Source organism: Acidiphilium sp. PA, assembly GCF_026191915.1.
Classification (GTDB): Bacteria; Pseudomonadota; Alphaproteobacteria; order Acetobacterales; family Acetobacteraceae; genus Acidiphilium.
In genome coordinates this window covers 111522-168857 of sequence record NZ_JAIMBY010000001.1, presented here as the reverse complement: position 1 = coordinate 168857, position 57336 = coordinate 111522, and the positions used below count along the sequence as shown (strand labels likewise).

Sequence of the window (57336 nt, the reverse complement as noted above, 5' to 3'; positions counted from 1 at the left end):
ACGGCTTTCGGCGCCGCCTTGACGATGTCGAGCGCGATGGTCTGGGCGCCGATCACCGGCGTCGATTGCACGCGGTGGGCGCGCAGACCGTGCGCGATCAGCGACGACAGCATGGCGTTCATTTGCGGCGCGGGATCGGTGAGGTTCCAGCGGTCCGGCGGGTCGAGCGGGATGTCGCGCGGCTCGAGCGCCACATGGACGGTGGTGGTCAGGGCGCCGGCGCCGGTATCGTAGTGAAGGGCGACTTTTGTCACGACGCCGGCATCGGCACCTTCGAGCGTCACCTTGGCGTTTTTGGCCAGACCGTGCGGGCCGCCGGCCAGCACGATGCGGTAGGGAACCGCGTGCGGGCCGGGTGCCGCGCGGGCGGCGGACGCCGTGCCGTAGAGGTGAAATGTCGTGCCGGGGTTGATCGGGTGGCCACCGTCCGGCGTTGTCACACCGATCGCGCCGGAGACGAGGGCCGGGATCGATTGCAGCATCAGCTTCGGTCCGTTCCCGCCGCTGCTGAGCGAAACGCCGCCGGCGTTCCAGAAGCGGCTTGCCGAGGTGATCAGATTTTCGCGTCCGCGTTCGATGAAGGCGGTGACGACGAATGTCTTGCCGTCCGGGCGCATGGCCACGCTCAGGACCTTGCCGATCTTGAAATGGTTGAAATAGATCGCGGCACCGCGGGACAGATTGCCGGTATGCGCGGCGGTGAGTGTGATGGTTTCGCCCTTGTCCCCGCTTTCGATCACCGGCGCCTGGGTCAGCCCGGTGAAATGATCGGCCACGGGGCCGGGGCGCGGCGCGATGCCGATATAAGGGCCGGCGATGACGGATTTCAGCGAGGCGAGATTGCTGAAACTGACGCTGCGGCCGGCGATCCAGAACCTCGTGCCCTTGCCGAGATGGTGCTGCATCTCGCTGGTGAACTGCATCGACACCTTCATGCGGTCGAGGGTCTTGTCGAGCCGGACGGCTTCGACATGGCCGACGGTGACGCCGCGATATTTCACGGTTGTCGAGCCGGCCTTGATGCCGCCCGAGGTTGGGAACGAGACGGTGACTTCGGGGCCGCGCCTGGCGATCGCTTCGAGGCCGAGCCAGATGACGATCCCGGCTGCCGCGACCGGCACCGCCCAGATCAACCCCGGCCATCTTGTGCCGCGGAAACGGGCTTTCGGCGGTTCCGGCTTTGCCTGTCTATCGGTCATAGGCGTATTTCGGCGACTCGTGCGCCGCGATCCAGATATGGCGCGGGTCCAGCACGCGTGCCGCCATCATGGTCAGCACGACGACACCCAGAAATGCCGGCATGCCTTTTGCGACATCGACGCTGAGCAGGCCGGGCAGATGCATCAGCGGCAGGAACACCGCGACGGTGTACACATCGATGTGCGACCATCGGCCGGCCGCGACGATGATACGGTAAAGCTTGCCCTTCAGGCGGAGGCGGCTGGTCGAATGTTGATAGGATGACAGGATGATCCAGGAAATGCCGAACAGCTTGAACAGCGGGATGCCGACGCTGGCGGTGAAAATGACCATGGCGAGCGGCCAGAGCCCGGCTTGCAGGAGCTGCATGATGCCGCTGATGATCGAATGGGCATGGGCCTTGCCGGCTTCGACGTCGATTTCCATCGGAAACAGATAGGCGATCGGGTAGAAGATGAACCCGGCCAGCGTGAAGGCGAAGGCGCGCATGGTCGCGTTGGGGCGCTGGCGCCACAGATGCGCGTTGCAGCGCGGACAGCATTCACCCTCGGCGCTCGCCGGCGCAATATGGTCGCAGGCGCCGCAGGCGATGGCGTGGACGGAACTTTCACTGGCATCCGGCCCGATCATCCGCCAGATCGCGCGGCGCTCGAGTGTGGCGCGGGTGATCATGGTCATGAAAGCGGCGGCCAGAACGCACCATCCGCCCGGTCCGATATGGACGGGCAGGAACGGTTCGACCCGGGAATAGCCGATGACGCAGCCGATCAGAAAGACATCGAGCGTCGCCCATTCGTCGAGCCGTTCAGTGATCCGGAACGCGCGTCCCAGCCAATGCGGGCGTCGGCCCAGGCGGAGGATGAGCAGGACGATCGTGAGCAGACCGAAGCGGACCAGCGGCACGGCGATCAGCTCTGCCCCCACGACCAGTGCCATGAGCGGCCAGCCCTGGTGCCAGATTCCGGCGACGCCTGCGCCCACCGTGCTTTGATTGACGGCGCCGAGGATCGACACCTGCATCAATGGCATGACGATCGCGGGGATGAGCAGGACCATCATGGTGATCGCGCATGCCAGCGCCGCATCGATACTGCGGCCCGCGGTGCGTTCGAGCGGCGCATCGCAACGCCGGCAATGGATGACGCCGCGCCCGGTGATTTCGGGAAGCCGCTGCACCAGCCCGCACCACGGACAGCCGATGATGCCGTGCGGCGGATCGATCTCGGCATCCGGCGTGCCGGAGATGAGCGCGGTCAGCATCATGAACCGGGCGCACGTGCCATGGAGCGGCGTTTTGTCATCCAGACGGAGATAGGCCTTGCCCCGTGGCACCGTTATAAAAATCACCAAACCGTGATAATGACGATCGGGACTCCGGTCAGGATTTGGCGCCGCGCGCGAGGGCGAGGCCCAGGGCGGCGCCGATCAGTACGGAACCGCCGATCCGGTTTGCCAGACGGCCGCCGATATGGCCGCGCAGTCTGCCGGCCAGCAGGCACCAGCCGGTATCGACGATCAGGGCGATCGTGACGCAGGTGATCGCCAGGAGGGTCATCTGCTCTGCGAAATGTCCGGCGGGGCTGATGAACTGCGGCAGCAGAGCGCCATAGAAGAACAGCGTCTTGGGGTTGGTCAGCGAGACCAGGAATGCCTTGGCCAGCACACCGCGGGGTGAAGCGGGCGGCAGGCTCGCGCCTTGCCGGGCGGAGGGCGCCGCGCGCCAGGATTTGAGGCCGAGATAGATCAGATACGCGACGCCGATCCATCTGATCCAGCCGAACCAGAGACCGGCGTGACCGAGCAGGGAGGCGAGGCCGAGCGCTGTGAATGCGAGTTGCACCGCCATGGCAGTGGTGGTGCCGGCGATGGTGAGCAGGCCATGGCCGGTGCCGTGGCGCACGGTGTTTGCCACGATCAGCCCGACGTTCGGGCCGGGCAGCAGCATCAGCAGCGTGACGGTTGCCACGAAGGCGGCGAACAGATGGACATCGGGCATTCCATTGATCTCCTCGCGGCCGGTGTGCCGGCACCGCGCAGGCCGGCCGTATACGTAAAATTGCGTATGCCGTCGTGTTGACGGGGTATCATCCCGCTGCGCCCGGGCGGTGATAAAATCTTCTTGCGTTCCGTGTCAGCCCCGCTAGTCTGCTCACGATTTCGTAACACAAAAACAATATGATTGGGGCTTCTGATGATTTCTCGACGCCATGCGTTGCGCGGCACCGCCGCGACCGCCGCGACCGCCGCTTTGATCACTGCCGGAGCGCCCGGGGCCTTTGCTTCCGACAAGGTTTATCGCATCGGGATCACCTTGCCGTTGACCGGCGCCGATGCCGAGGCCGCGCATCTGATTCTGAACGGGGCGCTGCTTGCCATCAAACTGGCCAATTCGAGCGGCGAATTGAAGGGCGTCACGCTCGAGCCGATGGTGTTGAACAATGCGACGGCCACGGCCGGGCAGTATGATCCGGCGCAGGCCGCGACCAACGCCCGCAAACTGGCCGGCGATAAATCGGTTCTGGCCAACGTCGGCCCCGAAATGAGCGGTTCGGGCAAGGCGATGGCGCCGATCCTGTCGATGGCTGATCTGGCGACGATTACGCCGAGCTCCACGGCACCCGCCCTGACCGACCCGCAATTTGCCGGCGAATTCGTGCCGGGTGGCAAGCCGATCTATTTCCGCACGGTGACGACGGACGCCTATCAGGGGCCGAATATGGCGAATTTCTACGCCGAGACCCTGAAGGTGCCGAGCGTTTACGTGCTCGACGACAGCGGTGCCTATGGCGTTGGCCTGGCCGATGCCTTCGCGGCGCAGGCGAAGGTCAAGGGCATCAAAGTGCTCGGCCGCGACCGGCTCGACCCGAAGGCCGCCGACTATTCCGCGGTTCTGACCAAGATCAAGGCGACCAACGCAGCGTCGCTGTACTACGGCGGCACCATGCAGGCCGCGGTCAAGCTCGTGAAACAATCCTACCAGATCGTGCCGGGCATCAAGAAGGGCGGCGGCGACGGGATTTTGAGCCCGGAGATGATGACCGCGGCAGGATTTCCGGCGGCCGAAGGCTGGTATGCCACCAATGCCTCGCCGCATGTCGTCGACGATCCGAAGCTCGCGAGCTGGGTGGCGCTCTATGCGAAGACATACGGCGTCCAGCCGGATGATTATGCCATCACATCGTACGACGCGGCCCTGGTCGCGATTGCCGCGATCAAGGCGGTGATCAGGAGCGGCAAGCCGCTGACCGCGGCGAATGTGCGCAATGCGGTCCAGACGGTGAAGATCAACGGGCTGCAAGGGCCGATCTCGTTCGACAAATATGGCGATCTGAGCACCCGCGTGGTCGCCGTGTTCCAGTTCAAGCAGGACAAATCAGCACCTTTGGCGGATATGGACAAACAGACCGTCTATATCGGGGTGGCGCCGCAGAGCTAGGCCGGACCATGACCGGTTCTGCGATTTTTCTGCAGCAGATCGTCAATGGTGTCAGTCTCGGGGCGGTTTATGCGCTGCTCGCCCTGGGATTCACGCTGGTTTATGGCATTCTGGAACTGATCAACTTCGCCCATTTCAGCGTGTTCATGGTGGGCGCGTTCGTGGCGCTCGTGGTGCTGCAGGCGTTCGGGCTTCAGGGACAGTCGGTGGTTCTGCACGGTGCGCCGCTGGTGCTGGTGCTGCTGGTGGCGCTGGTGGTGACCATGGTGGCCTCGGGGGCGCTGGGCGTGATGATCGAGCGATACACGCTGCGGCCGATGCGCAATGTCAAAGGGCCGATGGCGATGATCACGACCATCGGGGTCTCGTATATCCTGTTCAATCTGGTCCTGCTGGCCACCAATGCGCAGGCGATCAATTTTCCCGATCCGATGCCGGCGGCGAGCTATCATGTCGGCGGCGTGGTGATCCGGCTGAAGGAAATTCTGATCTGGATCGTCTCGGCGGCGCTGATGGTCGGGCTTAATCTGTTCGTGAAACGCACCAGGCTCGGCAAGGCGATGCGGGCCGTGGCGCAGGATGCCGAGGCGGCGCGGATGATGGGCGTGGACGTCGATCATGTGGTGATGATCGCGTTTTTCGCCGGCTCCGCGCTGGCCGGCGCGGCGGGCATGATTTTCGGGCTCTACTATAATTTCGCGCAATACAGCATCGGGTATACGGCGGGTCTGCGCGCCTTTACCGCCGCCGTGCTCGGGGGGATCGGCAACGTGCCGGGGGCGATGCTGGGCGGTATTGTGATCGGGCTGATCGAAACCCTCGGCAGCCAGTATATCGCGGCGCGCTGGGCGGATGTGATCATTTTTTCGATCCTGATCGGCACGCTGGTGTTTCGCCCGGCCGGGTTGCTCGGCATGCTGGCACCGAACCGGTCATGAAGCGGTTCGCCGCGCTGTCGCCGCGGACCAGGCAGATGGTTTTTCTGGTGGTGCTGGCGTTTCTGCTGGTGTTTCCGTTTCTCGATACCGGGCAGGCCAATATCGATATCGCGGCGAATTGTGCCGCTTATGCCGCTCTGGCGCTCGGGCTCAATATCGTGGTCGGTTTCACGGGGTTGCTCGATCTCGGTTACGCGGCGTTTTTCGCGATCGGGGCTTATGCCTATGGCATTTTGAACTCGTATCAGCTGCACCCGGCGTGGAGCAGCGCGTGGGCACCGCTTGCCGCGATCGGGTTCGTTGCGAAACTGGGTGTCGGTGCGGCGGCCACGGTGCATTTCACGGTGCCGTTCTGGGTGATGCTGCCGGTCTCGGCGATGATCGCGGCGGGGTTCGGTGTCGCGTTCGGGGCGCCGACGTTGCGGCTGAAGGGCGATTATCTGGCGATCGTTACGCTGGGCTTCGGGGAGATCGTGCCGATCGTGGTGCGCAACTGGTCTTCGCTGACCAATGGCGCGGAGGGGCTGAACGGCGTGGCGCCGCCTTCGGTGTTCGGCCACAGTTTCGGGATCAATTCGACGCCATATTACTACGTCGGGCTCGGCATCGTGCTGCTCCTGCTGTTCATCAGCCTGCGGCTGAAGCCATCGCGGATCGGCCGGGCCTGGATGGCGATTCGCGAGGATGAGATTGCGGCCGGCGCCATGGGGATCCATACGACGCGGCTGAAGCTGCTGGCGTTTGCGATGGGGGCGGGTTTCGCGGGGCTGACGGGCACGTTCTACATCGCGAAGCTGCAGACCGCGACACCGGATATGTTCGACCTGCCGGTGTCGATCATGGTGTTGGTGATGATCGTGCTCGGCGGTCTCGGCAGCGTGTGGGGTGCGATCATCGGCGCCGTGCTGCTGCAGTTGTTGCAGGCGTGGTTTCTGCCGGAACTCAGCGCGCTGGTGCAGGCGCTGGGCAATGCCGTGCATTCGCCGTTTCTGTCCAACCTTGAACTGACATCGGCGTCCGAACTGATCTTTGGCATCATTCTGGTGACCATGATGCTGTATCGGCGGGACGGCATCGTGCCGGCCAGCCGCAACGAGGTGCGGTTGAGTTTTGCCCAGCAGGATGCGGCGGTCTCGCGCGGGGCGCTGCCGGCGGTCGAGCGGTTGAGCCGGGCCTGCGCGCAGGCCACGACCGCGGGCGCGCCGGCGGCCTTGGCGGTGCGGGACCTGACGGTGAAATTCGGCGGGCTGACCGCGCTGAAATCGATCTCGCTCGATGTGCCGGCCGGGGGCATCGTTGCGGTGATCGGGCCGAACGGCAGCGGCAAATCGACCTTGTTCAACAGCATTACCGGGCTGGTGACGCCCGCGGCCGGCTCGATCGATTTTGCCGGGCATCAGCTGATCGGCCTGCGGCCGGATCAGATCCTGCGTCATGGCGTGGCGCGGACGTTTCAGAACATCCGTTTGTTTCCCAATCTGACGGTGATGGAGAACGTGCTGATCGGGCAGCATACGCATCTGAAATCGGGACCGGGCGGGATCGTGCTGGGGCTTGGGGGCGTGCGGGCCGAAGAGCGCGAAGCCCGCGAGTTCGTGCTGGAGCTGCTCGCGATGTTCGGCAACCGGTTGATCCCCCGCATCGATCAGGGGGTGGCCCAGCTGTCTTATGCCAATCGGCGGCGGGTCGAGATTGCGCGCGCGCTGGCGACGAGGCCGCGGCTGCTGATGCTCGATGAGCCGACGGCGGGGATGAATCCGGCCGAAAGCCTCGAACTCGCCGAGCAGATCGCCGGGTTTCGCGATCTGGGCCTGACGGTGCTGCTGGTGGAGCACAAGCTCGATGTGGTCACGCGGCTGGCGGACAACGTGATCGTGCTCGATTACGGCGAGAAGCTGGCGGAGGGACCGGCGGATGTGGTCCGGCGCGACGAGGCGGTGATCGAGGCGTATATCGGCCGGGGCGCGGTCAATGCGTGACGATGCCCCGTTGCTCGAATTCGATGCGGTGAACACGCATTACGGCGATCTGCATGTGCTCAAGGGGGTCGATTACACCATGAGCAGCACGGATATAATCGTGCTGCTCGGCGGCAATGCCAGCGGCAAGTCGACGACGATGAAGACGATCATGGGGACGGTGACGCCGACCGCGGGCGAGGTGCGCTATCGTGGCGATGTCATCAACCGTTTGAGCACCGCCGGGCGGGTCAAGCGCGGGATCGCCCCTGTGCTCGAGGCGCGGCGGCTGTTTCCGCGCATGACCGTGTTCGAAAATCTGGAAATGGGCGCCTACACCCAAAAACGCGGGGCAGAGTTCGAGGCCGATCTGGAGCGGGTTTATGAATTGTTCCCGCGCGTGAAGGAGCGGCGGGGGCAGCTGGCCGGCACGCTTTCGGGCGGGGAGCAGCAGATGGTGGCGATCGGCCGGGCGCTGATGGCAAGGCCGCGGCTGATCTGCATGGATGAGCCCTCGATGGGCCTGTCGCCGCGGTTCGTGGAGGTCGTGTTCGGGATCATTCAGACGATCAACCGCCAGGGTGTGGCGATTTTCATGGTCGAACAGAACGCCAACATGGCGCTGCAGATCGCCGATCGGGGGTATGTGCTGCAGACCGGGCGGGTGGTGCTGGCGGGCCCGGCGGCGGAACTGGCGGCGAATCCCGCGATCCGCGAGGCTTATCTCGGGGAGTTGCACGTCGAGGCGTAGGGCGGGTTACGCGGCCTCGCCGCCGGTCAGCCGGGCGATCATTTCGGCGCGGATATCCGGCGATGCGGTTTGACCGATCGCATCGCCGAGCTGGTGCAGGCGGCGGCGCAGATCGTAGATCTGGTCGAGCAGGCCGAGCACGATCGGCATGGTGTCTTCGTTGACCTGGAACTCGTGGACCAGCTCATGGATCAGGCGGACGCGCGCGAGGTCGATTTCGGTGAAGACGTAGCCGGTCGGGGCGGCGTCCGGGCGGACCCACTGGTTTTCGATCCATCGATCGAGGTCGGGCCGTTTGATGCCATCGATAGCGCGGATGATGATGTCGATCGTGAGGGTGCGGGTCATCATGGGTTGGTTTCCATGGCCTGGCGCGGGTTGGCCGCGGTTGCGGGTTTCCAGCTCCGCAGGAATGTCTCGAGGGCCTCATCCGGCGTGCCGATGGTGACGCGCAGGGTGGCGTACAGATCGCCCGCCGGCGTGGTGCCCCGGCCCGGCACGCCCCGGCCGCGCAGGCGCAGGATGGTGCCGTTGTCCGAATGCGGCGGCACGCGCATGCGCACCGCACCGCCCGGGGTCGGCACTTCGATGGGGCCGCCGAGCACGGCCTCCTGCAGCGTGATGGGTAGATCGAGCCGGATGTCCTGGCCATCGCGGGTGAAATATTGGTGGGGTGCGACCGTGATGGCGATCAACGCATCGCCCGCCGGCCCGCCGTTGCGGCCCGGATTGCCCTTGCCGCGCAGGCGCAGGATATGGCCATCGTCGGTTGCGGGCGGGATTTTGACATCGAGCGTGCTGCCGTCGGGCAGGGTCAGGCGGGTCGTGGCGCCATTGACCGCATCGAGAAAGCTGGTGGTCAGGCTGTAACGCGCATCGGCGCCGCGGGCCGGACCCTGGTTGCGCGGGCGGTTTGCCTCGGTGAACATCGACCCGAAGATCGATTCGAGGTCTTCGGGGTCCCACCCGCCGGTCTCGCCGCCCGCCGATCCCGCGCTGTAGCGCTGGCCGGTGGCGGTTTCGGCGTATTCGCGATAGCCGGGGCGGCGCGGTGCCGCCTCATGCCCTTCGGCGTCGATCTCGCCGCGATCGAACCGGCCGCGCTGTTCGGGGTCCGAAAGCAGCGCGTGCGCCGCGGCGATGTCCTTGAACTTCGCTTCGGCGGCGGCGTTGCCGGGATTGAGATCGGGGTGATGGATCTTTGCGAGTTTGCGATAGGCACGCCGGATGTCATCGGCGCTCGCATCCCGCGCGACGCCCAGTGTTTCGTAGGGGTTTGGCACGATCGGTATCCTTGGCAGCGACTGGTAACGGCCCGATCAAAGCACGCGGCGGCGTGGCGTGATAGCCCCGCCGGCCGGTGCGACGCGCGATCAGGGTGCGACGCGCGATCAGGGGTTGGCGCTGTCGAGACCGCGATAGACCGTGTTCCGCGAAACGCCGAGGCTGCGGGCGGTGGCGCTGATGTTGCCGCCGTTCTCGCGAAAGGCAGCACGGATCCGGGCGCGGACGATGTCGCGCAGATCGTGCGGGTCGCTGTGGTCCACGGACGGCATGGCGCGCTGGCCGATCAGGGTTTCCGCTGCCAGCCCGTCGATGATCCCGCCGTCCTGCTGCATGGCGAGGCGAAGCAGGGCGCTTTTCAACTCGCGGATGTTGCCGCGCCAGACCGAGCCGGCAAGCAGGTGGGCCGCCTCATCGGTGATTGTGGTCCCGGGCGCGAAGCGGGCGAGCAGGTGCCGGGCGATCGCCGTGAAATCCCGCCGTTCGTTCAGGGTGGGCAGACGGACTTCGGCGGTGTTGAGCCGGTAGAGCAGATCGGCGCGGAACTGCCCGGCCGCGACTGCGGCATCGAGGTCGGCATTGGTGGCGGCGATCAGCAGGACATCGACCGTCCGCGCACGGGTGCTGCCGATCGGACGGATGGTCCAATCGTCGAGCAGGCGGAGCAGAACCGCCTGCAGCGGCCGTTTCATGTCGCCGATTTCATCGAGGAACAGCGTGCCGCCATCGGCCTCGGCCACCAGACCCGGTGCGCCGCCGCGCCTGGCGCCGGTGTAGGCGCCGTCGGCGTAGCCGAACAATTCGGCCTCGATCAGGGTTTCCGCCAGGGCCGCGCAGTTGACGGGCACGAAGGGGCCGCGCGGCCGGCGGGCCGCATGGGCGTAGCGGGCGAGCAATTCCTTGCCGGTGCCGGTCGCGCCCCGGATCAGGAGGGGGAGGTTGCGGGCCGCGGCCGAGGCGGCGAGGCGGAGCGCGGCGGCGACGGCCGGATCGTCGGCGACGAAATCGGGTGCCGCGATCTCCGGCCTGGTTTGTGGGCCGCCGATCGGCGGGCCGGCACCGACCGCGATGCTGCGGGTGGTCTTGGGTGTTTCGAGCGTCGCGACGTAGACGCTGCCGACCCGGTCTTCCAGCGTGCCGATGTCGCCGCGGGCGCAGGCATCGTGAAAGGCGCCGAACCCGGTTCGGAAGATTGCATCGAAACTGCGCCCCATCACGACCGGTAGCCCGGCGAGCAGGAAACGGGCCTGGCGGTTGGCGGCGAGCACGCGCCCGCTTTCGGAAAACACCAGAATCCCGGCGCTGAGGGTTGAGAGATATTCAGGCCGGCTGTGGAATGCGATGATCCGGTGGCGCGCGTGGGTTTCGCGCAGCAGCAGGTTTTCGATCTGGATGGCGGCCATGCCGACCAGGGCGCGGGTGTGGCTCTGGCGGGATCGGCAGTCCGACGAGGCATCGAGCACGCAGGCGAGGGCGCCGTCCGGCCCGAATACCGGCGCCGCGACGCAGGTGATGGCGTTGTGGCGGCGAAAGAAATGCTCGCCGCCGTGGATGCTCTGCGGCGTGCCGGTTGCGATGGTGGTGCCGAGCGCGTTGGTGCCGCAATGGAGTTCATCCCAGATGGTTCCCGGCTCGATCGCGGCGGCCTGCGCTTCGCGGGCAAAGCTGGGATCGGCGATGGCCTCGAGCAGCAGGCCGTCGGGTGCTGCGAGTGCGACCATGAAGTTGCTGCCGGCGATCTGCTGATACAAGGCGCGCAATTCGGCCGAGGCGAGGCGGTGGACCATGGCGCGCTGCTCGCGCGCGCGCCGCAGATGATCGGCGCCGACATTTTCGATCCGCGGCGCCGCCGTGGGATCGAGCCCGGATGCGAGGCAGCGCTGCCAGCTGTCGCGGATATCGGCCGAGAGCAGGTCGGCGGCGACGAGACCGTTCGATTCGAGCGCGGCCCGCGCCTGACCCACGCGGTCTTCGGCATGCAGCAACATGGTTTCCTCCGTTCAGCTTCGTTGGTCCGAGCTGTTCTGGCTGGGGCCAGGGGCCCACCTGAATGATGATAGTGCACGGGGGACGAAATCCCTAGCAAAATTCGTGGCAGGGCTGCGTATTGTTCAGAAACGGAGCGATGCTGTCACGCCCTGTTCATGCCGACAACAACGAACCGGGCATTTTGCATTGCAGCAATTGACGCAATGACTTGATATTCACTGCCGCCCCGGCGTGGCACGGCAATTGCTATTGCCCTCGCATGGATGTCGCCGCCGCTCAAGCTCCGCCGCCCCTGCATGATCTGCTCGGGGCGAGTTTTGTCTTCAATACCACGATCAACGCATTGGTCTGGGATGGTGACGCGGCGGTGTTCGGTCTTGCGGACGGCGCGCTCGCCTGTCTGGCGTCGCTTTGGCAGGGCGCGCCGCGCCTGGCGCCGCGGCCGGGTGGGGGTATCGAAATCATTGCCGCCGCCGCGCCGCCACCACCGCCCGTGATCATCGGCGCCCATCGGGCGGCGACCTTGTCGCTCGCCGCCGATCCGCTGGGCGGGGTGGTATCGGGCGGTGCCGATGGCCGGTTTCTGCGGCTCGCCGAGGGCGGCGTGACCGAGCTTGCGGCACGGGCACGCCGGCAGATCAATGCGGTTGCCGCCGGGCGCGGCGGGCGGCGCGCATTCGCCGCCGGCCGGCAGGTCGACCAGCTCGGCCCGGATCAGAAGCGCCTGAGCCTGCCGGGGCCGGTTGTCGCGCTCTGTTTCGATCCATCCGGCCTGCATCTCGCGATCGGGTATGAGGGCGGTGTGTCGCTCGAAGCCTGCGCGGTCCGCGCGGCGCCGCGGTTTGAAGCGCCCGGGGCGTTTCGCGTGATCTGCTGGGATGCGGAGGGGGCGCGGTTTGCCGCCGCTGTGCCGGGCGGGGGTGTGGTGATGCGCGATCGGGCGGGCGATGCGTGGCGCATTATCGACATCCCGATGCGCGCCACCGCGATGGGTTTCACCAGCGAGGGTGTTCTGGTGATCGGGGGCGATGAGGATGTTTACGTTTGGGATGCCACGGGCGGGGCGCGGCGGTTCGCGATCGGGCGTGATGGGCGCCAGGCGGTCGGGCCGATCGCGTGCCATCCGCGGCTGGGCCTGGTGGCCTGCGCCGATCGTGCGGGGCGGGTGGTGCTCGGGCGGCCGGGGCTGCGCGATGTCATGCTGATCCGCGAGGCCGGCAGTGCGCCGGTTGCGCTGGAATTCACGCCGAGCGGCGCGGCGCTGGCGTTTGCGACCGTCGATGGCGAGGCCGGCACGGTGCTGTTGCCCGATCTGTTGTTCCGCCCGGTTCAGGGCGGCAGAGGAGAGATGAAATGACCGGCCCGATGACGGACGAAGAAGCCTCGAAAGATCGGTTTTTCAAGGAACTCGGCATGATCGCCGAACGCATGATTGCAGCGCATGGCAAGGATTTCGCGATGGGCGTGCTGGTGCTGGCGGCCCGCTGGATCGCGGAGGGCAAGAGCTTCGCCGAACATCGCGGCGCCTCCGATGACACATCAGCGCCATGAGCGGGTGTCGCATTCTGCCACAGGAGTCGTGCGGACCTGGCGCTGTCTGCAACAGTGGCGCGCGGCGGTCTTACGGGAATCGGTTGATTTCAACAGATGCTGAAGCTGGCACCAAACTTGCAAATCCATCCCGGCGATCTCTGGCAGGCGGCCAAGCCATGACGTGAGCCGGCACGACAGACGATTGCTCGATGCGTGACGATACTTTGAGATCAACATCATTCGGGAGAAAACCAAGATGCCTGATAGCTTAACGCTCAACAAAATTACGGCCCAGAAGGGGATGAGCATCAGCGATGCGACCCGGCGGGTCGCGGATCTCGGCTGGACGCCGAGCTACGTTCAGGAGGCGATGACCTTCCCGACCGACTACAAGATCAAGAAGACCCCACGCGATCCGATGAAGCAGGTGCTTCGCTCCTACTTCCCGATGCAGGAAGAAAAGGACAACCGGGTCTATGGCGCGCTCGATGCGGCGCTGCGCGGCGACATGTTCCGCAATGTCCAGCCGCGCTGGGTCGAGTGGATGAAACTGTTTCTCGCGATCATTCCGTTCCCGGAAATCTCGGCCGCGCGCTCGATGGCGATGGTCGGGCGCCTGGCGCCGGGCGAGGAATTGCGCACCGGCTTTGCGATGCAGATGGTCGATGAATTCCGCCACTCCACGATTCAGATGAACCTGAAGAAATGGTACATGGAAAACTACATCGATCCGGCGGGCTTTGACATCACCGAAGCGGCGTTCGGCAAATGCTATGCCTCGACGATCGGGCGGCAGTTCGCCGAGGGCTTCGTGACGGGTGATGCGATCACCTCGGCCAACATCTATCTGACCGTGGTCGCGGAAACCGCTTTCACCAACACCCTGTTCGTCGCCATGCCATCGGAAGCGGCGCGCAACGGCGACTATGCGCTGCCGACCGTGTTCCTGTCGGTGCAGTCCGACGAGAGCCGCCATATCGGCAACGGCCATTCGCTGCTGATGTCGCTGATCAACGACCCGGACAACCACCTGCTGCTCGAGCGCGACATCAAATACGCGTTCTGGCAGAATCACGCGATCGTCGATGCCGCGATCGGCACGTTTGTCGAATACGGCACGACCGATCGCAACAAGAACAAGGAGAGCTATGCCGAATTGTGGCATCGCTGGATCTATGAGGATTACTACCGCACGTACATGCTGCCGCTCGAGAAATACGGCATCAAGATCCATCACGATGATGTCGCGGCGGCCTGGGACCGGATCGTCAAGAAGAATTACGTGCACAAGACGGCGCAGTTCTTCTCGGTTGGCTGGTCGGTCAATTTCTGGCGCATCGAGGCGCAGACCGAGAGAGACTTCGAGTGGTTCGAGCACAAATATCCAGGCTGGTACGCCGAGTTCGGCAATTACTGGAAATGGTATGAGAAGCTCAGCCACAAGGGCGAGACGCAGGTGCTGTTCAACGCCGACGTGGGGTATGTGTATCCGCATCGTTGCTGGTCCTGCATGGTGCCTTGCCTGATCCGCGAAGATTTCACCTATGATGAGGTGGACGGGCAGACCTATACCTACTGCTCGGAGACGTGCCGCTGGACCCACAAGGTTGCGTTCGCCGCGGAATACGAAGGGCGCCCGACGCCGGCGATGGGGCGGTTCAGCGGCCGTCGTGAGTGGGAGACCTGCTACGACGGCTGGGATATCGCCGATGCGATCACCGACCTCGGCTTCGTCCGCAACGACGGCAAGACGTTGGTGCCGCAGCCGCATCTGCATTTCGACGACAGCAAGATGTGGACGCTCGACGACGTGCGCGGCCATCAGCTGGGCAGCCCGCTGCTCAATTTCCGCAGCCTGTCGGCGGAAGGCAAGGCGGCGGCGGCGGCGGAATACCGCAAGGGTTTCGTGATCAATCCGCTGAACTGACCTGTTTCGTTCCGCCGGGCACGATTGCTGTGCCCGGCGGCTTTTTTCCGAACGATAAAAACCAACGGGAAACGTCATGACTGTGATTACGACGCATAAGGTCCGGTTCGAGCCTGTCGGCATCGAAATGGAGGTCGAGGAAGGCGAGACCGTTCTGGATGCCGCGTTCCGACAGGGTATTTCCGTGATGCACGGGTGCAAGGAAGGCCAGTGCAGCTCCTGTAAATCGAAGCTGATCGACGGCGACATCGAACTGCTCAAATATTCGACCTTCGCATTGCCCGATTACGAGCGTGATACCGGGCATATTCTTCTGTGCAAGACGCACGCTTACAGCGATCTCGAGATCGAACTGTTGAACTATGACGAGGATCTGCTGCGCCGCTCGATTCCGGTGCGCGCTTACGACGCGGTTCTGACCGGCATCGAACATCTGACGCACGACATCCGCCGCATGACCGTGGCGCTTGGCGCACCCATGAAGTTCTGGGCCGGCCAGTATGTCGACATCACGTTGGCGGATGGTGTGACGCGGGCCTATTCGATGGGCAGCCCGCCGGGCGAGCCGGACCGGCTTGCCTTCATCATCAAGAAATACCCCGATGGCGCGTTTTCAGCTTCGCTCGATACCGTTCTGCAGCCGGGCGATCGGCTGAGCATCAAGGGCCCGTACGGCACGTGTTTCCGGCGCGAGGACCGGCCGGGGCCGATGCTGCTGATCGGGGGCGGGTCGGGCATGTCGCCCTTGTGGTCCATCCTGCAGGATCATGTGGCGTCGGGCGAGCATCGGGCGGTGCGGTTTTTCTATGGGGCGCGCACCAGGGCCGATCTGTTCTATCTCGATGAATTCGCACGGCTGGAAGCGGCCTTGCCGGATTTCCGGTTCATTCCGGCCCTGTCGCACGCCGAGGATGGCGATGGCTGGACCGGCGAGCGCGGTTTCATTCACGAGGTGCTGGCACGACGATTGCGCGCCGAAGGGCTCGAAGGCGAGATGGACGCCTATTCCTGCGGACCACCACCGATGATCGATGCCGTTCTGCCGGTTCTGCAGATGGCCGGGGTCGAGCCGGATCATATCTATTTCGACAAATTCACCACCGCCGTTCGCTGAGATCAACGATAATCAGGAGAGACACGATGAGCGTCACCGAGACACCGTCACCCCAGAAATCCGGCGCCGCCGGGTCCGCCACCTTCGCCGGTTCGGACAGCCGCAAATACAATTATTTCGAGCCGAAGGGCCGAAAGGCGAGCCATTACGAGGATATGACGGTCGATGTGCAGCCCGATCCGGAGCGTTATCTGCTGCAGGACTGGATCATCAGCTTCGCCGATGGCACGCCGACCTATGACAAGACCTGGACGGCGCTGAAATCGTCCAACTGGCATCAGTTCCGCGCGGTCGATCAGGAGTGGGAACGCACCCATTACCAGCGCCAGTCCACCATTGTCGGCATGATCAGCAACCTGATCGAAAACGGCCGCCGCTCCGGTGCGCCGAAGCGGTTCGACCGGGCCTGGGTCAAGGTGCTGTCCGATCATCTCGGCGCGTACAAACATGCCGAATTCGGCCTGGGCACGGCGACGATGCAGGCGCAGCGCTACGGCTATACGCAGATGATCAATAACGCGATCCTGACGAATTCCTCGTACAAACTGCGGTTCTCGCAGGATCTGACGCTGTATCTGGGCGAACTCGCGCTCGATATCGAGGGCATCGATCTTGATGCGGGCAAGCAGCATTGGCTCGAAGACCCGATCTGGCAGGGGACGCGCCACGCGACCGAGGCGGTGATGGGGGCGACCGACTATCTGGAGCAGTATTTCGCCACCAACATCGTGTTCGAGCCCCTGGTCGGTGAATTGTTCCGCAGCGGGTTCGTCATGCAGATGGCGGCGGCGCAGAACGATTTCATGACACCGGCGGTGGTGGCGGCGGCCGAGGGTGATTACGAGCGCAACCTCGCCAATGCGGTCGAGCTGTTTCACATCCTGGTGCTCGACCCGGACCATGGCGACAGTAACCGGGCCATCCTGGTGCAATGGATGCACAAGCACGGCTCGCTCGCGCTCGATGCGGCGCATCATCTGCAGCCGATCTGGTCGCAACCGCGGGTCAAGGTCGCTCAGTTCGCCGATGCGCTCGATCTCGCGAAAAACCGGGTGCGCGCGATCGCGGCTGAGATCGGCTTCGATGTTCGTGCCACGCTGGATCAGTAATCGTTATAATAAAGGATAGACCCCATGGCTCAAGCTCATACCGCGACGATCTTCAAATCGATGAAGGACATGCAGTTCGAGGGCACGATTTCGCACCAGTGCGGCGTGACCATGAACGACAGTGTCGAAGCCCGCGCGATTGCCGATGTGATGGCTGAAAAGCCGGGCATTTCGGTGACCTACCAGCCGGCGCTCATCCGCATCGATGGCGAAGGCAAGATGACGTTCAAGATGGACGAGATTTCCGAAGCACTCGGCCGTGTCATGACGCCTTATCTGTTCGAGATTTCCACCTCGACCCATTATGGCCGCATGGTGATGGTCGATGACAACACCGTTGTGTTGTTCGGCGACATGGACGAGGCGATGGAATACATCAAATACGACTGATCCCCGACGACGACTGATCGCCTGGCCGGTGCCGCCTGCAATGACGGCACCGGCCTGATCCGACGACGTTTTTGCTTCTCTTTTACAGAAAAGAAGCGCTTTCTACCAATAATAAAAAGGGAAACGCATGGCCAAGATGATGCTCCACGACGATGACGCGCGCGCCGCGCTGGGGCGTGGCGTCGCGCAACTGGCCCGGGCGGTGCGTGGCACCATGGGGCCGCGCGGCATGAACGCGATCATCGACCGGCCGATCGGCACGCCGATGGTCTCGCGTGATGGCGTCTCGATCGCCGCCGAGGTCGAGCTTGCGTGCCGGTTCGAGAACATGGGGGCGCAGATCCTGCGCGAGGTTTCCGCTCAGACCAATCTCGAGGCGGGCGATGGCACCACGACCGCGACGGTGCTGGCCGATGCGCTGGTGCAGAAGGGCCTCGCGCGGATGGCGGCGGGCGATAATGCCGTGGAACTCGTCGCCGGGATCGAGGCGGCGGCGGAGGAGGTGATCGCCGCCCTGCGCGCCCGTGCCCGGCCGCTGCGCGATGCGGCCGAGATGCGGGCGGTGGCGACGATCGCCGCGAACGATGCGGCGACCGGCGCGCTGGTGGCCGAGGCGATCGAGCGGGCCGGGCCGCAGGGGATCGTCACCGTCGAGAACAGCGCGACGGTGGAGACGATGCTCGATGTGGTTGACGGCATGGGCTTCGACCGCGGCTATATTTCCCATCACATGGTCACCGATGTGGAGCGCATGCAGGCGGTGCTCGACGATCCGCTGATCCTGATGACCGACCTGAAAATCACCACCGCCGCCGAGATCGAACAGATCCGCGCGCTGGTGGGTGCGAGCAACCAGCCGCTGCTGGTGATCGCCGAGGAGGTGGCACCGGCCGCGGTGATGGCGCTGCTGGCGGACCGTGCGGGCGGCGTGCCGGTCGCTGCCATTCATCCGCCCGAGTATGGCCATTGGCGCAAGGCGATGCTCGAGGATATCGCGATCATCACCGGCGGGCGCGTGATTGCGCGTGAACTGGGCGGCACGATCGCCAATGCCAGCCGCGCCGATCTGGGCAGTGCGCGGCAGGTGCGCGTCGGCGCGGGCATGACGGTGATTTCGGGCGGCGGCGGCGATCTTGCCGCGATCGCGGCACGGCGCGAGCAGGTGCGCCGCCAGGTCGATCTGGCGCCCAACGACATCGATCGCGACAAGCTCGAACAGCGTCTTGCCAAGCTCTCGGGTGGCACCGCGACGATCATGGCGGGCGGTGCGACGCCGGTGGCGCAGAAGCGCCATGCCCAGCTGATCGAGGATTCATTGGCAGCCGCGCGCGCGGCGATTGCCGAGGGCGTGGTGGCCGGTGGCGGCACGGCGCTGGCGCAGATCGCGCCGAGTTTGAACACGAACGCGAAGCTGTTGAACGGCGCGCGGGCCGGCGCGCTGCTGCTGCGCGATGCGCTGACCGCGCCGCTGGCGGCGATTGCGGCCAACAGCGGCTTCGACGCCGAGGCGATGGTGGCGCAGGTGACGGCCGCGCTGCCGGGCACCGGACTTGACGCGCGGAGCGGCAGGATGGTGGCCATGGAGGCGGCCGGCATCATCGATCCGGTGCGGGTCAGCATCAGCGCGCTACGCAATGCGGTTTCGGTGGCGTCCCTGATCCTGACCACGCATACGCTGATCGCGGATAAACCCGATTACGACGACCCGACGGCGGGCCCTGCGCTGGGCGGCGGCGCCGAGTTGCTCGGGAGGGCATGACCGGAGGCTGGATTGCCGAAACGGCGGATCAACGAGCCGATCGACGCTGACCGGACGCGGGTGCGCACGGACCTGGCGACGCGTGCCGAGGCGCTGCCGGACCGGGATGCGATGTGGGCGTGGGAGCGGTTTCTGACCGGCGAACCTGAGGCAGCGATTCCGCTGGGCCATGTTGTTGTCTCGTCCTGGCAGCGGAGCCTGGCCCTCGGCGTCAATCCGACCGGCCGGGCCGCACCGATCGCAGCACAGGGCGATTCGATCCTGACCCTGCGCCATCGCAACCGCGACCTGATCGCGGCCTCGCGTGATCTGTTTCAGCGGATCGCCGATGTGTTCGCCGGTTCGAACTGCATGATGCTGCTGACCGATCCCGACGGGATCGTGCTCGAAGCGGTGGGGGACCATCGCACGCTGGGGCAGGGCGAGCGGATACACCTAGTCGCCGGGGGGCACTGGCGCGAGGATGTGATTGGCACCAACGGGATCGGTACGGCCCTGGCAACCGGCCAGCCGGCTCAGGTGCACGCCACCGAGCATTTCTGCGAGGGCATCAAAAGCTGGACCTGTGCGGCCGCGCCGGTCCGCGAACCGGGGAGCGGGCGGATTCTCGGCGTGGTCGATATTTCGGGTCCGCCCTCGACCTACCAGCGCGGCAATCTTTCGCTTGCGGTGGCGACCGCGCGCCAGATCGAGACCGCGCTTGCCGAACGCAGCGGGCGCGAGCGGGTGCGCCTGCTGGAACGCTGCCTTCAGCGCATGCCGATGATCGGCAACGCCGAGTTGCTCGCGATCGATCGCAGCGGGCGGATCGTCTATTCCAACGGCAAAGGCGCGTTGCCGGGGCTTGGCGAGACCCTGGCCGGTTTCGATCCCGATCAGCCGGTGGAGCGCTGGTTCGACCGGATGCCCGAGCCTTTGCGCGCGGACGGCGCGTTCGACCCCGTGGTGCTCGATGATCGTACCGTGGGGGCGATGATCGTGGTGCCGGCCCGCAACCGGCCCGCCAAACTCGCGGCGCCGCCGGCGGGGTCTGAGGCGGATGCGAGCCGCAGCGCGTTTCATCACATCATCGGGGCCAGCGCCGCCATGCTGCAGGCAACCCGGCGGGCCGAACAGCTCGCACGGCACCGTGTGCCGGTATTGATCCATGGCGAGACCGGTGTGGGCAAGGAGTTGCTCGCGCGGGCCATGCACGGCAGTCTTGATTTCTCGGCGCCCTTCGTCGTGTTCAATTGCGGCGCGGCTTCGAAAGATCTGATCGGCGCCGAATTGTTCGGCCATGTCAAAGGCGCGTTCACCGGTGCCACGGCGGATGGCCGCCCGGGGCGGTTCGAGCTCGCCGACGGCGGCACGTTGTGCCTCGATGAGATCGGCGAACTGCCGCTCGAATTGCAACCGCTGCTGCTGCGGGCGCTGGAGGAGGGCGTGATTTATCGGCTCGGTGATACCACGCCGCGCAAGGTCGCGGTCCGGCTGGTCGCCATGACCAACCGCGATTTGCGCGACGAGGTGGCGGCGGGGCGGTTTCGGCGGGATCTGTTCTATCGGATCAACGTGACCTCGATCACCGTGCCGCCGTTACGCGCGCGGAGCGGCGATGTCGATCTGCTGATCGAGCATTTTAACGCCAGCGTGGCGGCGCGGCACGGCGTGCCGCCCCGCCGGTTCGGCCCGGCGCTATTGGCCGTGCTGCGCGCCTATCATTGGCCGGGCAATGTGCGTGAACTGCGCAATCTGGTCGAATCGCTGCTGCTCGCGGGGGAGAGCGCGGACGTTGGGATCGATGAAATTCCGCTCGATATGCGGGGGGGTGCGGCCGATGACGCGCCCGCCTCGGGCCGGCTGGTCGATATCGAGGCGGAGGCGATGCATCGCGCGATCGAGGCCGCCGGGGGCAACATCTCCGGGGCGGCGCGGCTGCTCGGCGTGTCGCGCAGCACGTTGCACCGCCGATTGGGGCGGGCGGGTTCGCACTGATCGACAAGCGGGGGCATCCTGCTTTATGATGGGCCGCACATTAACCAAAGACCGGGCAGAAGCGGTTACCGTCCAGCCGATTGAATGCCTCCGCTCATCTTCACCCTTCATGTATCGAATATCCCATGTCATCAGATGTCTCCTGGCGCGCGATGATCGCGCCATACCTGAAACCGGATACGCGTCTTGCCTTGTTTCAACTGGCGACCACCCTGGTGCCGTTCATCGCGGTGATGGGGCTGATGCTGGTGGCGCTCGACCACGGGTATTGGGCGGGCATGCTGTTGTTTCCGATCGGCGGCGTCCTGCTGTTACGTCTGTTCATGTTTCAGCACGATTGCGGCCATGGCTCATTTTTTTCGCGGCGCTGGGCCAATGACGCGGTTGGCCTGCTGCTCGGCGTGCTGACGCTGACGCCCTATACCGCGTGGCGCGCGTCGCACGCGGTTCATCACGCGCATACCGGTAATCTGGACCGGCGTGGGGTCGGCGATATCACGACGCTGACGATTGCGGAATATCAGGCTTTGCCGCGCTGGCGGCGGCTGCAATACCGGTTGTATCGCCATCCGGCCGTGCTGTTCGGGCTCGGACCGGTGTGGCTGTTTCTGATCAGCAACCGCATCCCCACCGGCAATCCGCGGCGCCGCTGGCGGGACTGGCTGAGCGTGCTCGGCACCAACGCGGCACTCGCGGCCATGCTGGTGACGCTGATCGTGACCTTGGGTCCGATCGCCGTGCTGTGCGGGTGGCTGCCGGTCACGTTGCTGGCCGCGACCATCGGGGTCTGGCTGTTCTATATCCAGCATCAGTTCGAGGATGCGTATTGGGAATCGCGGCCGCAGTGGGATTTTCAGACCGCCGCACTCGCCGGTGCCTCGTTCTATGATCTGCCGCGCGTGCTGCACTGGATGACGGGCAACATCGGGTTTCACCACATCCATCACCTGTCGAGCCGCATTCCGAACTACCGGCTGCGCGCCTGCCACGAGGCGAACCCGGCGTTTCAGCAGGCGCCACGGCTCACCTTCCGGGCCAGCCTTAAATGCGCCCGCCTGGCGTTGTGGGACACGGAACGGCGCAAGCTGGTGCCGTTCGGTTCACAGGCCGGCTGATCCGCCGATCGGGCTACGGCGCGGGGAGGCGCAGCGTCACGACCGTACCCGGCAGCGCATCGCGCGGCCGGTCGGGGCGGGGCGAGGTTGCGGTGATCGTGCCGTCCATGACGTCCACGAAGGCGCGCGCGATGGCGAGGCCGAGGCCGGTGCCGGGGGCAATCCGGTCGCCGCGGGCCGCGCGGAAAAAACTGTCGAACACATGGGGCAGGTCGGCGGCATCGATGCCGATGCCTTCATCGGCCACCGACAGGGCGATCATGCTGGACTCAAGCGCGCTGCGGATGGTGATCGACGAGCCGTCCGGCGCATATTTGATCGCGTTTTCGAGGAGGTTGACGACAATCTGTTCGAGCAGCGCCGGATCGGCCAGGACCGTTCGCGCATTGCCCGGCAGATTGACCGCGGCGTGGAACGCTTCCGGCACGCGGGCGATGGCGGCCTCGATCAACGCGGTGAGGTCGACGGCTTCACGGCGGGCGACGATCTCACCGGTCTCGATCCGCGCCATGCCGGTGATGTTGGCGAGGAAGCGGGTCATCCGGCCGACGTCCTGCACGATGCTGGCGAGCAGATCGGCGCGGATGGACTCGTTCAGACTGCCGGCTGAACCGGCGAGCGTTTCGGCGGCGCCCCGGATGCTGGTGAGCGGCGTGCGCAAATCATGCGACAGCGACGAGAGCAGCGCGGTGCGCAGCTTCTGGGTGGATGCCTGGGCGTTGGCTTCGGCAGCGCGGGCGGCGAGGCGCAGCCGTTCGGTCGCCATGGCGGATTGATCGGCCAGCGCGGCCAGCGCCTGGGCCAGGGGTTCGGTGATCGGCGCCCTCGGTTGCACGCCGAGCACGCCGAGCACGCCGGCTTCGGTCGCGAGCGGCAGAAAGCGCCAGGGCACGGCGGGCAGGGTGATGGTGCCGGCCCCGGTGGCGACGCGATTGGCATAGGCGAATGCCGCGGCCGCCTGCGCTGGTTCATCGAGTTGCGGGTCGACGGCCAGCGTGTTGCGCACCGCCATCAGCAACACGGCGCGGTCGGCCAGGGCGGCGGCTTCGGTTTCGATCGCGGTGCGCAGGCTGGTCTCGTCGACGGCCCGGCCGAGGGTGCGGCCGAACAGCGCGACGCGCCGCAGCGCATCGACCCGGCTGCGTGCCGCTTCCGCCTCGACCCGCACGCGCCCGGCGAGCGAGCCGGTGAGCAGGCCGACCGCGAGGAAAACGATCAGCGCCACCACGTCGCGCGGATCGCCCACCGACAGGGTGAAGACCGGCGGCAGAAAGAAGAAATTCCACAGCAGGAAGCTCGCCACGGCGGCAAACAGGCCGAGGCGCCGCCCATACCGGCTTGCGATAACCACCACGATGCCGGTGAAGACGAAACCCATGGCATCATGCGGCACCTGATCACGCAACAGAAATCCGAGTATGGTGGCCAGCGCCATGCCGCCCAGGCTGATCGCGTAGGGTGTGAGGCTGGCGCGCGGCTTGGCCGATTTCGGTACGGCGGGCCGGGCCGCGGGATCGGGCACGACATGCAGCGAATAGGCGCGCGCCCGCCGGCCGAGCCGGGCCGAGAGCGCGCGTGGCCGCCAGAGGCCGGCGGGTCCGCGCGCGACGACGATATGCGCGACATTGTGGCGCGCGGCCGCATCGAGCGCGGCGGCCGCGGCATCGGCGTTGGTACTGGTCTCGACCGTGCCGCCGAGCTGAATCGCGAGGTCGAGGGCGGATTGGACACCGCCGCCGACTTCGGTTTCCGCGTGAAAGGCGAGCAGGGGCGCGCGGAGCGCATCGGCCAGGCGGGCCGCGTGGCGGACGATTTGTTCGGCGGCGGGACCGGGTTCGACCACCGCCATGACGCGTTCGGCGGCGGGCCAGGGACCTGCGATGGCGCGGGCGCGCATGTAGCTGGCGATGTCGCGATCGACATGCTGGGCGACCCGCCGCAGCGCCATTTCGCGCAGCGACGCGAGATTGCCGGCGCGGAAAAACCCATCGAGGGCGCGGCGGGCGAGATCGGGCCGGTAGATGCGGCCCTGTTCGAGGCGGACGCGCAATTCCGCCGGCGGCAGATCGATCAGTTCGATTTCCGAGGCGAGGCCGAGCACCGTATCCGGCAGCGTTTCCGCCACGCGCACGCCGGTGATGCGGGCGACCTGATCGTTCAGGCTTTCCAGATGCTGGACGTTCAGCGTGGTCCAGACATCGATGCCGGCTTGCAGCACATCCGCGACATCCTGCCAGCGTTTGGTATGGCGCAGGCCGGGCGCGTTGGTATGGGCGAGTTCATCGACCAGCAGCAGACCCGGGCGCCGCGCGATCGCGGCATCGAGGTCGAACTCCGCGAGCACATGCCCCCGGTATGGCACCTGCCGGCGCGGCAAAACCGGCAGATCGCGGAGCTGCGCGGCGGTTTCGGCGCGGCCGTGGGTTTCGATCAGCCCGGCCAGCACATCGACGCCTTCGTCGCGTTTCTGTCGCGCGGCGACGAGCATCTCCCACGTCTTGCCGACGCCGGGGGCGGCACCGAGAAAGATTTTCAGCCGGCCGTGATGCTCGCTGGCCGCCGCCGCCAGCAGGGCGTCAGGATCGGGCCGGTGGTCGGTATCCGGGGATGCCATGGGCCGCGATCATGGCGCGCCGATGCGGCTCAAGGCAAGGTTGAGCTTCAGGACGTTGACATGATCGGTGCCGATGACGCCGAACAGGCGGTGCGCCGCGAGGCGGTTGACCAGTGCGGTCACTGTGGCGGCCGGCAGTTTGCGCGCGGCGGCAATGGCGGGCGCCTGGCGTAGGGCGTTTTCGAGCGAGATGTCGGGATCGAGGCCGGAGCCGCTGGTGGTCACGGCGTCATCGGGCACCGGGCCGGGACCATAGGTCTTTCGATAGGCAGCGATGCGGGATCTGACGCGGGCGATCATGCCCGCGTTGGTCGGGCCTGAGGATGAGCCGCCGGATTCCGCGGCGTCGTACGGGGTGGCGATGGTCTTGCCCGCGGCATCGGTGCCGGTCAGGGCCGAGGGACGCGGGGTGAACCAGGTGGGGCCGGCGAAACTCTGACCGATCAGCGCGGAGCCGATGATCTGACCGTTGCGTTCGAGCAGGCTGCCGTTGGCCTGGAACGGCAGCACCGCCTGGGCAAGGCCGGTGAAGGCGGCGGGTAGCGCGACACCGAGCACGAGGGTGAACAGCAGGACGAGCGAGAGCGCGGGGCGGATTTCACGTCGCATGGCGATGGTCCGATCAGGTAAAGATGTGAAAGGCGGTGAGGATCATGTCGATCGCCTTGATCCCGACGAAGGGGGCGATGATGCCCCCGAGGCCATAGACCAGCAGGTTGCGGCGCAGCAGCGCGGCCGCGCCGACCGCGCGGAACGTCACGCCGCGCAAGGCGAGCGGCACCAGCACCACGATGATCAGTGCATTGAAGATCACCGCGGCTAGAATCGCACTTTCGGGCGAGGTCAGGCCCATGATGTTGAGCGCCTGCAGACCCGGGTAGGGGGCGACGAAAATCGCCGGCAGGATGGCGAAGTATTTCGAGATGTCGTTGGCGATCGAAAAAGTCGTGAGCGCACCGCGCGTGATGAGCAATTGTTTGCCGATTTCGACGATTTCGATCAGCTTGGTCGGATCGCTGTCGAGGTCGACCATGTTGCCGGCCTCGCGCGCGGCCTGGGTGCCGGTCTGCATCGCGACGCCGACATCCGCCTGGGCCAGGGCCGGCGCATCGTTGGTGCCGTCGCCGCACATCGCGACCAGGCGGCCTTCCTCCTGTGCCTTGCGGATGTAGCCGAGCTTGTCCTGCGGCGTCGCTTCGGCGATCACGTCGTCCACCCCGGCTTCGGCGGCGATGGCGGCAGCGGTGACGCGGTTATCGCCGGTGACCATGATGGTGCGGATGCCCATGCGGCGCAGATCGGCGAAACGCTCCTTGATGCCGGGTTTGACGATGTCCTTGAGTTCGATCGCGCCGAGCAACCGGCCGTCGACCGCCAGGGCGAGCGGCGTCGCGCCGGCGCGGGCGATGCGCGAGACGGCGTCGGTGAATGCGGCGGGCGGTGGGCTGCCGGTGAGCTGCAACACCGAGTCGACCGCGCCCTTGCGCCAGGATCGGCCGCCGGCATCGATGCCGGAGACGCGCGTGTTGGCGCTGAACGGCACCAATGTTGCGGTCATCGGCAGTCCGGTTTCGATCTGATAGCGGTCGCGCATCAGCGTTACGATCGAGCGGCCTTCCGGGGTTTCGTCACCGAGCGATGCGACGGCCGCCGCCTCGGCCAGCGTCCGCTCATCGACGCCCGGCACCGGATAGATCGCGCTGGCCATGCGGTTGCCGAAGGTGATCGTGCCGGTCTTGTCGAGCAGCAGCGCATCGACATCGCCGGCGGCTTCGACGGCGCGGCCCGATGTGGCGACCACGTTGAAACGGATCAGACGATCCATCCCCGCGATGCCGATGGCGGAGAGCAGACCGCCGATCGTGGTCGGGATCAGGCAGACGAACAGGGCGGCGAGCACCGCGATCGACAGATGGGTGTGCGAATAGGCGGCAAATCCAGGGAGGGTCGCCACTGCGATCAGGAAAATCAGGGTCAGGCCGGCGAGCAGGATATCGAGCGCGATCTCGTTTGGTGTCTTGCGCCGTTCGGCACCTTCGACCAGGGCGATCATCCGGTCGAGGAAGGTCGAGCCCGGTTCGGCGGTGATGCGGATGACCAGGACGTCCGACACTAGCTGCGTGCCGCCGGTGACGGCCGAGCGATCGCCGCCGGCTTCGCGGATCACCGGGGCGGATTCGCCGGTGATTGCACTTTCGTTGACGCTCGCGATCCCTTCGATGATGTCGCCATCCGAGGGGATGATGTCGCCGGCTTCGACCAGGACCAGATCATCCTTGTGCAACTCGGGCGCGGGGGTTGGTTTGAACAGGGTGCGGTCGCGCGGATCGAGGATCAGCTTGGCCATGGTGTCGGACCGGGCGCGCCGCAGCGCATCGGCCCGCACCCGGCCGCGGCCCTCCGCCACGGCTTCGGCGAAGGTGGCGAACAGCACGGTGATCCACAGCCAGACCGCGATGACCAGCGAGAAGGCCGCAGGCTGGCCGATGACCATTTTGTGCAGACCCACCACGGTGACCAGCAGCGCGACGATTTCGGTGGTGAAGATCACCGGATTGCGGATCAACCGGCGCGGGTCGAGTTTCACCACCGCATCGCCGGTGGCGCGGCGCAGAATGGCACGATCGAACAGACCGATCGTATCGGCTTGATGGGACATGGTTTTTCTCTGTGTCAGAAGGTCTTGCCGGAGAGCATCAGGTAATGTTCGGCGAGCGGGCCCAGCGTGTCGGCCGGCATGAACTGCAAGCCACCCAGAATGACGATCACGCCGATCAGCAGGCCCGTGAACAGCGGCCCATCGGTCGGGAAGGTGCCGGTCGATTGCGGCAGTTTCGGCTTCAGCGCGAGCGAACCCGCGATTGCCAGGACCGGGATCAGCACGGCGAACCGGCCGAACAGCATGGCCAGACCGAGCCCATAGTCGAGCAGCGGCGTATTGGCCGACAGGCCGGCGAAGGCCGAGCCGTTGTTTTCGGTGGCCGAGGTCCAGCCATAGAGCATCTCGGTCAGGCCATGCGGCCCGGCATTGGCGAGCGAGGCGAGCCCGGAACCGGTCAGGAGGGAAAATCCGGTGCCGGCGAGGATGAACAGCGTCTGGATCAGGACCGCCAGCATGGCGAGCTTGATCTCTTTGGATTGCACCTTCTTGCCGAGGTATTCCGGCGTGCGCCCGACCATCAGCCCGGCGACGAACACGGCGAGCAGCGCGAACAGGACCATGCCGTACAGACCTGAGCCGACGCCGCCTGGCGCGATTTCACCGAGTTGCATCAGAAACAGCGGGATCAGGCCGCCGAGCGGCGTGTCGCTGTCGGTCACGGCGTCGACCGCGCCGGTCGAGGTGCCGGTGGCGGCGGTGTTGAAGGTGGTTGATTGCGCGATGCCGAAGCGGATCTCCTTGCCGACCATGTTGCCCGGGCGGGCCATGATGCCGGCGTGGACCAGGATGGGGTTGTTGGCGGCTTCGGCGGCGTAGTCACCGGCCATCGCGAGACCGAGGATGAGCGCCATGGCCGTGAACAGGGCGATGCCTTCGCGTCTGCGCCCGATCAGATGACCGAAGGCGATCGGCAGGGCGAAGCCGATCACCAGCAGCAGCCAGATTTCGAACAGGTTGGTCAGCGCGTTCGGGTTTTCAAACGGATGGGCCGAATTGGCGTTGAAGAAGCCGCCGCCGTTGGTGCCGAGTTCCTTGATCGCCTCCTGCAGGGCGATCGGGCCACGCGCAATGGTCTGCGTGCCGCCGGCCAAGGTATGGATCGTCGCGAAGCCATCGAATGTCATCGGGATGCCGGCGACCAGCAGCAGGATTGCGGCGATCAGCGCGACCGGCAGCAGCAGATACAGGGTGATCCGCACGATATCGACATAGAGATTGCCGAGTGTCTTGAGGCCGCCGCTGGCGAAGGCGCGCATCAGTGCGGCCGCGACCGCGATGCCGGCGGCGGCGCTGATGAACATATGCACGACAAGGCCGAACATCTGCGCGCCGTTCGAGATCATGCTCTCGGGCGCGTAGGCCTGCCAGTTGGTGTTGGTGGTGAAACTGGCGGCGGTGTTGAAGGCGAGCATCGGCGCCATGCCGGCGATGTGCTGCGGGTTGAACGGCAGATAATATTGCAGGCGCAGGATGGCGTAGAGCAGGATGAAATGCAGCGCGCTGAGGATCAGCAGGGCGACGGCATAGGCCGCCCAGGTCATTTGACGCGTCGGATCGATGCCGCAAATCCGGTAAATGCCGGTCTCGACCGGCGCGAGCAACCGGAGTCTGCCCTCGAACAACCGTGCCATATAGGCACCGAGCGGAAACGCCGCGCCGAGCACCAGGACCAGGACGAGGGCGATGTAGAGACTGCCGTGGGTGGTCATGTCAAAAATCCTCGGGCCGGACCAACGCCCAGACCAGATAGATCGCAAGGCCAAGCGCCACGGCGCCGGCCAGTACCAGTTCGACCATGTGATCAGACTTTTGCGCAGATCGTTACGTAGGCGAAGAACAGCGCAAAGACGGCGGCCGTGAGCAGGATCGGGATACTATCGGACATGTCGGGCTCCTTGTTTCCATGCGGCCGGCAAGGCCTGCGCGCGATTGATCGCTGCGCGGGCATGTGGCCGAGGCACTCACCATCGGCGGTTGCGCATAAAAGCGAGATGCTGATTTTTCGTCCGCCGCATTAAATCCGCATAAAATTTATCGCGTTTCGGTTTGGCCCGTGACCTAGGCAAGCGAATTGAGATGTCTGGACAGTTTCAATATTTTTTACTAAAAATTTAATGTTGTAAAAATTTTCTTGGACAAAATGTCGTTTTTGATACAACCTAGGGCGGCACATCCTTGAAGTGTGCTGCTGGCGTAGACTCCCTTGGCATAGAAAGGTTTTCATCCTGATGGCGCTCGCTGATCAAAGATCCGTGCCACCAACCGAACGCAATATTGTTAAGAGAGCTTCGACCAAATCGACGGACAAACGGCCGCTCGTTATCGCGGGCGAGACGGGGCCGGATTTCAATGTGGCCGATCTACCGGTTCGATTCTCGCCGGTGGCCAAAGAGGCCGATGGCAATCAAATCCCGGATTTTGTGTTCCGCCGACATTATTACGTCAATAAATATCCAGACATCAAAGACATCGTGAAATCGAACCCGCTGTTTGATGTCGAACGCCATTTCTGGGAGTTTGGTGCGGCGGAAGGGCGGTTGCCTTCACTTGAGTTCGATCTGCACTATGTCCGCCATCGCCTTGCGCGGTCGTTCTCGCTGCATGTCGCCGGACAAACCGCGGTGCGCGCCTACTTCGATCTGCCCGAGAGCGAGCGGTTCGTTCCGAACACATGGTTCAATCCGTGGGCGTTCGTGAAACTATACAAAACCCGCTTTCCACAGATCGTCAACCTGAATGCCTATGAGCTCTTTCTGTTCTACATCGACATCGTCGGGAGCGAACGGGTCTCGCCCAATGGCGTGTTTTCCGAACCGGATTATCTTGCCGCCAATCCTGAGGTTGCCGCAGCGATTGAAGCGGGCCGCATCACTTCGGGGTTCGCCCATTTCGCCGAAACCGATGAAACCGTCCGGCCGGGAACGCTGCCGGATTTCGATATCGACAATCCTGATCCTGCGGAGGCTCGCCGGGCCGAGCGAAGCTTCGTTCTTGCGGAAAGCCAGGCGATCGGCGATCGGCTCTGGTGGTTCGACGAACATTTCTACCTGACCGTCTATCCGGATGTTCATACGCTTAAACGGCATGGGGTCATCCGGTCAGGTCTCGACCATTTTCTTGTTGTGGGCGATGCGGAAGGCCGGTTGCCGCATCCGGCGCTTGCCGATGTCGCGACCCGATCGCGCGATATTCCCCTGCGAACGGCGCTGGCGGGCCGGCCGCGTGCCACGCGGAAGGTCAGTCTGGCGACCGCTGCTGAAACGGCATCGGTACTCTATCGGCAACCGGCGGCTGCCGGGCGGGCGATTATCGATGAATCATTGTGGCGGGTTACGGCACCGGCGAAGGTCAATGCGCAGTTCGATGCCGAAGGTTACCGGCGTGCCAACCCTGATCTGCATGACTATCCAACCGACGCGGCGCTGGAGGGTCATTGGCGCGACCACGGCCTGCGGGAACAACGATTGGCGCCGGGCACCAATCTATTCGCGGCGCGGCCGTTGCATCTCGAGGATCTGGGACGATTCGAAGTCGGTGGTGTCAATTTGTTCGGCGCGCTTTCGGCGCCGAGCGGTCTCGGCGCCGCGGCGCGCGGCTACCGGGACGCCATGCGCGCCGCGGGCATCACGGTCGATGAATACGACGTGACGGGCGCGACGCGGCCGGGCGGTACGTTCGACCTGTTCGACCCGACACGGTTACGATTTGGCCATAATTTTATCTGTTTGAACCCCGATCACGTCGCGACGCTGCTCGATAGTTACGGAAGCGCGCTGTTTGACCACCGGATCAATATCGGCGCCTGGGTCTGGGAAATGCCGGTCTCCCGCCCGGAGTGGAATGCTGTGCTGGGTGCGTTCGATTTGATCATAACGCCCAGCGTTTTCTGCAAGGACGCTTTCGCTGCGGTCACTGCGCGGAGCATCGAAACAATTCCCTACGTGGTCGATCGTGCGGCTTTGCTGGCGGAGCGGGACCGGGCTGAACCCTCGCATTGGGTGAAGGCAATCCAAAGCGCCAAAAAGGCGCGACGCCAATCCGACCGGCCCCGGACGGTGGTGCTGTTCGTGATGGATGCGTCATCCTACACCGCGCGCAAGGGTATTGATGTATTTCGGGCGGTCGTCCAGCGTGTCACGGCACAGGCGCCTGGCGCGTTCCTGTTCGTCTTGAAAACCCATTCACGCGACACCGGGGGCGGCGAACTCGAGGATATGCCCGCGGATACGATGGTGATCGATGCGGTGCTCGACCGCCCCAATCTGCTGATGCTGAAGTCGGCCGCTGACCTTTATATCTCGCCCCATCGCAGCGAGGGCTTCGGGCTGAATATATTCGAATCGCTCGTGCTTGGGGTGCCTGCGCTGGTGTCGGATTACGCCGGTGCGACCGAGTTGCTCGGTCCGGATTATCCGCTGCTCATTCCCGGCCGAAGGGCCGAAGTCGGCACCGAACGTGGACCGTACCGGGCCCACGCGATCTGGTTCGAGCCTGATATTGATGCGATCGTCGCGACTTTGTTGCAGTTTCCCAAACGGGATGCCCGCGCGCGTGCGGCCCTCGTTGAGACCTGTCGCGCTGTCGGGGACGTTTTATCGGCGGCGACTGTCGGCAAGGCGTTGCGCGACCTGCTTGAACAGCGATGTGCCTTCGGCCTCGATGTCAGCCGCTTTCTGCCGGTCATCACGTCGCCGCGCGACGAAACCCTTGCCCTGCCTCATATCATGTCTGGTCGAACCCCGCCGCGGCACGTGGCCGAAGACCTGGTACGGCCGCAATTTTCGATCATTACCCCGACCTACAATACCAATCCGGTCTGGCTTGAAGAGCTTTACGCCGATTTGTGTGCGCAGACGGTTTCGAATTGGGAATGGTGCATTACAGACGATCACTCGAGCGATCCTGCAACGCTTGGCGCGTTACGTGAGCTTCGACGGCGCGACAGCCGGGTACGAGTGATATTCACCGACCGTAATGGCGGTATATCGGCGGCGACCAATCAGGCGGTCATGCTGTCGTCGGCGCCATATGTCGTCATGGTCGATCACGACGATCGGATCGCGCCACGCCTTCTGGAATCGTATGCGGCTCGCATCGCGGCGGCGTCCGCACCGGATCTGCTCTATTGCGACGAGGACAAGATCTTCCCGGATGGCCGGCGCGGCGATCATTACTACAAGCCCGATTTTGCGCCGGAACATCTGATGAGCGTGATGTACGTGCTTCATTGTCTATGTGTACGAAAGTCGCGGTTCCTGGAACTCGGCGGCTATCGCAGCGCATTCGATGGCGCACAGGACCATGATTTCGCGTTGCGTGCCGCCAGTGCGGGGGTGCAGTTCGACCATGTTCCGGCGCCTTTGTATCACTGGCGGATGGCTGATGGGTCGACCGCCGTAACATCCGCGGCCAAGCCGCAAGCGGAATCTGCCGGTCGCAGGGCGGTTGCGGAACATCTGGAACGTCTTGGCGTCCGTGGCACCGTCGAGCCAGGCGTCTTTACCGGCAGTTATCGCGTGCGCCCGACGTTGCCGGGCGAACCTGTCACGCTGCTTGTCCTCACCCGCTTTGCCCAGCAACCCGCGGGGGCCGGAGTGAGACGCGTCTGCTACGCCGAACGTTTTGTCGATACGATCTTGAAATATACTACACGCGCCGAATTCAGGCTGGTTCTGGTGATCGATGAAGGCGGCGAGGCTATGGCACAGGTTCTCGCCAAGCGCGATCGCCGGATCGATGTGCTGTTGCACCGCCGCGGCGGTGCGCCCTTCAATTTCGCGGCAAAGGCCAATTTCGCGGTGGCGTCGGCCACAACCGAACGGGTGGTATTGCTGAACGATGACATGGAGGCGCTGGAGGAAGGCTGGCTCGAGAGCGTGCTTGAACCACTGGAACTTCCCGGTGTCGGCATCGTCGGTGGTCGGCTGCTGTATGCTGACGACACCGTGCAACATGCTGGGATCGTGCTCGGCCTGCATGGCGCCGCAGGTCACGTGTTCTGTGGCACCGAGGACACCTATATCGGCTACAACGGCTTTACCCATGTGATGCGCAATTACGCTGCAGTGACCGGTGCCTTCATGGCGTTCCGGCGCAAGCTGTTCGATCGGATCGGGGGATTTGACGAACGTTATCCGATCGATTTCAACGATGTCGATTTCTGTCTGCGTGCGCTCGAAGCGGGCCAGCGCGTTGTCTACACGCCGTTCGCGCGCTTGCGCCATTTCGAATCGCGGAGCGCACCACGTAACGCGGCCGACTCGGTGGATACTGAGCGGTTTTCCCATCGCTGGCGAACGATCATAGCGCGCGACCCGTATTATAATCCGAACCTGTCACGGCGCTCCAATCTTTGCGAACCGGCGTAAGAGCGATGGACGCACTTCTGACCCGCGGCAGAACGCTCGTGGAACGGTTTGGTGCCGTGGCGGCGGCTCGCGGTGACGAGCCCTTCATTGTGCTTGCCGATGATCCTTCCAATCCGGTGACGTTTCGTCAGTCCTACGCGTGCGCCGAACGATTTGCCGCAGTGTTCGCCGCGCGCGGGATACAACCCCGCGACGTCATCGCTTTGCTGCTACCCACCCATCGAAATGCTGCGGCTGCATTTTTCGGCGCCATGATGATCGGCGCCATTCCGAGTTTCTTTCCACCGCTCAGCCCCAAGCAGGACGCAAATATTTTCTGGTCTTCTCATGGAACGCTGTTTTCCCGTATCGATGTCGCACTGATCGTTACCGACGAGTTCAACATCGGCCTGGTCCGGGAGCATCTTCCTGTCTATGCGCATCGTTGCCTCGACATCGAAACTGACCTGCCGGGCGCCGACCCTGGCTTGCAGTTTCAGGGCGACCGGCATGACATTGCGTTTTTGCAACATAGCTCGGGGACGACCGGTCTTAAAAAAGGCGTCGCGTTGAGCCACGGCATGGTGCTCGACCACGTCGCGGCGATGGGCGAATGTCTTGCGCTGACCGAGCGCGACGTCATTGCGTCCTGGCTGCCGGTCTATCATGACATGGGGCTGATCGCCTGTTTCATGGTACCCGCCTTGCTTGGAATCCCGGTCGTGACGCTCGACCCGTTCGCGTGGGTGCGGCGACCGGCAAGCCTTTTGGATGCGATTGCCGATTTTCGTGCGACGCTCTGCTGGCTGCCCAATTTTGCTTTCCACCACATCATGCGCATGGCGGATAATCGTGTCTCTTACGATCTCTCGTCGCTTCGTGCGATCATCGATTGTTCAGAGCCTTGCAAACCATCGACGCTCGCTGCGTTTCGGTCACGATTTGCGGCACATGGGCTTGATCCGGTCGCACTGCAGGTATCCTACGCAATGGCCGAGGCGGTTTTTCTGGTCACGCAAACGCCATTAGGCAGCATACCCCGCAGTCTGGCGATTGATGCGGAACGATTGGATCGTGACGGGATTGCCGTCATGGCGAACAATCCGCGCGCCGTGCGGGCAATTCTATCGTGTGGTCTGCCGATGCGGGGTGTGCGTTTGCGCATTCTTGATGCCGATGGCGCACCGTGCCCGGATCGGCAGGTCGGCGCTGTCGTGGTGGCGAGCGATACCTTGTTCGAGGGTTATTTCCGCTTGCCGATGCCGCCTGGCAAGCTGGAGGCCGGCTGGTATCACACGGGTGACCGCGGGTTCATCGATGCGGGCGAGTTGTTCATCACCGGCCGCTCCGATGATCTGCTGATTATTCATGGCAAGAATATTTATGCCCATGACGTGGAGTTCTGCGTCAATACTCATTGCGACGTGAAGCCGGGCCGCACCGTTGCGATCGGGCCTTTCAATCCGGCAACGGGGAGTCAATCGCTTGTCGTCGTTGCCGAGGCGGATTCCAGCGACCTTGGTGCTCAGCGTGCGCTCGCTCAATCCATCAGATCGGCGGTCAATGCCGAGTTTGCCGCATCGCTGTATGAGGCGATGATTGTGCCGCCGGGCTGGTTGGTCAAGACGACCAGCGGCAAGATATCGCGGGCGGAGAACTTGGCCCGCTATGTCGCTGCGCGGCCGGCCTTCCAGGCGATGCCAGCATGAGTCCGGCACCGATCCCGCTGCGCCAACCGGGCTGGCCGGCTGGCGCGATTGACCAAAGTCCGCCGGTTCTGCTTGACCGTTTCGAGTTTGCTGCACCGACCGCTGCGATGCGTCTCGGTGAAGGGTGGGGATTTCCCGAGGGGTCCATGCGCTGGTCGCTCGGCACCAGCAGCGATATGATCGTCATGATGTCCGAGACCGGGCATAGCACCGCCGATTGCCGGGTGCTTGGCGTGATCGAGGGTGCACCGTATCTGGGTCAGAACCCTCGAGCCTCGCAGCGCGTATCGGTATGGGTGAACGGAATTCTTCAATGCGAAACGTCGTTGAGTCGTCCGGGCTTGATCGCATTTTTTATCCCAGACGATGCGCTCGGCCAGCCGGTCAGTATCAGTCTCGATCACCCCGATGCGCTGTCCCCAGCGGCGGTCGGTGAGGTCGACGACAAGCGCCGACTGGCGTTTGCCTGTCGCACGCTCCACCTATGGTCGGTCAACCGGCGGCCGGCGAAAGTGCAACCATCGCCGCCTGCCGTTGCTGCGACACCTGCCATGCTGCTTGGCGGTTTCGAGAGCCTTGGTGATAATTGCGAATTTGGTATCGCACAGCGGTTGAGTGGCAGCGAGTCGCTGGGCTTGCTCCGGTTTACCGCGACACCGTTGGCGTCGCTGGTGGATATGTTGCTGCATGAGCTGGACAGTATCGGAGAGCCGGGAAATATCGAGCTGGATCTGCGTGGTGACCCGCAAGAGTATATTCTGACAGAGAAACGATATAATCTGACGTACCACACCTTCATGTATGCCGATCAGATGCCGGCATCGCGCGTACGCCACCGCGAAGCGCAGAAACTCACGCTGTTGCGTCGCCGCATGCTCGATGACCTGCGATCGGCGCGCCGCATTTATGTGCTGAAACACAACGCCACGCTGCGGGAAGAAGACGTGATCGCGGTATTTCTGCTGCTACGGCGATACGGTCCGAACCGGCTCCTGTACGTCGTTCCAACCGATGACCACAATCCGCCCGGAACGGTCGAAGTGCTGATGCCGGACCTTGCTCGCGGCTATATCGATCGTTTCGCGCCTTATGATAATGCGGCGGATCTATCGCTCGACTGCTGGCTCGCGATCTGCCGCCAGGCCGAGCGGGCGCTGCCCGGAGGCACGCCGTGAGGATCGGTTCACGTCGGTGTTGCGGCACCCGCCGTTATGATCGGCAGAAAATCGCCGACGGATTGGAGCTGATCCATCTGCGTGGGTGTGAACACGACACCGAATTTCGTTTCGACGCTGAGAATGACGCACGAGAGATTGACCGAATCCCACCCCGGGATATCCGCCAAAGCGGTTTCCGGCGTCAGGTGGAGCGTGGGGTCGGCCAGCTCGGTCGTGAAAATATCGTGCAAGATCCTGAAGTTGGTGTTCATTTTCATCTCCTTCACCCACGTCCGCCTGTTAGTCTATTTTCCGAGACGAGGCCAATGTTTTATTTAACACTTCTGCCTGCATCGACGCGGCGACAGACTCTGAAAGGTTGCAATTGATGGATCAGCACGCATTCGATCTCGCCAGTTACTTTCGCAAGGAGGCCGTACGCCGTCGCCCCTACGGCGGACAACTGACCCCTTCGTTCCAACACGCGTTGGCCGCTTATCACAACGATATCGAGGAACGGGATTGCGAGTTCTATCACAGCATTACGCTGCCGGACGGGCGTGTGATGAACGGTGCGTGGGATTTACGCGGACACGAGGCAGATTATCTCGGCGGCGTTCCGCTCGCCGGCAAGAGCGTGCTCGAATATGGTCCCGCCAGCGGCTTTCTTTCACGCGCCATCGTGCAGGCTGGAGGCGAGCTCACGGTATTCGACCTGCCGATCGGCCATGGGCCGGAAATCATGCCGTTTGGCGACATCACCGTCGGCGAGGCTGCGATCAGCGGGGCGTATTCGGCGGGCCGGCTCCGCAACAGTTGGTGGTATGTCAAGCGTGCATTTGGATTCGAGGCGCGCGCCGTCTATGCCGATATTTTCCATCAGCCCGATGATCTCGGCATGTATGACATCGCGATCTTCGGTGCGATCCTGGTTCACCTTTCAAATCCGTTCCAGGCGCTGCGCGAGGCCGCCGCGTTGACCCGCGATACCATGATTATCACTGACCTCGTGTCTCTGCCGCCGATCCCGCAGCTGCCTGGCCTGATGCAGATTGGCACCTCCGCCCCGCCGATCGGCCACATCCATTGGTGGAACTATTCGGCCAGCGCTTTTGAAATCATGCTGAAACGGCTTGGTTTCGCCAATCAGGTTGTTACGCTCCATTCACCGAGAGCCATGGCAGATCAACCGCCGATGGTGACTATTGTTGCGCATCGAAACTGAAAGCCGATCGCTCCGGTGACCGGTCGGATACGAACAGGATTGCCCATGACCAAACGCGCCACACCGAACCGCAGCGCAGCGACGCCGAAATCGCTGGCCCAGTTACCGGCCTTGTTTACCACGTGCGAAACGCTGGCCCAACCATTTGAGGCCGTACTGCCCGCTTCGGTCGTGTTCACCAATGCGGCCCGGATTGGGTTTGATGCGTTCGAGCGCCGGATGGTGAATAGCACATATCGCTCGCGTCTCGCGCCGTTTGATCCGGTCGTGCTGGGCAAGCTGCCGTCTGGCACGACGATGCTGGGGGGCGATTCCTACTGGATCTGGCACGAGGCGTTCCTGGTCAGTGACCAGATCAATCCGTTGGTTGGCAATTGGCCGCAATCGTTCGAAGAGCTGAATGCGATGCCGTTCGAGACGGAGACCATCGACGAGCCTTGCCTGCTCGTAGCCCGCTATGGCGACGTCACCTGGGGCCACTGGGTCGGCGAAATCCTGCCGCGGGCGATCATGGCGGAACGTGCCCATCCCGGCCGGTTTCGGTTCGTGGTCGGCCAGGCGATCACGACGATGTCGGCAGCGCGCAGCTATGCGACGGCAATCCTCGAGTCGCTGGCGGCGTTCGGCATCGGAAACGATCGTGTTCTGCAGATCCGGCCGGATCGTCATTATCGGTTCAAATCGCTGCACGCGGTCAGTGGCATCTGGTCCATGGCGGGGATGAACCCGGTCGTGATGGATGTCATGCGCGGAGCGATGCGCAACAGCATTGTGCCCGCCGGGCACCAGCGTCTTGCGATTCTGAGGCGCGGGAACCAGACCCGGCGGTTTTCCAACAGCGACGCCGTCGAGCGATTGTTGTCCGAAAGGCGGTTTCATCGGCCCTCGATTGAAAGTCTGTCATTTAGCGAGCAGGTCGGCCTGTTCCTCGATGCCGAGATGATTTTCGGCGTGCAGGGCTCGGGTCTGATCAATCTGATTTTCGCGCCGCAAGGTGTCAGGGTGATTTCGATGGCGCCTGGCGCGTGGCCGGATTCGTATTTTCATCCGCTGATCCAGGCGCGCGAAGGGTGGCACGCCGATTTGCGGGGTCCCACGCTGTGGGGGGGTGAGGGTCTGCAGCGCGATGCGCCGTTCATGGCCATTGAGTCTGATATCGTCGCGGCGATCGAGCATCTTGAGCAGGCACCGGCCGTTGTGGGACGCTCGGGGATGATCGAGCTTGCCGGTGCGACCCTGCCCAGGCGGTTGGGCGGCAAACTGATGGATGTGGTGTTCGGGACGGCGGGCAATGCGGCTGATTACACGCGGTTTGGCTGGTCGCATCCCGAGGCCACTCATACCTGGGCGGTTGGACCGTTCAGCACGATGCGACTGCCAAAGCCACACGACAACAGCGGTATCGTGCTCGAACTCGATGTGGTTGCCCTCGTGCTCGACCGTGGTCTGGTCGGACGCCCGCTCGATGTCGTAGTGAACGGTGTGCCGGTCGGCGGGGCCGTGGTTGATTCGTTCAGTACCATCGCCCTGGTGCTGCCGCCCGCGTGTCTCGCGGGCCACGAGTGGCTTGATATCGTGTTCATCCACCCGGTCTGCCTATCGCCGCGCAGAACGGGCCATGGTGATGATGATCGCGAGACCGCGATCAGTTTCCTGGCGTTGCGCCTGATGGCAATCGATGGCGTGCAGACCGGCGAACAGAGGGCGGCAGCCTGATGCGCCTGCAGATTTTCAACTGCCACCACGCGGTGCCCGATCGTCCATTGACAACCGGCCCGTTCACAACGCTGGTGTCCGGCCTGCACTCCGATGCTGCGGGGCGGTATCGGGGTGATCTCGATGGTTCGAATATCGCCCATCAGCTGGAACATTCGGAGATGCGCCAGCAATACCATGTCTGGAAGGATCATCTCTGGAAATACGACTATGTCGGCTTTGAGCACTACCGCCGGCTGTTCTGGCTCGATCCGTTGCCTGGCTCCGAGATCGCAAGCCGCTACCCGGATTTGCGGCCGATCCGCCAACGCCTGCTGAGCGACCAGGCCGCCTGCCGCCATGATGCGGGGTCTTTGATGTTCGACCGTTATCTTGATATGCGGCGCGATTTCGATTCCGGCGCAATCGGGCGGCTCAAGCAATGGATCGGCGCGCACGACGTCATTGTACTGCGGGCGATCCTGCCCGACCCGATCGATACGCAGTGGGCGACCACCCATATGGCCGAATACTGGCCGGTGCTGGTCGGGTCGGTGATCAGTAATTCATACTTCAAGAACCGGTCGGTGGAGATCGACTTTGCGATGAACCAGCCGGCCTATTGCAACATGTATATTCTGCGTGCCGAGATTTTTGATGACTACATGAAGTTCTGGCACGAAGCGGTCGGGTTCATCGCCAGCCATATCACGGTCTATCCACGTCTGGTCGGGCATTTCGCCGAGCGGCTGTTCAACTTCTATCTGATGCAGAAACGCATGGAGGATCCGCTGCTGAAAGTTGGCCGTCTGCCCTATCTGTTTTTGAACACCGATCTCGATGTCCCTGCCGCCGCCTGATCGGCCGCCAGCATATCCGTGATCGCATCGTGGACCACGCCTCGTTCCATCAGCGCGAGGCAGCCCGACAAGTGGCCGACGCCGAACCTGTAAGCGGTGGGCGCCACGACGTGAAACCGGCGGATCAGGTCGACGTAATATCGCTCGGCAGGATTGTCGTGATCGTAGAACACATGATGGGTCAGCCGGGTGGTGCCGGGCAGGGCTTCGAGTAAGTCGGCAATCTCGTTCGCCTGATGACCGAGCGCGATATAAGTCGCCTCATCCATGACTGCCGGCGGTATTGCCGCAGGCAAATCGGCCATCACCGCCCGGTGCGTCGGCGCATGACCGGTTTGGGGATTGATCGTAAAGCTGTCGAGCACGAGTTGAGGAAACGCGCGGGCCAGCATGGTGCCGATCAGCAGGCTCGCGAAACCACCGGAGCTCAACCCGGCCAGGAAGACCCGCCGATACCCGCGCTCGATGATCGGCGTCAGCATCGCGCAGATCGCACCGGCCTGATCGACATACCAGCGGGCCGGGTCGGTGCGTTCGGCGAAGCGTACATGGTCAAGTCCCAGACGGCGCGGCAGATCGTAAAACTCCCAACGCGTATCCAGTCCATCGAACGGTCTGCCGATGGAGTTGAACAGTATCAGCAGAGCGTCGCGGGGGCCGCCCAGGCTCATTGTAATATTCAGCCGTTGCGGGGCTGGCGGGGCTGTGGTGCTGCCGCGCACCGAGTCGAGGACGAAGCGCAGTTTGAGTTCCGGTGCCATCATAAAATCACCCGCGAGGACGATTTGGCCGTTGTCGTGGCGCGCAACATCGGTAAACCGCGTGGTTGCGACCCCGTTCAACGCATGAAACGTCACGATGCCATCATCGAGGGTCCACAGCGCCTCGAACGCGCCGTTATGACCGGCAATCGCGCCGTCGCTGATCAATCGGAGCCGTTCGGCGAACACCGGGCCGTCGCTGCGACGGAACTGCCAGGTCCGGCCGAGCAGGTCCGCGCGCGTCAGAGGCGCTGGATGTGCAGCGTGTTCAGACATGCGATCGGCGATTGCGTTTCCTGGCTCAAGCCCTGAGCGCGGGGATCACCGAGAAACGCAGCCGCGTTGAGTGCGACGAGCTCGTCGACTGTCATCGCGCCAAACGTGGTCGCGGCGTCGCGGGGTAAGCCTGCGAGATAGTCGCGTAACAGCCACTGCACGGCAAAAATCGGATGGCCATGCGGGGGCACCGTGCAACTGAGCACCTCGGCGCGCCCTGCAAACAAATTGGTCAGTCCCTGTGCGGTCATGTTGTAATAATGGTGAGGAAAGCCGTGGACCGGCTGCAAAAACGGGACATCGATCAGTAACTCGCCACCCGGCTTGACGACGCGCAGCAGTTCCTGCGCGCATTTGAACGGATCGCGCACGTGTTCGAGCACCGCGAGGGATACTGCGGCATCGAAGGTGTGGTCTGCGAACGGTAACGCTTCGCCGATCGCGAGCACATCGGTCGATGGGTAATCGACGATCTCGACATTTATTACGCTGGCAGTGCGTTGTGGTCGCGAGCCGGCACCGCAATCGAGCACCACGCCCCCCCTGGCGGTGACCCGATCGATCAGTGCGAGCGCTGCCGGCGTGTACGGATTGGCTGACACATTGGCGGTGATGGCGAGATTGGCCTCGATCGCCAGCGGGACCGAGATCATGTCGAGCGCGTGCCCACGCTGTGGAAACGCCACACGGCAGGCCTTACATGTAACCGCCGCAGAGGTGATCTCGAGCCCGGTGGCGCCGCAGGCCGGGCAGCGGAGATGGATTTTGCAAAAGGCCCGGTTGGCCGCCCGCTTTGCCGCCTCGTCAAGCCACCGGTCATGGAGAGCGTCTGATACCTCGACGCGGTGGCGTTCGCGATCCTGATTGATCGACACGATGATATCGAGCGTGCGTGAGGGGGGGAGCGCACGCAGGTCAGCTATTGCGGTCAGGCCGGACGTGAACGGAAACTGCGGCATTGCGTCACGGACATCGGGGCGCTCGTACGATTCATGGGCGATCGCCATGCCGTTAACTGTTACCATCGCGGCAGTGGGAGCCGGCCCTGCAACCCAGCCCGTGACCTCTACAATCTCAGAATCGACAATGCTGCGGGGTCGATCGATATAAGCCGGCATTGCCGTGTCCCTGTTTTTGATCTCATAGCGACTTAAAACGATTTTTGGCTAAAACTTTATACATATCGCGCCGGGCCTTGAACAGCGAATTTTGCTGTCTGTGCATGGCGGGCCGGTAAAGTCCGCTGCCATGTCGGATTGCCGGTCGCTTGACGGCGTATCGCAGGGGCGATATGTGCTGGCGGACGCCAATCGGACCTTCAGGCTTTCGGGCCGTGGTCCGATTTTTTTCTATCCCGTTTTCCAAAAGAGATACCTGAGTTCATGGCAAACATCGCATCCGCCCAGAAGCGCATCCGTCAAACCGTGGTTCGCACCGCCCGCAACAAGGCGCGCCGGTCACGGGTTCATAGTTTCGTCCGGAAACTGGAGGAGGCGATCGCCAGCGGGGATCATGCACAGGCGCGGGCTGCTTTCGTTGCGGCACAGCCAGAGATGCAGCGTGCGGTGACAAAAGGCGTCCTGAAATTGAATACGGTGTCACGGCGGATCTCGCGTCTGTCGGCGCGCGTCAAGGCTCTGGCGGTCTGACCACCGACCTAGCGGCTCTTTCGGCGCTTGAACAGCCGATCCTTCCAGACGTAGGGCATGCAAAGTCCTAAAAAATAAGTTTTTTTCAGATTCTGAGGCGGCCCCCGTCGGGGCCGCTTACTTCTGTTGCGCGAAGTTCCGGCTTCACGGCCCTGGCGCGGCCATTGCCCTGACTGGATTTTTTTGCGGTTCAAAAACCCGTATCAATCGCCTGATTTTATGGAGAGATTTCGAAACCTCGACTTCCGGCCTAGGTTTTTTCGAACACAACATCTCTTGCGTCCGCACCGTCTATTGGCTTAGTTTCCTGGTCCTAGACAAGGTTCCCGCAGTCGGACGCTGAATGCACGCATGGTTGACACAACCATAGCGTGTAGTGGATTTATGGCGTGGCAGGTGTGGCATGGAAGGCTCGGGGCACGGTGGAAATAGGGGAGGCGATGCTGTTGGAAGCGCAGGCACAGCAGGTTTACGACACAGACAGCACCCTGGATGCCGGTAGCCCGCGCGATTTATCGGGTGAGGGCCGGCTGGATTCGGCGCTGGCGCTGCAATGGAGCCGCGTTCGCGCCCGGCTGCAGGATGAAATCGGTGAAGTCGAGTATCGCAACTGGCTCCGTCAGGCCGCTCTTCACGGGCTGGACGGCGATGAGATTACGGTGATGATGCCAACGCGCTTTCTGCGCGATTGGGTCAACAAGGAATATGGCGCGCTGTTGACCAGCCTGTGGCAGTCGGAAAACCCTGCTGTTCGTCGGGTCGATATTCGCACGCGCCCGGCCGGCGGGAGTACCGCGGTGCCCAATCTGGCGGAGCCGAGCGCCGTTCCTGGCAAATCGACCCAGCCCACCCGCCGGGATGCCGAAGACCGGTCGGAAACGGCAGCTCCGCTCGATCCGCGGTTTACGTTTGATACGTTCGTAGTCGGAAAACCGAACGAGTTTGCCTATGCCTGCGCCCGTCGCGTTGCGGATGGCCATGCCAGTCCCGGCTTCAACCCGCTGTTTTTGTATGGCGGCGTCGGGCTTGGCAAAACCCATCTGATGCACGCGATCGCGTGGGAGCTCTCGCAGCGGGCCGACGAGGTTACGGTCGCCTATATGTCGGCCGAGAAGTTCATGCATCGGTTCGTGAGCGCGCTGCGTCGGCAATCGACCATCGAATTCAAGAATGAGCTGCGCAGTGTCGATGTGCTGATGGTGGATGATCTGCAGTTCCTCATCGGCAAGGACGGCACGCAGGAAGAGTTCTTCCACACGTTCAACGCCTTGGTCGACAGTGGCAAGCAGATCATCGTCTCGGCTGATAAATCACCGTCGGATCTGTCCGGCATCGAAGATCGGCTGCGCACCCGCCTAGGCTGCGGCATGGTGGCCGATGTTCATGCGACTACCTATGAATTGCGCCTCGCCATTCTGGAAGCAAAAGCTGCCCGCGCCGGCGTGCCGGTGCCCGGCCGGGTCATGGAGTTTCTGGCCCAGAAAATCACCGCGAACGTCCGCGAACTCGAAGGCGCACTCAACCGCCTGATCGCGCATGCGCATTTGTTTGATCGCCCGGTCACACTCGAAGCCGCGAACGAGGTACTGCACGATCTGCTGCGGGCCTATGATCGTAAAATCACCATCGAAGAAATTCAGAAACAGGTGGCCGATCATTACAACATCCGTATCAGTGAAATGTCCTCGGTCCGCCGTGCGCGGAATATCGCCCGACCGCGCCAGGTCGCCATGTATCTTGCCAAGCAACTCACCAGCCGATCACTGCCCGAGATCGGGCGCAAATTCGGCAATCGCGACCATACCACCGTGATGCATGCGGTCGCCAAGGTGACCGAACTGATCGCAGCCGACGCTGATTTCGCACAGGATGTGGATCTGCTGAAACGCATCCTGACGGTTTGATGGGGCGGGGGCGACGCACGGACCACCTTGATCGGCTGACAAAGCCGGTGTTCGACCAGCCCTCGATCGGGGTACCCGGCCGATCCCACGGCACCGACCCGGCCTGAAAGAAAGTTTTTTGCGTCTTTTTTATAAAAAAGAAGCACTCGCTCCGGTTATCCCGGTCCCGCCAATTCGATGATGACCGGCAATATCCTGGTCGTCGACGACGAGCCGCAGATACACCGCTTCCTCAAACCAGCCCTGGAAGCGGCCGGCTTCACCGCATTACGCGCCGAAACCGCTGAGGACGCGCTCCGTATGGCGGCCTCGGCCGCGCCGGATCTCATTCTGCTCGATCTGGGCTTGCCTGATATCGACGGTCAGGCCGTGCTTGGCCGCTTGCGCGCATTTTGTCCCGTGCCGGTCATCGTGCTCTCCGCGCGCGACCGCGAGGATGAAAAAATCGCAGCGCTCGACAGCGGGGCGCACGATTATGTCGAGAAACCTTTTGCGCTGGGTGAGTTGCTGGCTCGAATTCGGGCGGCCTTGCGTCCGTCGTCGCATGCCGGCGACCCGATCCCTGGACTGACGCTCCGCAACCTGACGCTCGATCCTGACCGCCGTGCCGCCAGCCTGCTGGTCGAGGGCTATCCGACCGATCTTGGTCTCACACGGATCCAGTACACGCTGCTGGCCCTGTTCGTTCGCAATTACGGCCGAGTGTTGACACATCGGCAAGTGCTGACCGCGGTTTGGGGGCCGGCGCACAGCGAGGATATTGCTTACCTCAGGATTTACGTCAGCCAGTTGCGCCGCAAGCTGACCGACACCGGATTTTCCGTGATCACCGAGGCTGGCATCGGTTATCGTCTTACCGATACCCTACCGCCTAAATAATCAGCAAAATCAGCACAACCACGATCACCAAACCCAGTCCACCTCCGTAATAAAGACCATTGGCGCCGATGAACAAACCGCCATGCAGACCAAATCCGCCGCCCAGCACAAGGAGAATCAGGAGAATAATGAGTAGCAGACGCATGTCGGTTTCCATTCACGTTTTGACGATCAGGATATGATTATTGCCGCGCGCACTTCCAATAGCTGACGTCCATAACCGCCGTCACAGGCATTGAATGGCGACCTTCCGGCAACCCGATGATGCCATCCGTAAGCTTGCGTGACTGGCTTGCTGGCATGCGCGACCAAATCGTGACACCGCGGGCCATCGGCGCCGGCATTGGCGTCGGGGGACGGTTGGGCTATAAAGTGAGGCTAGGCTTATGGGCATTGCGGGTCGGCCGCATCGTGCCGATGTGATGTCGACGTGATTCCCATCGAGGAAGGATCAGGATTATGGGTGGTTTGAGCATATGGCATTGGCTGATCGTTCTCGCGGTCGTGCTGATCCTGTTCGGCTCCGGGCGGGTCGGCAACCTGATGGGCGAACTCGGCAGGGGGATGAGGTCATTCAAAAACAATCTGGCCGATGACCAGCCGAAAGATGCTTCCATGTTGGAGCAGCACGTGCCTGCACCGCCGGTGCAGACGACCAGCACCGATCGCACAAAGGTCTGAGGTAATCTCATGGGCTTCGATTCTCCCGTTCATTGGATCATCGTTATCGGCGTCATCGCCCTTTTGTTCGGCGGTTCCCGCGTTGGCAACCTGATGGGGGAGGTCGGTAAGGGCATCAAGGCGTTCAAACAGAACGTGTCCGATCACGACCCCGCCAAGCCGGCCGCGACGATCAATCCACCGGCTCCGCAGGTGCAGACCCGTGTCGCCGAGGGCGCTCCACCCGCTGAAACGCCGGTTCGTCAACCTGATCCGGTCAGGGCGTCGGATCAGACGCGTCTTTGACCACACCGACGCTGATGCACAAAAGCCTGCTGCAGGCGGCGCATGGCCTGATCGCCATCGGCGCGCGTATGGATGCGCGCGGCTGGGTTCCGGCTTCGTCGGGTAATCTGTCGGCGCGGCTGGATGATCAGCGCATGGCGATCACGCGCAGCGGCGTTCACAAAGGTCGCCTGACCGAGGCCGATATTATCGAGGTCGATTTCGATGGCGTACCCCGCCGTACCGCCGACAAACCGAGCGCCGAAACCCTGTTGCACTGTCAGCTCTATCGTCATTTCCCCGCGGTCGGCGCCGTCTTGCACGGCCACTCGGTCGCGGCGACCGCACTTTCGATGGTTACCCACGAGGAGTCTCTGATCCTGCAGGACTATGAGATTCTCAAGGCTTTCCCGGGTATCACGACGCATCAGACCGTGGCGAGCGTGCCGGTGTTCGACAATGATCAGGATATCGCGCGTCTGGCTGACGTGATCGCGCCCTCACTCGAGGCGGCACCGATCGGCTATATTCTGCGCGGCCATGGCGTTTATGCCTGGGGTCCGGACATCGAGCGTTGTTTCTGGCGGCTTGAAGCCCTGGAATTCCTGATATCCTGCGAGTGCGAACGGAGACTGATGCGATGAGCGGCCTGCGGATTTTCGACGATAACGCCCCCGGCGCACCGGTGCTCGACACCGATGATGCCACTGAGATCGCAGCCCATCTCGCGACTATCGGTGTGCGGTTCGAACGTTGGGACAGTCCGGTGACCCTGCCCGCCGATGCGGAGGCGGATGCGATCCTTGAAGCCTATCGCCCCTATCTCGACCGGCTGATGGGTGAAACGGGTGCTGGCACTGCAGATGTCATCAAAATGACGCCCGATCACCCACAAGCCGGCGCGCTGCGTGAAAAATTCCTCAACGAGCACAGTCACACCGAGGACGAGGTCCGGTTCTTCGTCAGTGGCGCCGGCCACTTCGTGATGCACACCGAGGGCAAGGTGTTCGATGCTCTGTGCACCAAGGGCGATCTGATTTCGGTGCCCGCTAACATCCGGCACTGGTTCGACGCCGGCGAACGACCTGATTTCATCGCCTTGCGCATCTTTACCGATCCGTCGGGCTGGGTTGCGCATTTCACCGGCGATGCGATCAGCGCGCGCTTTCCCGTCACCTGATACCGGCTGACATCGACTAATGCCTGACACCGCGCCGCCGGCGGTCGTGCTGCTCGATATCGAGGGCACGATCGCACCGATCAGCTTCGTGCATGACGTGCTGTTTCCCTACGCGCGCGTGCGTCTTGCCCGTTTCCTGGCAAGCCACGCGAGTGAGCCCGACATTGTGGCGGCTTTGGCCGAACTTGATCGGATCACGCCAGGCGCGCCGCCACTGGAAACGTTACTGGCGTTGATGGACCGCGATGCGAAACTCGCGCCGCTCAAACATATCCAGGGTCGGATCTGGGCGCAGGGCTTCGCCGATGGCGCGTTGACCAGCGATTTCTACGCCGATGTGCTGCCCACCCTGCAAGCCTGGCATGACGCCGGCACCACCCTTGCGGTCTATTCATCCGGTTCCGAACAGGCCCAGCGCCTGCTGTTCCGCCATAGTCCTGCCGGTGATCGACTCAGCCTGATCAGTGAATTTTTCGACACCAGGATGGGCCCGAAACGGGAGGCTGCCAGCTACGCCGCGATCGCCCGCAGCCTTGCGGCGCCCGCCGGGAGCATTTTGTTTCTGTCCGATGTGGACGCTGAACTCACCGCGGCGGCAGCGGCCGGGTTTGCGGTCTGCCAGCTGGTCCGTCCGGCAGATGGGACCCTCGCCGGTACGACGCACCCTCATGCCGCGAATTTGACCAGCGTCGCCCGGCAATTCGGCCTATCCCAGCCGCAATAACGGAGGCTGCTCGATGTCAACGCTGACCCAACGCCGGTGGACGGCAACGCTGCCCGCACGACTCAAGACGGACCCATGGCGCGCCTTCGGCCTCGGGCTGCTCGCGGCCCTGGCATTGCCGCCTTTTTATCTGGTGCCACTGCTATGGTTGGTAGTCCCCGGCTTGCTGCGCAGCCTCGCCCGGGCAGGCGGCTGGCGCCGCGCGATCTGGATCGGCTGGTGCTTCGGCTTTGGCTTCAACCTGTTCGGTCTGTTCTGGGTCACCGAACCCATGCTGATCATGGCACAGCAATTCTGGTGGGCGGTGCCAATCGCGGCACCCGGTTTGGCCGCGGCCACGGCCTGCTATTTCATGCTCCCCGCCGTCGCGGTGTACTGGGTTCGGCCGTTCCGCAACCAGGCTGCCGCCGTGGCGATGGTTCTGATGTTCGCGGGCGTCATGGTGATGGCCAATCTGGCCCAACAATTTCTGTTCACGGGGTTTCCCTGGAATTTCTGGGGTGCGGACTGGGCGATTCCCGGCGAGATCGGCGTGATTATGATGCAGCCGGCCGCCTGGGGCGGTATTTACCTCCTCACTTTGCTCACCTGTATTGCCGCGGGTTTGCCGCTGCTCGGCCGGCGCGGCTGGGTCGCGAGCGCAATACTCATGGTATGCTGGATCAGCTTCGGCCTCATCCGTACCGGCGCCGGCCCGGCGCCGGACCGTACGCTGACAGTTGCGATGATCCAGCCGCGCTTCCCGGTGCCGGGCAGTTTCACGCGGCCCGCGCTCGAGGCGCGCTGGCGGCGCGACCTTCACATGACGCAGCAGGCCATGCAGCAGGCGGGTACCGGCCCGAAAGTCATCGTCTGGCCGGAGACCGCGAGCCCCGCGCTATTGCAGACCGATGCATCGGCGCGCGCCGCGATCGCCGCCATTACCGGGGCGACGCCTGTGCTTGCCGGGTCGTTTCGTTACGGTCGGACCGGTAAGGTCTATAATTCGCTTATCGCCGTCGATGGTCCAGGTCCGGCGGTCGCCTGGTATGACAAGTGGAAACTGGTACCCTTCGGCGAATACACGCCGGCGGTCATTCCATTCAAAATAACGCCGGGCGGCGGTTTTGCGGCTGGCCCGGGCCCGCGCACGCTGCATGTGCCCGGGATACCGGCGGTTGGCCCGCTGATTTGCTACGAGTCGATCTTTTCCGGCCAGATCGTCGACGCGGCTGATCGCCCAGGCTGGCTGCTTAATATCAGCGACAACGCCTGGTTTGGCGACAGCACCGGCCCGCGCCAGAACTTCGCGACAACGCGGTTGCGCGCGGTCGAGGAAGGGCTGCCCCTCGTGGTTGATACCAACTCGGGAATTTCCGCCGTGATCGGGCCGCATGGCCGCATTCTGGCCCGGCTGGGCCTTGATCGCCGGGGTGTCCTGGTTCATCGACTTCCGGTTGCATTGGCGCCAACACCCTATGCCAAATTCGGGCTAACGATGGCTGGGATCATTGCATTTTATTCAGTGGCTCTAGCGTTTGTTATGCTTATATTCTCTATAACGCCTTAGGTTAATGTGACAGAAAAAAAATGTCTTAAAATTTGATCGAGCTTGCAGAATTTTGAAGGAACTGCTATTGCAGATTGTCAGGTCCGTCCTGTAATGGCGATCTGTGGTAGAATTAGCCTCATGATGTATTTTTTTCTTAAAATATAGACAAGGTAATATGTTTTGACGATACTAAGGCAGAGTGAAGGCTAAAAATTTGGGATAGCTCGCTGGTTCCGGCTTTTCAGGCCGCAGCGTAAGAATGACGTAAGCGGCACCATGACGGTGTTATGATCAAAGATTACAATCGATTTGGCAGCGGTGCCCTTGGCGGCCCGACGCTCGGAGAGCCAGAAGTGACCAGGTTGGCAAATGAGATGAGTGACCGTAGCGAGCGGGATGGGCGTCCAAGTCCGATCGATGTCCATGTCGGTTCACGCATCCGGCTACGGCGTACGCTCCTGGGGATGTCGCAGGAGAAGTTGGGTGATGCTCTCGGGCTGACCTTCCAGCAGGTTCAGAAATACGAGCGCGGCGTCAATCGTGTAGGTGCATCACGCTTGTTCGACATCTCCCGCGTGCTCGATGTGCCGATCAGTTTCTTTTTTGATGATATGCCCGAGGGGATGGATGCGACGCCGATGTCCGGCCCACGTGGTCGCAGCCACGGCTTCGCTGAGACACAGGAGCCGTTTGGTGTCGGCCTCGACGATCATATGACCAAGCGTGAAACGCTCGAACTGGTCCGCGCGTATTACCGCATTGCCGAACCCACGGTCCGGAAACGGATGTTCGATCTGATCAAGTCGCTTGCCCCGTCCGACACGTTTCCGTCCGAATAAGGCGAGGGCGCCGGCACGTCATGCCGTTGGCAGACGTTTTAGCGTCGCATGATTGCGACAATTCGCAGCCGGCGTTTAAAATCTTGCGGTGGGGTCCGAAATGGCGCGTGGACCGGGGTCATTCGGCGCATCGATATTAAAGCCTGAACATTAAAGCGGTTCCGTGCTTGTGAAGGCGTGACACACTTCGCTACAAGCATAGGCATGAGGGAACAACCCAAAGCGGCACCGATCATCGCACCCAGCCTGCTTGCCGCCGATTTCGGTCGCCTGAACGACGAAGTCGCGGCCATCGGGCGGGCAGGGGCCGATTGGCTTCATCTTGATGTCATGGACGGGCATTTCGTTCCGAACATCAGTTTCGGTCCCCTGGTCATCAAGGCGCTCCGCCCGCATACCAAGCTCGTGTTTGACCTGCATCTGATGATCGCCCCGGTCGACGCCTATCTTGCCGAGTTTGCCGCGGCCGGCGCCGATCACATCACAATTCACGCCGAGGCCGGGCCCCATCTGCATCGCTCGCTGCAGGCGATTCGCGCGCTGGGCAAGAAAGCCGGTGTTGCGCTCAACCCCGCCACCCCGGTCGATGCGGTGGCCAACGTGCTCGACCTGATCGACATTATTAATGTCATGACCGTCAATCCGGGTTTCGGCGGTCAGAAATTCCTCGCCAGCCAGTTGCCGAAAATTGCGGCTCTGCGCGCGATGATCCGCCAGACTGGCCGCGCCATCCACATCGAAACGGATGGCGGCATAGACCCGGTCACGGCCTTGCAGGCGGTTGAGGCCGGTGCCGATGTGCTGATCGCCGGTAGCGCCATTTTCGGCAAGCCCGACTATGCCACCGCCATCGCGGCGCTCAAGTCTTCATGACGAGCGCCCGGTCATGAGTGAGGGTGGCCCGATGATGCGCGGCGCCCGGCAATGGATGGCCAAACTCGCCACGCTGCGTGGCGGCGGTGTGCCGGACGCGCCGGCCTTGCCCGTGCGCGATCCCTGGCCCGGCGAGCCTGGCCGCGGGGCGCGGATCATCAAGGGTGAACTCGAGTATCGCGGCGCGCTGCGCCCGTTGCGCCCGGGCGGTTTTACGGCAAGCGATGCTTCACCTTTGATGCTCGCGCATATTCACGGCTTTAGTTGGCTGCGCGATCTGCGCGCCCTCGGCACCGATGCTGCCCGCTCGCGCGCCCGCGCGCTGATCACGGATTGGATCGGCTGCGATCAACTCCCCGCCCTTGTAACCGCGCCGCCGGTCAGCGGTGCCCGTCTCACGGCCTGGCTCGGCCATTACGATTTCTTCGCGGCCTCCGCCGATGACGATTTCCGCCAGATGCTGATGGGCCGCCTGGTGCACGATGCACGGCACCTGGCCGCTGCCCTGCCGGTAGAAGCACGCGACGGGCGCGCGTTTACCGCCATCAAGGGGCTGATCGCCGCCTCGGTCGCCTTGCCCGAACATGCGGCCTTTCTGCCGCGCGCCCTGAAATTTCTGGTGCCGGAAATTACTCGCCAGATCCTGCCGGATGGCTCACACGCCGAACGCAGCCCCGCCGCCCACCTTGCTGCGTTGCAGGACCTCACCGAGATTCGCGCCTTGCTGCAATCCGCCCGCGCGGAGGCTCCGCCGCAGCTGCCGGGCACGATCGAGCGGATGGCTGTGGCGCTGCGCGCACTCCGCCATGCTGATGGCGGCCTCGCACTGTTCAATGGCACCGCGGAAGACTGGCCCAATTTGATCGACCTTGTGCTGAGCCAGGCCGGCCGCACCGGGCGCAGCAATGTATCGCTCGCCCAGTCGGGTTTTCATCGCCTCAGTGCGGGCAAGACGACCATCATCATCGATGCCGGCGCGCCGCCCGGCCAGGGGATGGACCGGTTCGCCCACGCCGGAACGCTGGCGTTCGAATTCTCGGTGGGACGCGAACGGCTGATCGTAAATTGCGGAGCGGCGCCTGCTTCCGCCACCGATTGGTGCGATGCGCTACGTGCCACCGCGGCTCACTCCACGCTGATCATCGCCGATGTCTCCTCTTCCGAAATCAGACCTGAGGGCCTCGGGCGCAGACCGAGTAGTGTCGAGCTCACGCGCCACGAGGCAAACGGGGCCCATTGGCTAGAGGCGAGTCACGATGGTTGGAAAAAACCGTTCGACGCCATTCATCGCCGCCGGCTTTATCTGTCCGAAAGCGGCGAAGATCTGCGCGGCGAAGACAGTGTCGAAGCCGGCCAGCCGCAGCCCTTCACGCTGCGGTTTCACCTTCACCCCAACGTCACCGCGAGCATTCAGCAGGATAACGAAGCCGCGCTGCTCCGCCTGCCATCGGGTCAGGGATGGCGGCTGCGCGCGGGTGGTGCTGCCCTTACCGTGGAGGAATCCATCTATTTCGGCGGCACCGAGCCGCGCCGTGCCGAACAGATCGTTCTCACCAGTACCCAGGATGGCCTGCAACAGGTTAAATGGGCTCTGACCAAAATGGGCTGATCGCATGGCACGCATTCTTTTGACCGGGGGCGCCGGCTTCATTGGCTCGCATACGGCGGTCGTACTGCTCGAGCGCGGCTACGATGTCGTGTTGCTCGACGATTTCTCGAACGCCGCGCGCGATGTGCCGTCCCGCCTGCACCGGATCACCGGTGTTTCGGTGCCCCTGATCGAGGCGGATATTCGCGACGAAGCGGCAATGGCCGCCGCCCTGGCCGCATTCCCGATCGATGCGGTCATTCATTTCGCGGCGAAAAAAGCGGTTGGCGAGAGCGAGGCCGATCCTCTTCTCTATTACGATGCCAACATCGTCGGCACCGTGCGCCTGCTGGCCGCGATGCACCGGGCCGGCATCGGGCGCATTGTGTTCTCATCCTCCGCCACTGTCTACGGCGAGCCGGATGTCTGCCCAATCACCGAAGGTGCGGTCCTGCGCGTCACGAATGTCTATGGCCGCACCAAGTTGGTGATGGAAGGCATGATCACCGATCTGGTGCGGACCGGCACGTTGCAGGCGGCGGCGGTGCTTCGTTATTTCAACCCGGTCGGCGCGCATCCTTCCGGCGTGATCGGCGAAGATCCCAGCGGCGTGCCGGCCAATCTGATGCCCTATCTCTGCCAGACCGCCGAAGGCCGGCGGCCGCATTTGAATGTATTCGGCAACGACTACCCGACGCATGATGGCTCGGGCGTGCGTGACTTCATCCATATCATGGACCTCGCCGAGGCCCATGAAGCCGCACTGCGCCGCGTGCTCGCCCATGACGGCGATTTCACCGTCAACCTCGGCACCGGCACCGGTTACTCGGTATTCGACATGATCAGCGCATTCGAGGCGGCGACCGGTATCAAGGTTCCGTACAAAATCGCCCCGCGCCGCCCCGGCGACGTCGGTGCCTGCTACGCCGACCCTGCGCGGGCTGAGGCTCTGCTCGGCTGGCGCGCGACCCGTGGCATCGAAGACATGTGCCGAGACGCTTGGCGCTGGCAGAGCAAAATCGCCCTGACCAACCAGTCCGCGTGAGCGCCATGCGTCCGCGCGCCCCCATTACCGTGACCTTGCTATGCGCTCCCGCCACCTCGTCTATCTGATCGGCGAGGACTGGTTTTTCGCTTCGCATTTCTATGCCCGCGCCCGCGCCGCCCGCGCGGCCGGGTGGCACGTCTCGGTCATTACCCGCACCGGCGCCGCAGCTTCTGGCTTGCGCGCCGAGGGCTTCGATATCCACGGCGTCGATTTCAAGCGCGCCCGGCTCGACCCGATCGCGGAATTTGGCCTGGCCCGGCGCATCGCCGCACTCTACCGAGAACTCCGCCCCGATCTGGTCCACCATGTCGCCCTCAAACCCATTCTGCTCGGCAGCATCGCCGCCCGCATCGCGGGCGTTCCGGCCATCATCAACGCCCCGGTCGGGCAGGGATTCGTGTTCGCCTCGCGCAGCGCCAAGGCACGCCTGCTGCGGCCGTTCGTCAGCACGGCCCTGCGGGCGACCATCGGTGCGCGCGGTGCCATTGCGGTGTTCGAAAACGAGGAAGATCGCCGCGCGATGATCTCAGCCGGTGCCATCCGCGCCGATCATACCGCTCTGATCCGTGGCGCCGGCGTCGATCTCGTGCGGTTCAGGCCCCACGTGCCGAACGCCGCGCCCATCCGCATCGTGCTGGGTGCCCGTATGCTGCGCGACAAAGGCATCCGCGAATTCATCGAGGCCGCGGCGATTCTGCACGGGCAGGGGGCGGAATTCATTCTTGCCGGCATGCCGGACCCCGGCAATCCCGCCTCGCTGGCCGAAGCCGATCTGCGCGCCGCTCGCCATGTGACCTGGATTGGCCGTTGCGATGACATGGCGGCCCTGTTCGCGACCTGCCACATCGCCTGTCTGCCTTCGTACCGCGAAGGCTTGCCGAAATTCCTGCTGGAAGCCATGGCGTGCGGCCTGCCGTGCGTTGCGACCGATGTAACCGGCTGCCGCGACGCGGTGGCCGCGGACCGGACCGGCCTGCTGGTGCCACCGCGCGATGCACCGGCCCTCGCCGCCGCCCTCGCGCGTCTGATCGCCGATCCGTCGCTGCGTGCAACGCTGGGTCAGGCCGGGCGCGCACGGGCGGCGCAGCTTTATGCCGAGCCGGTTATTTGCGCCGAGACGCTCACGGTCTATGAACGCGCTATCACACAAGGAGCAGGGCGATGAAATTTTCTGTCGGACGCCTGATCGCCGTAGCGGCGCTGATCGGCCTCGCGGCACGGCCGATGGCAGCCACCATCGGCATTGCGCACGCCGAAACACGGATCGGCGCGGTTTCGACCAATTTCCGGCTCCTGGGGGCCGACGACAAGGTCGTCGTCGAACGGCTGGAAGATCCGAAACTCCCCAACGTCGCCTGTTACGCCAGCTTCGCCAAAACCGGCGGCGTCAAGGGCAGCCTCGGCGTCGCGACCGACCCGTCGCGATTCGCACTCTCCTGCATCGCCACCGGCCCGGTCACGCTACCGACCGGGCTGCCGGCAAAAAAACAGATCGCGGCGATCTCTGCCTCGTTCCTCGTCAAGCACTTCAACCTCTATCGCCTGGTCGACCCCGATCACAAGGCGGTGGTCTATATGCTGATCAGCACGAAAATCATCCACGGCTCGCCGGCTAATGCGGTATCCGCCGTGCCGGTCAGCGGAGGCTGATAAAAGATCAAGGCAAGCCAACACCTTTTAAAAAAAACAAAAAACTTCTGTCCTTTCGTTCTGTGCCGTTGAAACCGTTTCCGCCGATTTGAAGGCTCTGTATGCACGATAAAATCACGATCCAGCGGGCGCTGATCTCGGTGTCCGACAAGACCGGTCTGCTCGATCTCGGCCGCGCCCTGGCCGGCTGCGGCGTCGAAATCCTGTCCACCGGCGGCTCGGCGAAAACCTTGCGCGACGCTGGCATTCCCGTCATCGAAGTCGCCGACTACACCGGCGTGCCCGAAATGCTCGATGGTAGGGTCAAAACCCTCGTGCCGAAACTGCACGGCGGCCTGCTCGGACGGCGCGACCTGCCGGCCCATGTCGCCCAGATGGCCGAGCACGGCATCCCGCCGATCGATCTGCTGGTCGTCAACCTCTACCCGTTCGAGCAGACCGTCGCCAAAGGGGCCGCGTTCGACGAATGCGTCGAAAATATCGATATCGGCGGCCCGGCGCTGATCCGCGCGGCGGCAAAAAACCACGATTCCGTCACCGTCATCACCGATCCGGCCCAATACCCCGATCTGACCGCCGCCCTCGCCGCCGGGGGCACCACCCTGACCCAGCGCCGCCATTACGCCGCCGCCGCCTACACCCGCACCGCCACCTACGACGCAGCGATCGCCACCTGGTTCACCGCCCGCAACGGCGATGCCGACCCCGATCTGCGCGTGACGGAAACCGTGCCGCCGCAG

The 57336-nt window shown here is 63.6% G+C and carries 51 protein-coding genes (2 of these 51 running past the window's edge); 36 read left to right on the top strand and 15 right to left on the bottom strand.

Annotation, left to right across the window (positions count from 1 at the left end; all coding sequences use genetic code 11):
* The 3 genes from AruPA_RS00810 to AruPA_RS00800 form a co-directional block, all read right to left on the bottom strand.
* Positions 1–1199, bottom strand: partial view of an intermembrane transport protein PqiB gene (locus AruPA_RS00810; RefSeq protein WP_265634228.1) — the 5' portion only. Its footprint begins 454 nt before the window's first position; 1199 of the gene's 1653 nt are visible here — the first part of the coding sequence; the start codon lies at positions 1197–1199; the stop codon falls past the left edge of the window.
* Positions 1189–2463: a paraquat-inducible protein A gene (locus AruPA_RS00805; protein WP_265634227.1), complete on the bottom strand. Its 1275-nt coding sequence runs from the start codon at positions 2461–2463 to the stop codon at positions 1189–1191. The genes AruPA_RS00810 and AruPA_RS00805 overlap by 11 nt, the downstream gene beginning before the upstream one ends.
* A gap of 115 nt (positions 2464–2578) precedes the next feature.
* Positions 2579–3196, bottom strand: coding sequence for a LysE family translocator (locus AruPA_RS00800; RefSeq protein ID WP_265634226.1), 618 nt, complete (start codon positions 3194–3196; stop codon positions 2579–2581).
* Between the two features lie 195 nt (positions 3197–3391).
* Between AruPA_RS00800 and AruPA_RS00795 the strand changes: the two genes are divergently transcribed.
* Genes AruPA_RS00795 through AruPA_RS00780 form a run of 4 tightly spaced genes read left to right on the top strand, consistent with a single transcriptional unit; the run spans position 3392 to position 8283 of the window.
* Positions 3392–4636, top strand: a complete 1245-nt coding sequence (locus tag AruPA_RS00795; RefSeq protein WP_265634225.1) for a branched-chain amino acid ABC transporter substrate-binding protein — start codon at positions 3392–3394, stop codon at positions 4634–4636.
* 8 nt (positions 4637–4644) lie between these two features.
* A complete protein-coding gene (locus tag AruPA_RS00790) occupies positions 4645–5574 on the top strand; it encodes a branched-chain amino acid ABC transporter permease (RefSeq protein ID WP_265634223.1) in 930 nt (309 codons plus the stop codon).
* Positions 5571–7553, top strand: coding sequence for a branched-chain amino acid ABC transporter ATP-binding protein/permease (locus AruPA_RS00785; RefSeq protein WP_265634222.1), 1983 nt, complete (start codon positions 5571–5573; stop codon positions 7551–7553). The genes AruPA_RS00790 and AruPA_RS00785 overlap by 4 nt, the downstream gene beginning before the upstream one ends.
* Positions 7546–8283 carry an ABC transporter ATP-binding protein gene (locus AruPA_RS00780; protein ID WP_265634220.1) on the top strand — a complete coding sequence of 246 codons (738 nt, stop codon included), beginning with the start codon at positions 7546–7548 and terminating at the stop codon, positions 8281–8283. The genes AruPA_RS00785 and AruPA_RS00780 overlap by 8 nt, the downstream gene beginning before the upstream one ends.
* 6 nt (positions 8284–8289) lie before the next feature.
* Here the strand turns inward: AruPA_RS00780 and AruPA_RS00775 are convergent, their stop codons facing one another.
* The 3 genes from AruPA_RS00775 to AruPA_RS00765 all read right to left on the bottom strand — a co-directional run bounded on the left by AruPA_RS00775 (position 8290) and on the right by AruPA_RS00765 (position 11555).
* The gene (locus AruPA_RS00775) at positions 8290–8631 is read right to left on the bottom strand and encodes a chaperone modulator CbpM (protein ID WP_265634219.1); all 342 of its coding nucleotides are present in this window, start codon (positions 8629–8631) and stop codon (positions 8290–8292) included.
* The gene (locus AruPA_RS00770; RefSeq protein WP_265635106.1) at positions 8631–9569 is read right to left on the bottom strand and encodes a J domain-containing protein; all 939 of its coding nucleotides are present in this window, start codon (positions 9567–9569) and stop codon (positions 8631–8633) included. Before AruPA_RS00770 ends, AruPA_RS00775 begins: the two co-directional genes overlap by 1 nt.
* 105 nt (positions 9570–9674) lie before the next feature.
* Positions 9675–11555, bottom strand: a complete 1881-nt coding sequence (locus tag AruPA_RS00765; protein ID WP_265634217.1) for a sigma-54-dependent Fis family transcriptional regulator — start codon at positions 11553–11555, stop codon at positions 9675–9677.
* A 260-nt stretch (positions 11556–11815) separates the two neighbouring features.
* Here AruPA_RS00765 and AruPA_RS00760 point away from each other — a divergent pair, with 260 nt between their 5' ends.
* The 9 genes from AruPA_RS00760 to AruPA_RS00720 all read left to right on the top strand — a co-directional run bounded on the left by AruPA_RS00760 (position 11816) and on the right by AruPA_RS00720 (position 22480).
* Positions 11816–12913, top strand: coding sequence for a hypothetical protein (locus AruPA_RS00760; RefSeq protein WP_265634214.1), 1098 nt, complete (start codon positions 11816–11818; stop codon positions 12911–12913).
* On the top strand, positions 12910–13107 hold the full coding sequence (locus AruPA_RS00755; protein ID WP_265634212.1) for a hypothetical protein: 198 nt from the start codon (positions 12910–12912) through the stop codon (positions 13105–13107). Before AruPA_RS00760 ends, AruPA_RS00755 begins: the two co-directional genes overlap by 4 nt.
* 238 nt (positions 13108–13345) lie before the next feature.
* Entirely contained in the window at positions 13346–15016 is a 1671-nt protein-coding gene (locus AruPA_RS00750; protein ID WP_029310481.1) for an aromatic/alkene/methane monooxygenase hydroxylase/oxygenase subunit alpha, read from the top strand.
* A 76-nt stretch (positions 15017–15092) separates the two neighbouring features.
* On the top strand, positions 15093–16130 hold the full coding sequence (locus AruPA_RS00745) for an NADH:ubiquinone reductase (Na(+)-transporting) subunit F (protein ID WP_265634209.1): 1038 nt from the start codon (positions 15093–15095) through the stop codon (positions 16128–16130).
* A 26-nt stretch (positions 16131–16156) separates the two neighbouring features.
* Entirely contained in the window at positions 16157–17239 is a 1083-nt protein-coding gene (locus tag AruPA_RS00740) for an aromatic/alkene monooxygenase hydroxylase subunit beta (RefSeq protein ID WP_029310483.1), read from the top strand.
* Between the two features lie 24 nt (positions 17240–17263).
* Positions 17264–17629, top strand: coding sequence for an MmoB/DmpM family protein (locus AruPA_RS00735; protein ID WP_029310484.1), 366 nt, complete (start codon positions 17264–17266; stop codon positions 17627–17629).
* A gap of 127 nt (positions 17630–17756) precedes the next feature.
* Positions 17757–19388 carry a molecular chaperone GroEL gene (locus AruPA_RS00730; protein ID WP_265634207.1) on the top strand — a complete coding sequence of 544 codons (1632 nt, stop codon included), beginning with the start codon at positions 17757–17759 and terminating at the stop codon, positions 19386–19388.
* 12 nt (positions 19389–19400) lie between these two features.
* A complete protein-coding gene (locus tag AruPA_RS00725) occupies positions 19401–21365 on the top strand; it encodes a sigma-54-dependent Fis family transcriptional regulator (protein ID WP_265634204.1) in 1965 nt (654 codons plus the stop codon).
* Positions 21366–21490: 125 nt separating this feature from the next.
* Entirely contained in the window at positions 21491–22480 is a 990-nt protein-coding gene (locus tag AruPA_RS00720; RefSeq protein ID WP_265634202.1) for a fatty acid desaturase, read from the top strand.
* A 13-nt stretch (positions 22481–22493) separates the two neighbouring features.
* Here the strand turns inward: AruPA_RS00720 and AruPA_RS00715 are convergent, their stop codons facing one another.
* The 5 genes from AruPA_RS00715 to kdpF are packed head-to-tail and all read right to left on the bottom strand — an operon-like array spanning position 22494 to position 29553.
* On the bottom strand, positions 22494–25094 hold the full coding sequence (locus tag AruPA_RS00715; RefSeq protein ID WP_265634201.1) for a DUF4118 domain-containing protein: 2601 nt from the start codon (positions 25092–25094) through the stop codon (positions 22494–22496).
* A gap of 9 nt (positions 25095–25103) precedes the next feature.
* Positions 25104–25703, bottom strand: coding sequence for a potassium-transporting ATPase subunit KdpC (gene kdpC / locus AruPA_RS00710; RefSeq protein ID WP_265634199.1), 600 nt, complete (start codon positions 25701–25703; stop codon positions 25104–25106).
* Between the two features lie 13 nt (positions 25704–25716).
* A complete protein-coding gene (gene kdpB, locus AruPA_RS00705; protein WP_265634197.1) occupies positions 25717–27753 on the bottom strand; it encodes a potassium-transporting ATPase subunit KdpB in 2037 nt (678 codons plus the stop codon).
* Between the two features lie 14 nt (positions 27754–27767).
* Positions 27768–29465 (bottom strand): potassium-transporting ATPase subunit KdpA, encoded by a 1698-nt coding sequence (gene kdpA / locus AruPA_RS00700; protein ID WP_265634196.1) that lies wholly within the window; start codon positions 29463–29465, stop codon positions 27768–27770.
* A gap of 1 nt (position 29466) precedes the next feature.
* Positions 29467–29553, bottom strand: coding sequence for a K(+)-transporting ATPase subunit F (gene kdpF, locus AruPA_RS21745; protein WP_408858564.1), 87 nt, complete (start codon positions 29551–29553; stop codon positions 29467–29469).
* 554 nt (positions 29554–30107) lie between these two features.
* Between kdpF and AruPA_RS00695 the strand changes: the two genes are divergently transcribed.
* The 3 genes from AruPA_RS00695 to AruPA_RS00685 are packed head-to-tail and all read left to right on the top strand — an operon-like array spanning position 30108 to position 36987.
* Positions 30108–34124: a glycosyltransferase gene (locus AruPA_RS00695; protein WP_265634195.1), complete on the top strand. Its 4017-nt coding sequence runs from the start codon at positions 30108–30110 to the stop codon at positions 34122–34124.
* Positions 34125–34129: 5 nt separating this feature from the next.
* Positions 34130–35812, top strand: a complete 1683-nt coding sequence (locus AruPA_RS00690) for an AMP-binding protein (RefSeq protein WP_265634193.1) — start codon at positions 34130–34132, stop codon at positions 35810–35812.
* On the top strand, positions 35809–36987 hold the full coding sequence (locus AruPA_RS00685; RefSeq protein ID WP_265634191.1) for a hypothetical protein: 1179 nt from the start codon (positions 35809–35811) through the stop codon (positions 36985–36987). The genes AruPA_RS00690 and AruPA_RS00685 overlap by 4 nt, the downstream gene beginning before the upstream one ends.
* An 8-nt stretch (positions 36988–36995) precedes the next feature.
* On the opposite strand, the gene AruPA_RS00680 is transcribed toward AruPA_RS00685, so the two are convergent.
* A complete protein-coding gene (locus AruPA_RS00680) occupies positions 36996–37241 on the bottom strand; it encodes an acyl carrier protein (RefSeq protein ID WP_265634190.1) in 246 nt (81 codons plus the stop codon).
* Between the two features lie 116 nt (positions 37242–37357).
* On the opposite strand from AruPA_RS00680, the gene AruPA_RS00675 reads away from it, so the two are divergent.
* Genes AruPA_RS00675 through AruPA_RS00665 form a run of 3 tightly spaced genes read left to right on the top strand, consistent with a single transcriptional unit; the run spans position 37358 to position 40749 of the window.
* Positions 37358–38194 carry a methyltransferase domain-containing protein gene (locus tag AruPA_RS00675; protein WP_408858563.1) on the top strand — a complete coding sequence of 279 codons (837 nt, stop codon included), beginning with the start codon at positions 37358–37360 and terminating at the stop codon, positions 38192–38194.
* A gap of 45 nt (positions 38195–38239) precedes the next feature.
* Positions 38240–39910 (top strand): DUF563 domain-containing protein, encoded by a 1671-nt coding sequence (locus AruPA_RS00670; protein WP_265634186.1) that lies wholly within the window; start codon positions 38240–38242, stop codon positions 39908–39910.
* Positions 39910–40749: a DUF4422 domain-containing protein gene (locus AruPA_RS00665; RefSeq protein WP_265634185.1), complete on the top strand. Its 840-nt coding sequence runs from the start codon at positions 39910–39912 to the stop codon at positions 40747–40749. The genes AruPA_RS00670 and AruPA_RS00665 overlap by 1 nt, the downstream gene beginning before the upstream one ends.
* Here AruPA_RS00665 and AruPA_RS00660 read toward each other — a convergent pair.
* Both AruPA_RS00660 and AruPA_RS00655 read right to left on the bottom strand, forming a co-directional pair.
* Positions 40704–41786 carry a hypothetical protein gene (locus AruPA_RS00660; protein WP_265634184.1) on the bottom strand — a complete coding sequence of 361 codons (1083 nt, stop codon included), beginning with the start codon at positions 41784–41786 and terminating at the stop codon, positions 40704–40706. The genes AruPA_RS00665 and AruPA_RS00660 overlap by 46 nt on opposite strands.
* Complete coding sequence (locus AruPA_RS00655) at positions 41753–42793, bottom strand: bifunctional 2-polyprenyl-6-hydroxyphenol methylase/3-demethylubiquinol 3-O-methyltransferase UbiG (protein WP_265634182.1); 1041 nt, start codon at positions 42791–42793, stop codon at positions 41753–41755. Before AruPA_RS00655 ends, AruPA_RS00660 begins: the two co-directional genes overlap by 34 nt.
* A 375-nt stretch (positions 42794–43168) precedes the next feature.
* On the opposite strand from AruPA_RS00655, the gene rpsT reads away from it, so the two are divergent.
* The 3 genes from rpsT to AruPA_RS00640 all read left to right on the top strand — a co-directional run bounded on the left by rpsT (position 43169) and on the right by AruPA_RS00640 (position 46218).
* Positions 43169–43435 carry a 30S ribosomal protein S20 gene (gene rpsT, locus AruPA_RS00650; RefSeq protein WP_265634181.1) on the top strand — a complete coding sequence of 89 codons (267 nt, stop codon included), beginning with the start codon at positions 43169–43171 and terminating at the stop codon, positions 43433–43435.
* A 440-nt stretch (positions 43436–43875) separates the two neighbouring features.
* Entirely contained in the window at positions 43876–45339 is a 1464-nt protein-coding gene (gene dnaA / locus AruPA_RS00645; RefSeq protein ID WP_408858562.1) for a chromosomal replication initiator protein DnaA, read from the top strand.
* Between the two features lie 180 nt (positions 45340–45519).
* Positions 45520–46218: a response regulator gene (locus AruPA_RS00640; RefSeq protein ID WP_322784378.1), complete on the top strand. Its 699-nt coding sequence runs from the start codon at positions 45520–45522 to the stop codon at positions 46216–46218.
* Here AruPA_RS00640 and AruPA_RS00635 read toward each other — a convergent pair.
* Entirely contained in the window at positions 46211–46363 is a 153-nt protein-coding gene (locus tag AruPA_RS00635; RefSeq protein WP_265634175.1) for a DUF3309 domain-containing protein, read from the bottom strand. The two genes, AruPA_RS00640 and AruPA_RS00635, sit on opposite strands and share 8 nt — an antisense overlap.
* A 155-nt stretch (positions 46364–46518) precedes the next feature.
* Here AruPA_RS00635 and AruPA_RS00630 point away from each other — a divergent pair, with 155 nt between their 5' ends.
* From AruPA_RS00630 to purH, 14 genes are all read left to right on the top strand, one after another.
* Positions 46519–46641, top strand: a complete 123-nt coding sequence (locus tag AruPA_RS00630) for a hypothetical protein (RefSeq protein ID WP_265634173.1) — start codon at positions 46519–46521, stop codon at positions 46639–46641.
* Positions 46642–46677: 36 nt separating this feature from the next.
* Positions 46678–46899 (top strand): twin-arginine translocase TatA/TatE family subunit, encoded by a 222-nt coding sequence (gene tatA / locus AruPA_RS00625; RefSeq protein ID WP_265634171.1) that lies wholly within the window; start codon positions 46678–46680, stop codon positions 46897–46899.
* A 9-nt stretch (positions 46900–46908) separates the two neighbouring features.
* Positions 46909–47184, top strand: coding sequence for a twin-arginine translocase TatA/TatE family subunit (locus AruPA_RS00620; RefSeq protein WP_265634169.1), 276 nt, complete (start codon positions 46909–46911; stop codon positions 47182–47184).
* Between the two features lie 14 nt (positions 47185–47198).
* Positions 47199–47807: a methylthioribulose 1-phosphate dehydratase gene (locus AruPA_RS00615; protein ID WP_265634168.1), complete on the top strand. Its 609-nt coding sequence runs from the start codon at positions 47199–47201 to the stop codon at positions 47805–47807.
* A complete protein-coding gene (locus tag AruPA_RS00610) occupies positions 47804–48343 on the top strand; it encodes an acireductone dioxygenase (protein ID WP_265634166.1) in 540 nt (179 codons plus the stop codon). Before AruPA_RS00615 ends, AruPA_RS00610 begins: the two co-directional genes overlap by 4 nt.
* Positions 48344–48362: 19 nt before the next feature.
* Positions 48363–49067 carry an acireductone synthase gene (gene mtnC / locus AruPA_RS00605; RefSeq protein WP_265634165.1) on the top strand — a complete coding sequence of 235 codons (705 nt, stop codon included), beginning with the start codon at positions 48363–48365 and terminating at the stop codon, positions 49065–49067.
* A gap of 13 nt (positions 49068–49080) precedes the next feature.
* Positions 49081–50616, top strand: coding sequence for an apolipoprotein N-acyltransferase (gene lnt / locus AruPA_RS00600; protein WP_265634163.1), 1536 nt, complete (start codon positions 49081–49083; stop codon positions 50614–50616).
* Positions 50617–50972: 356 nt separating this feature from the next.
* Complete coding sequence (locus AruPA_RS00595) at positions 50973–51437, top strand: helix-turn-helix domain-containing protein (RefSeq protein WP_265635105.1); 465 nt, start codon at positions 50973–50975, stop codon at positions 51435–51437.
* 204 nt (positions 51438–51641) lie between these two features.
* On the top strand, positions 51642–52310 hold the full coding sequence (rpe, locus tag AruPA_RS00590) for a ribulose-phosphate 3-epimerase (protein ID WP_265634161.1): 669 nt from the start codon (positions 51642–51644) through the stop codon (positions 52308–52310).
* A gap of 13 nt (positions 52311–52323) precedes the next feature.
* Positions 52324–53919 (top strand): heparinase II/III family protein, encoded by a 1596-nt coding sequence (locus tag AruPA_RS00585; RefSeq protein WP_408858552.1) that lies wholly within the window; start codon positions 52324–52326, stop codon positions 53917–53919.
* 4 nt (positions 53920–53923) lie between these two features.
* Complete coding sequence (galE, locus tag AruPA_RS00580; protein WP_265634159.1) at positions 53924–54943, top strand: UDP-glucose 4-epimerase GalE; 1020 nt, start codon at positions 53924–53926, stop codon at positions 54941–54943.
* 40 nt (positions 54944–54983) lie between these two features.
* Complete coding sequence (locus AruPA_RS00575; RefSeq protein WP_265634157.1) at positions 54984–56111, top strand: glycosyltransferase family 4 protein; 1128 nt, start codon at positions 54984–54986, stop codon at positions 56109–56111.
* Positions 56108–56596, top strand: a complete 489-nt coding sequence (locus AruPA_RS00570; protein WP_265634155.1) for a CreA family protein — start codon at positions 56108–56110, stop codon at positions 56594–56596. Before AruPA_RS00575 ends, AruPA_RS00570 begins: the two co-directional genes overlap by 4 nt.
* A 101-nt stretch (positions 56597–56697) precedes the next feature.
* On the top strand, positions 56698–57336 hold the beginning of the coding sequence (gene purH, locus AruPA_RS00565; protein WP_265634153.1) for a bifunctional phosphoribosylaminoimidazolecarboxamide formyltransferase/IMP cyclohydrolase. The gene runs 954 nt beyond the window's last position; 639 of the gene's 1593 nt are visible here — the first part of the coding sequence; its start codon is at positions 56698–56700; its stop codon lies off the right edge, out of view.

What these genes read in the sequence shown, in the direction of transcription:
- AruPA_RS00805 (WP_265634227.1), bottom strand. Translation starts at nt 2,463, where the DNA reads ATGATGCTGACCGCGCTCATCTCCGGCACGCCGGATGCCGAGATCGAT.
- AruPA_RS00800 (WP_265634226.1), bottom strand. Translation starts at nt 3,196, where the DNA reads ATGCCCGATGTCCATCTGTTCGCCGCCTTCGTGGCAACCGTCACGCTG.
- AruPA_RS00795 (WP_265634225.1), top strand. Translation starts at nt 3,392, where the DNA reads ATGATTTCTCGACGCCATGCGTTGCGCGGCACCGCCGCGACCGCCGCG.
- AruPA_RS00790 (WP_265634223.1), top strand. Translation starts at nt 4,645, where the DNA reads ATGACCGGTTCTGCGATTTTTCTGCAGCAGATCGTCAATGGTGTCAGT.
- AruPA_RS00785 (WP_265634222.1), top strand. Translation starts at nt 5,571, where the DNA reads ATGAAGCGGTTCGCCGCGCTGTCGCCGCGGACCAGGCAGATGGTTTTT.
- AruPA_RS00780 (WP_265634220.1), top strand. Translation starts at nt 7,546, where the DNA reads ATGCGTGACGATGCCCCGTTGCTCGAATTCGATGCGGTGAACACGCAT.
- AruPA_RS00775 (WP_265634219.1), bottom strand. Translation starts at nt 8,631, where the DNA reads ATGACCCGCACCCTCACGATCGACATCATCATCCGCGCTATCGATGGC.
- AruPA_RS00765 (WP_265634217.1), bottom strand. Translation starts at nt 11,555, where the DNA reads ATGTTGCTGCATGCCGAAGACCGCGTGGGTCAGGCGCGGGCCGCGCTC.
- AruPA_RS00760 (WP_265634214.1), top strand. Translation starts at nt 11,816, where the DNA reads ATGGATGTCGCCGCCGCTCAAGCTCCGCCGCCCCTGCATGATCTGCTC.
- AruPA_RS00755 (WP_265634212.1), top strand. Translation starts at nt 12,910, where the DNA reads ATGACCGGCCCGATGACGGACGAAGAAGCCTCGAAAGATCGGTTTTTC.
- AruPA_RS00750 (WP_029310481.1), top strand. Translation starts at nt 13,346, where the DNA reads ATGCCTGATAGCTTAACGCTCAACAAAATTACGGCCCAGAAGGGGATG.
- AruPA_RS00745 (WP_265634209.1), top strand. Translation starts at nt 15,093, where the DNA reads ATGACTGTGATTACGACGCATAAGGTCCGGTTCGAGCCTGTCGGCATC.
- AruPA_RS00740 (WP_029310483.1), top strand. Translation starts at nt 16,157, where the DNA reads ATGAGCGTCACCGAGACACCGTCACCCCAGAAATCCGGCGCCGCCGGG.
- AruPA_RS00735 (WP_029310484.1), top strand. Translation starts at nt 17,264, where the DNA reads ATGGCTCAAGCTCATACCGCGACGATCTTCAAATCGATGAAGGACATG.
- AruPA_RS00730 (WP_265634207.1), top strand. Translation starts at nt 17,757, where the DNA reads ATGGCCAAGATGATGCTCCACGACGATGACGCGCGCGCCGCGCTGGGG.
- AruPA_RS00720 (WP_265634202.1), top strand. Translation starts at nt 21,491, where the DNA reads ATGTCATCAGATGTCTCCTGGCGCGCGATGATCGCGCCATACCTGAAA.
- AruPA_RS00715 (WP_265634201.1), bottom strand. Translation starts at nt 25,094, where the DNA reads ATGGCATCCCCGGATACCGACCACCGGCCCGATCCTGACGCCCTGCTG.
- kdpC (WP_265634199.1), bottom strand. Translation starts at nt 25,703, where the DNA reads ATGCGACGTGAAATCCGCCCCGCGCTCTCGCTCGTCCTGCTGTTCACC.
- kdpB (WP_265634197.1), bottom strand. Translation starts at nt 27,753, where the DNA reads ATGTCCCATCAAGCCGATACGATCGGTCTGTTCGATCGTGCCATTCTG.
- kdpA (WP_265634196.1), bottom strand. Translation starts at nt 29,465, where the DNA reads ATGACCACCCACGGCAGTCTCTACATCGCCCTCGTCCTGGTCCTGGTG.
- kdpF (WP_408858564.1), bottom strand. Translation starts at nt 29,553, where the DNA reads ATGGTCGAACTGGTACTGGCCGGCGCCGTGGCGCTTGGCCTTGCGATC.
- AruPA_RS00690 (WP_265634193.1), top strand. Translation starts at nt 34,130, where the DNA reads ATGGACGCACTTCTGACCCGCGGCAGAACGCTCGTGGAACGGTTTGGT.
- AruPA_RS00685 (WP_265634191.1), top strand. Translation starts at nt 35,809, where the DNA reads ATGAGTCCGGCACCGATCCCGCTGCGCCAACCGGGCTGGCCGGCTGGC.
- AruPA_RS00680 (WP_265634190.1), bottom strand. Translation starts at nt 37,241, where the DNA reads ATGAACACCAACTTCAGGATCTTGCACGATATTTTCACGACCGAGCTG.
- AruPA_RS00675 (WP_408858563.1), top strand. Translation starts at nt 37,358, where the DNA reads ATGGATCAGCACGCATTCGATCTCGCCAGTTACTTTCGCAAGGAGGCC.
- AruPA_RS00670 (WP_265634186.1), top strand. Translation starts at nt 38,240, where the DNA reads ATGACCAAACGCGCCACACCGAACCGCAGCGCAGCGACGCCGAAATCG.
- AruPA_RS00665 (WP_265634185.1), top strand. Translation starts at nt 39,910, where the DNA reads ATGCGCCTGCAGATTTTCAACTGCCACCACGCGGTGCCCGATCGTCCA.
- AruPA_RS00660 (WP_265634184.1), bottom strand. Translation starts at nt 41,786, where the DNA reads ATGTCTGAACACGCTGCACATCCAGCGCCTCTGACGCGCGCGGACCTG.
- AruPA_RS00655 (WP_265634182.1), bottom strand. Translation starts at nt 42,793, where the DNA reads ATGGCGATCGCCCATGAATCGTACGAGCGCCCCGATGTCCGTGACGCA.
- rpsT (WP_265634181.1), top strand. Translation starts at nt 43,169, where the DNA reads ATGGCAAACATCGCATCCGCCCAGAAGCGCATCCGTCAAACCGTGGTT.
- dnaA (WP_408858562.1), top strand. Translation starts at nt 43,876, where the DNA reads ATGCTGTTGGAAGCGCAGGCACAGCAGGTTTACGACACAGACAGCACC.
- AruPA_RS00640 (WP_322784378.1), top strand. Translation starts at nt 45,520, where the DNA reads ATGACCGGCAATATCCTGGTCGTCGACGACGAGCCGCAGATACACCGC.
- AruPA_RS00635 (WP_265634175.1), bottom strand. Translation starts at nt 46,363, where the DNA reads ATGCGTCTGCTACTCATTATTCTCCTGATTCTCCTTGTGCTGGGCGGC.
- AruPA_RS00630 (WP_265634173.1), top strand. Translation starts at nt 46,519, where the DNA reads ATGCGCGACCAAATCGTGACACCGCGGGCCATCGGCGCCGGCATTGGC.
- tatA (WP_265634171.1), top strand. Translation starts at nt 46,678, where the DNA reads ATGGGTGGTTTGAGCATATGGCATTGGCTGATCGTTCTCGCGGTCGTG.
- AruPA_RS00620 (WP_265634169.1), top strand. Translation starts at nt 46,909, where the DNA reads ATGGGCTTCGATTCTCCCGTTCATTGGATCATCGTTATCGGCGTCATC.
- AruPA_RS00615 (WP_265634168.1), top strand. Translation starts at nt 47,199, where the DNA reads ATGCACAAAAGCCTGCTGCAGGCGGCGCATGGCCTGATCGCCATCGGC.
- AruPA_RS00610 (WP_265634166.1), top strand. Translation starts at nt 47,804, where the DNA reads ATGAGCGGCCTGCGGATTTTCGACGATAACGCCCCCGGCGCACCGGTG.
- mtnC (WP_265634165.1), top strand. Translation starts at nt 48,363, where the DNA reads ATGCCTGACACCGCGCCGCCGGCGGTCGTGCTGCTCGATATCGAGGGC.
- lnt (WP_265634163.1), top strand. Translation starts at nt 49,081, where the DNA reads ATGTCAACGCTGACCCAACGCCGGTGGACGGCAACGCTGCCCGCACGA.
- AruPA_RS00595 (WP_265635105.1), top strand. Translation starts at nt 50,973, where the DNA reads ATGAGTGACCGTAGCGAGCGGGATGGGCGTCCAAGTCCGATCGATGTC.
- rpe (WP_265634161.1), top strand. Translation starts at nt 51,642, where the DNA reads ATGAGGGAACAACCCAAAGCGGCACCGATCATCGCACCCAGCCTGCTT.
- AruPA_RS00585 (WP_408858552.1), top strand. Translation starts at nt 52,324, where the DNA reads ATGAGTGAGGGTGGCCCGATGATGCGCGGCGCCCGGCAATGGATGGCC.
- galE (WP_265634159.1), top strand. Translation starts at nt 53,924, where the DNA reads ATGGCACGCATTCTTTTGACCGGGGGCGCCGGCTTCATTGGCTCGCAT.
- AruPA_RS00575 (WP_265634157.1), top strand. Translation starts at nt 54,984, where the DNA reads ATGCGCTCCCGCCACCTCGTCTATCTGATCGGCGAGGACTGGTTTTTC.
- AruPA_RS00570 (WP_265634155.1), top strand. Translation starts at nt 56,108, where the DNA reads ATGAAATTTTCTGTCGGACGCCTGATCGCCGTAGCGGCGCTGATCGGC.